This window comes from Citrobacter sp. wls708 (assembly GCF_005281255.1).
Lineage (GTDB): Bacteria > Pseudomonadota > Gammaproteobacteria > Enterobacterales > Enterobacteriaceae > Citrobacter > Citrobacter werkmanii.
In genome coordinates, this window is the sequence record NZ_SZXE01000039.1 from 57,252 (window position 1) to 114,532 (window position 57,281).

At 51.2% G+C, this 57,281-nt stretch carries 57 protein-coding genes (1 of these 57 only partly in view); 27 read left to right on the top strand and 30 right to left on the bottom strand.

Going from position 1 to position 57,281, the window contains the following annotated elements; all coding sequences use genetic code 11:
- Positions 1-193: the 5' end (the start) of an MBL fold metallo-hydrolase gene (locus FDW97_RS20905; protein ID WP_121529024.1), read on the bottom strand. 599 nt of this gene lie to the left of the window's left edge; 193 of the gene's 792 nt are visible here — the first part of the coding sequence; its start codon is at positions 191-193; its stop codon lies beyond the left edge, outside the window.
- 343 nt (positions 194-536) lie between these two features.
- On the opposite strand from FDW97_RS20905, the gene FDW97_RS20910 reads away from it, so the two are divergent.
- Positions 537-1,565: a HoxN/HupN/NixA family nickel/cobalt transporter gene (locus FDW97_RS20910; RefSeq protein WP_137351567.1), complete on the top strand. Its 1,029-nt coding sequence runs from the start codon at positions 537-539 to the stop codon at positions 1,563-1,565.
- 54 nt (positions 1,566-1,619) lie between these two features.
- Here FDW97_RS20910 and FDW97_RS20915 read toward each other — a convergent pair whose 3' ends face one another.
- Positions 1,620-2,960, bottom strand: coding sequence for an L-cystine transporter (locus FDW97_RS20915; RefSeq protein WP_069324184.1), 1,341 nt, complete (start codon positions 2,958-2,960; stop codon positions 1,620-1,622).
- 243 nt (positions 2,961-3,203) lie between these two features.
- Complete coding sequence (gene rstA, locus FDW97_RS20920) at positions 3,204-3,938, bottom strand: two-component system response regulator RstA (RefSeq protein ID WP_170973237.1); 735 nt, start codon at positions 3,936-3,938, stop codon at positions 3,204-3,206.
- Between the two features lie 126 nt (positions 3,939-4,064).
- On the opposite strand from rstA, the gene FDW97_RS20925 reads away from it, so the two are divergent.
- On the top strand, positions 4,065-4,400 hold the full coding sequence (locus tag FDW97_RS20925) for a GlpM family protein (RefSeq protein WP_032939759.1): 336 nt from the start codon (positions 4,065-4,067) through the stop codon (positions 4,398-4,400).
- Here FDW97_RS20925 and folM read toward each other — a convergent pair.
- From folM to ydgH, 3 genes are all read right to left on the bottom strand, one after another.
- The gene (gene folM / locus FDW97_RS20930) at positions 4,397-5,119 is read right to left on the bottom strand and encodes a dihydromonapterin reductase (RefSeq protein WP_069324181.1); all 723 of its coding nucleotides are present in this window, start codon (positions 5,117-5,119) and stop codon (positions 4,397-4,399) included. The two genes, FDW97_RS20925 and folM, sit on opposite strands and share 4 nt — an antisense overlap.
- Before the next feature lie 36 nt (positions 5,120-5,155).
- Positions 5,156-6,538 carry an amino acid permease gene (locus FDW97_RS20935; RefSeq protein WP_069324180.1) on the bottom strand — a complete coding sequence of 461 codons (1,383 nt, stop codon included), beginning with the start codon at positions 6,536-6,538 and terminating at the stop codon, positions 5,156-5,158.
- 246 nt (positions 6,539-6,784) lie between these two features.
- On the bottom strand, positions 6,785-7,729 hold the full coding sequence (gene ydgH / locus FDW97_RS20940; protein WP_069324179.1) for a DUF1471 family protein YdgH: 945 nt from the start codon (positions 7,727-7,729) through the stop codon (positions 6,785-6,787).
- Between the two features lie 525 nt (positions 7,730-8,254).
- Between ydgH and pntA the strand changes: the two genes are divergently transcribed.
- Entirely contained in the window at positions 8,255-9,784 is a 1,530-nt protein-coding gene (gene pntA, locus FDW97_RS20945; RefSeq protein WP_085049552.1) for a Re/Si-specific NAD(P)(+) transhydrogenase subunit alpha, read from the top strand.
- Positions 9,785-9,794: 10 nt separating this feature from the next.
- Positions 9,795-11,183 (top strand): Re/Si-specific NAD(P)(+) transhydrogenase subunit beta, encoded by a 1,389-nt coding sequence (gene pntB, locus FDW97_RS20950; RefSeq protein WP_038640472.1) that lies wholly within the window; start codon positions 9,795-9,797, stop codon positions 11,181-11,183.
- Between the two features lie 42 nt (positions 11,184-11,225).
- On the opposite strand, the gene FDW97_RS20955 is transcribed toward pntB, so the two are convergent.
- Positions 11,226-12,077, bottom strand: a complete 852-nt coding sequence (locus FDW97_RS20955) for an aldo/keto reductase (protein ID WP_087856370.1) — start codon at positions 12,075-12,077, stop codon at positions 11,226-11,228.
- Positions 12,078-12,338: 261 nt separating this feature from the next.
- Between FDW97_RS20955 and FDW97_RS20960 the strand changes: the two genes are divergently transcribed.
- On the top strand, positions 12,339-13,535 hold the full coding sequence (locus FDW97_RS20960) for a multidrug effflux MFS transporter (protein WP_137351568.1): 1,197 nt from the start codon (positions 12,339-12,341) through the stop codon (positions 13,533-13,535).
- Positions 13,536-13,565: 30 nt separating this feature from the next.
- Here FDW97_RS20960 and FDW97_RS20965 read toward each other — a convergent pair whose 3' ends face one another.
- Complete coding sequence (locus FDW97_RS20965; RefSeq protein WP_087856372.1) at positions 13,566-14,600, bottom strand: AI-2E family transporter; 1,035 nt, start codon at positions 14,598-14,600, stop codon at positions 13,566-13,568.
- A gap of 416 nt (positions 14,601-15,016) precedes the next feature.
- Between FDW97_RS20965 and mdtJ the strand changes: the two genes are divergently transcribed.
- Positions 15,017-15,382 carry a multidrug/spermidine efflux SMR transporter subunit MdtJ gene (gene mdtJ, locus FDW97_RS20975; RefSeq protein WP_160956389.1) on the top strand — a complete coding sequence of 122 codons (366 nt, stop codon included), beginning with the start codon at positions 15,017-15,019 and terminating at the stop codon, positions 15,380-15,382.
- Positions 15,369-15,698, top strand: a complete 330-nt coding sequence (gene mdtI, locus FDW97_RS20980; protein ID WP_038640477.1) for a multidrug/spermidine efflux SMR transporter subunit MdtI — start codon at positions 15,369-15,371, stop codon at positions 15,696-15,698. The genes mdtJ and mdtI overlap by 14 nt, the downstream gene beginning before the upstream one ends.
- A gap of 34 nt (positions 15,699-15,732) precedes the next feature.
- Here the strand turns inward: mdtI and FDW97_RS20985 are convergent, their stop codons facing one another.
- The 5 genes from FDW97_RS20985 to msrP all read right to left on the bottom strand — a co-directional run bounded on the left by FDW97_RS20985 (position 15,733) and on the right by msrP (position 20,521).
- The gene (locus tag FDW97_RS20985; RefSeq protein ID WP_137351569.1) at positions 15,733-16,554 is read right to left on the bottom strand and encodes a serine protease; all 822 of its coding nucleotides are present in this window, start codon (positions 16,552-16,554) and stop codon (positions 15,733-15,735) included.
- A gap of 270 nt (positions 16,555-16,824) precedes the next feature.
- Complete coding sequence (gene asr, locus FDW97_RS20990) at positions 16,825-17,217, bottom strand: acid resistance repetitive basic protein Asr (protein ID WP_085049341.1); 393 nt, start codon at positions 17,215-17,217, stop codon at positions 16,825-16,827.
- A gap of 137 nt (positions 17,218-17,354) precedes the next feature.
- Positions 17,355-18,842 (bottom strand): carboxypeptidase M32, encoded by a 1,488-nt coding sequence (locus tag FDW97_RS20995; protein WP_087856373.1) that lies wholly within the window; start codon positions 18,840-18,842, stop codon positions 17,355-17,357.
- A gap of 47 nt (positions 18,843-18,889) precedes the next feature.
- A complete protein-coding gene (gene msrQ / locus FDW97_RS21000) occupies positions 18,890-19,516 on the bottom strand; it encodes a protein-methionine-sulfoxide reductase heme-binding subunit MsrQ (protein WP_137351570.1) in 627 nt (208 codons plus the stop codon).
- Positions 19,517-20,521, bottom strand: a complete 1,005-nt coding sequence (gene msrP / locus FDW97_RS21005) for a protein-methionine-sulfoxide reductase catalytic subunit MsrP (protein WP_137351571.1) — start codon at positions 20,519-20,521, stop codon at positions 19,517-19,519.
- 187 nt (positions 20,522-20,708) lie between these two features.
- Here msrP and FDW97_RS21010 point away from each other — a divergent pair, with 187 nt between their 5' ends.
- The 3 genes from FDW97_RS21010 (at position 20,709) to FDW97_RS21020 (ending at position 23,671) form a co-directional block, all read left to right on the top strand.
- Positions 20,709-21,431: a response regulator transcription factor gene (locus tag FDW97_RS21010; protein ID WP_069324171.1), complete on the top strand. Its 723-nt coding sequence runs from the start codon at positions 20,709-20,711 to the stop codon at positions 21,429-21,431.
- Positions 21,428-22,909 (top strand): HAMP domain-containing sensor histidine kinase, encoded by a 1,482-nt coding sequence (locus FDW97_RS21015; protein ID WP_087856376.1) that lies wholly within the window; start codon positions 21,428-21,430, stop codon positions 22,907-22,909. Before FDW97_RS21010 ends, FDW97_RS21015 begins: the two co-directional genes overlap by 4 nt.
- Before the next feature lie 87 nt (positions 22,910-22,996).
- Positions 22,997-23,671 (top strand): CPBP family intramembrane glutamic endopeptidase, encoded by a 675-nt coding sequence (locus tag FDW97_RS21020; RefSeq protein ID WP_042308544.1) that lies wholly within the window; start codon positions 22,997-22,999, stop codon positions 23,669-23,671.
- A 30-nt stretch (positions 23,672-23,701) separates the two neighbouring features.
- Here the strand turns inward: FDW97_RS21020 and FDW97_RS21025 are convergent, their stop codons facing one another.
- Complete coding sequence (locus FDW97_RS21025; RefSeq protein ID WP_038640493.1) at positions 23,702-24,952, bottom strand: MFS transporter; 1,251 nt, start codon at positions 24,950-24,952, stop codon at positions 23,702-23,704.
- A 107-nt stretch (positions 24,953-25,059) separates the two neighbouring features.
- On the opposite strand from FDW97_RS21025, the gene FDW97_RS21030 reads away from it, so the two are divergent.
- The 3 genes from FDW97_RS21030 to bioD all read left to right on the top strand — a co-directional run bounded on the left by FDW97_RS21030 (position 25,060) and on the right by bioD (position 28,128).
- Positions 25,060-25,968, top strand: a complete 909-nt coding sequence (locus FDW97_RS21030; protein WP_038640495.1) for a LysR family transcriptional regulator — start codon at positions 25,060-25,062, stop codon at positions 25,966-25,968.
- Between the two features lie 118 nt (positions 25,969-26,086).
- Positions 26,087-27,307: a sugar metabolism global transcriptional regulator Mlc gene (gene mlc, locus FDW97_RS21035; protein WP_069324168.1), complete on the top strand. Its 1,221-nt coding sequence runs from the start codon at positions 26,087-26,089 to the stop codon at positions 27,305-27,307.
- 125 nt (positions 27,308-27,432) lie between these two features.
- Positions 27,433-28,128: a dethiobiotin synthase gene (gene bioD, locus FDW97_RS21040; RefSeq protein WP_121529033.1), complete on the top strand. Its 696-nt coding sequence runs from the start codon at positions 27,433-27,435 to the stop codon at positions 28,126-28,128.
- On the opposite strand, the gene clcB is transcribed toward bioD, so the two are convergent.
- From clcB to FDW97_RS21070, 6 genes are all read right to left on the bottom strand, one after another.
- Positions 28,084-29,373, bottom strand: coding sequence for a voltage-gated ClC-type chloride channel ClcB (gene clcB, locus FDW97_RS21045; protein WP_137351572.1), 1,290 nt, complete (start codon positions 29,371-29,373; stop codon positions 28,084-28,086). The genes bioD and clcB overlap by 45 nt on opposite strands.
- 117 nt (positions 29,374-29,490) lie before the next feature.
- On the bottom strand, positions 29,491-30,105 hold the full coding sequence (gene dmsD, locus FDW97_RS21050; RefSeq protein ID WP_087856378.1) for a Tat proofreading chaperone DmsD: 615 nt from the start codon (positions 30,103-30,105) through the stop codon (positions 29,491-29,493).
- A 42-nt stretch (positions 30,106-30,147) separates the two neighbouring features.
- Positions 30,148-31,002 (bottom strand): dimethyl sulfoxide reductase anchor subunit family protein, encoded by an 855-nt coding sequence (locus FDW97_RS21055; protein WP_137347254.1) that lies wholly within the window; start codon positions 31,000-31,002, stop codon positions 30,148-30,150.
- A 1-nt stretch (position 31,003) separates the two neighbouring features.
- Positions 31,004-31,621 (bottom strand): DMSO/selenate family reductase complex B subunit, encoded by a 618-nt coding sequence (locus tag FDW97_RS21060; RefSeq protein ID WP_137351573.1) that lies wholly within the window; start codon positions 31,619-31,621, stop codon positions 31,004-31,006.
- Positions 31,622-31,631: 10 nt separating this feature from the next.
- Positions 31,632-34,070, bottom strand: coding sequence for a selenate/tellurate reductase subunit YnfE (ynfE, locus tag FDW97_RS21065; RefSeq protein ID WP_137351574.1), 2,439 nt, complete (start codon positions 34,068-34,070; stop codon positions 31,632-31,634).
- A 153-nt stretch (positions 34,071-34,223) separates the two neighbouring features.
- Positions 34,224-34,532, bottom strand: a complete 309-nt coding sequence (locus tag FDW97_RS21070) for a DUF1161 domain-containing protein (protein ID WP_087856380.1) — start codon at positions 34,530-34,532, stop codon at positions 34,224-34,226.
- 103 nt (positions 34,533-34,635) lie between these two features.
- Between FDW97_RS21070 and FDW97_RS21075 the strand changes: the two genes are divergently transcribed.
- A complete protein-coding gene (locus FDW97_RS21075) occupies positions 34,636-35,346 on the top strand; it encodes a YnfC family lipoprotein (protein WP_038643159.1) in 711 nt (236 codons plus the stop codon).
- Between the two features lie 6 nt (positions 35,347-35,352).
- Here the strand turns inward: FDW97_RS21075 and speG are convergent, their stop codons facing one another.
- A complete protein-coding gene (speG, locus tag FDW97_RS21080) occupies positions 35,353-35,913 on the bottom strand; it encodes a spermidine N1-acetyltransferase (protein ID WP_038640513.1) in 561 nt (186 codons plus the stop codon).
- A 37-nt stretch (positions 35,914-35,950) separates the two neighbouring features.
- Positions 35,951-36,292 (bottom strand): DUF1283 family protein, encoded by a 342-nt coding sequence (locus FDW97_RS21085; RefSeq protein WP_038640515.1) that lies wholly within the window; start codon positions 36,290-36,292, stop codon positions 35,951-35,953.
- Positions 36,293-36,444: 152 nt separating this feature from the next.
- Here FDW97_RS21085 and FDW97_RS21090 point away from each other — a divergent pair, with 152 nt between their 5' ends.
- The 5 genes from FDW97_RS21090 (at position 36,445) to FDW97_RS21110 (ending at position 42,190) form a co-directional block, all read left to right on the top strand.
- The gene (locus FDW97_RS21090) at positions 36,445-36,771 is read left to right on the top strand and encodes a YnfA family protein (RefSeq protein ID WP_038640517.1); all 327 of its coding nucleotides are present in this window, start codon (positions 36,445-36,447) and stop codon (positions 36,769-36,771) included.
- 107 nt (positions 36,772-36,878) lie between these two features.
- The gene (gene rspA / locus FDW97_RS21095; protein ID WP_137351575.1) at positions 36,879-38,093 is read left to right on the top strand and encodes a starvation-sensing protein RspA; all 1,215 of its coding nucleotides are present in this window, start codon (positions 36,879-36,881) and stop codon (positions 38,091-38,093) included.
- A gap of 13 nt (positions 38,094-38,106) precedes the next feature.
- Positions 38,107-39,126, top strand: coding sequence for a Zn-dependent oxidoreductase (locus FDW97_RS21100; RefSeq protein ID WP_137351576.1), 1,020 nt, complete (start codon positions 38,107-38,109; stop codon positions 39,124-39,126).
- A gap of 53 nt (positions 39,127-39,179) precedes the next feature.
- On the top strand, positions 39,180-40,559 hold the full coding sequence (locus FDW97_RS21105) for an MFS transporter (RefSeq protein WP_137347259.1): 1,380 nt from the start codon (positions 39,180-39,182) through the stop codon (positions 40,557-40,559).
- A gap of 164 nt (positions 40,560-40,723) precedes the next feature.
- Positions 40,724-42,190 (top strand): mannitol dehydrogenase family protein, encoded by a 1,467-nt coding sequence (locus FDW97_RS21110; protein ID WP_137351577.1) that lies wholly within the window; start codon positions 40,724-40,726, stop codon positions 42,188-42,190.
- A 75-nt stretch (positions 42,191-42,265) separates the two neighbouring features.
- Here the strand turns inward: FDW97_RS21110 and ydfZ are convergent, their stop codons facing one another.
- The 3 genes from ydfZ to ydfG form a co-directional block, all read right to left on the bottom strand.
- The gene (gene ydfZ / locus FDW97_RS21115; RefSeq protein ID WP_038640526.1) at positions 42,266-42,469 is read right to left on the bottom strand and encodes a putative selenium delivery protein YdfZ; all 204 of its coding nucleotides are present in this window, start codon (positions 42,467-42,469) and stop codon (positions 42,266-42,268) included.
- A 190-nt stretch (positions 42,470-42,659) separates the two neighbouring features.
- Positions 42,660-43,346, bottom strand: a complete 687-nt coding sequence (locus tag FDW97_RS21120; RefSeq protein ID WP_087856383.1) for a GntR family transcriptional regulator — start codon at positions 43,344-43,346, stop codon at positions 42,660-42,662.
- Between the two features lie 86 nt (positions 43,347-43,432).
- Positions 43,433-44,179, bottom strand: coding sequence for a bifunctional NADP-dependent 3-hydroxy acid dehydrogenase/3-hydroxypropionate dehydrogenase YdfG (ydfG, locus tag FDW97_RS21125; protein ID WP_137351578.1), 747 nt, complete (start codon positions 44,177-44,179; stop codon positions 43,433-43,435).
- 137 nt (positions 44,180-44,316) lie between these two features.
- Between ydfG and dcp the strand changes: the two genes are divergently transcribed.
- Together dcp and FDW97_RS21135 are read left to right on the top strand one after the other, a co-directional pair.
- Positions 44,317-46,362: a peptidyl-dipeptidase Dcp gene (gene dcp, locus FDW97_RS21130; RefSeq protein ID WP_137351579.1), complete on the top strand. Its 2,046-nt coding sequence runs from the start codon at positions 44,317-44,319 to the stop codon at positions 46,360-46,362.
- 166 nt (positions 46,363-46,528) lie between these two features.
- Positions 46,529-47,455 carry a diguanylate cyclase gene (locus FDW97_RS21135; protein ID WP_137351580.1) on the top strand — a complete coding sequence of 309 codons (927 nt, stop codon included), beginning with the start codon at positions 46,529-46,531 and terminating at the stop codon, positions 47,453-47,455.
- A gap of 283 nt (positions 47,456-47,738) precedes the next feature.
- Here FDW97_RS21135 and mgtS read toward each other — a convergent pair whose 3' ends face one another.
- Positions 47,739-47,834: a protein MgtS gene (gene mgtS / locus FDW97_RS21145; protein WP_003032406.1), complete on the bottom strand. Its 96-nt coding sequence runs from the start codon at positions 47,832-47,834 to the stop codon at positions 47,739-47,741.
- A gap of 486 nt (positions 47,835-48,320) precedes the next feature.
- Here mgtS and urtA point away from each other — a divergent pair, with 486 nt between their 5' ends.
- From urtA to urtE, 5 genes are read left to right on the top strand one after another with little or no spacing between them, the layout of a single operon-like run.
- Positions 48,321-49,592 (top strand): urea ABC transporter substrate-binding protein, encoded by a 1,272-nt coding sequence (gene urtA / locus FDW97_RS21150; protein ID WP_038640537.1) that lies wholly within the window; start codon positions 48,321-48,323, stop codon positions 49,590-49,592.
- 43 nt (positions 49,593-49,635) lie between these two features.
- A complete protein-coding gene (gene urtB, locus FDW97_RS21155) occupies positions 49,636-51,210 on the top strand; it encodes an urea ABC transporter permease subunit UrtB (protein WP_137351581.1) in 1,575 nt (524 codons plus the stop codon).
- Positions 51,210-52,283: an urea ABC transporter permease subunit UrtC gene (gene urtC / locus FDW97_RS21160; RefSeq protein WP_006684597.1), complete on the top strand. Its 1,074-nt coding sequence runs from the start codon at positions 51,210-51,212 to the stop codon at positions 52,281-52,283. Before urtB ends, urtC begins: the two co-directional genes overlap by 1 nt.
- The gene (urtD, locus tag FDW97_RS21165) at positions 52,283-53,080 is read left to right on the top strand and encodes an urea ABC transporter ATP-binding protein UrtD (RefSeq protein ID WP_087856388.1); all 798 of its coding nucleotides are present in this window, start codon (positions 52,283-52,285) and stop codon (positions 53,078-53,080) included. The genes urtC and urtD overlap by 1 nt, the downstream gene beginning before the upstream one ends.
- Positions 53,081-53,089: 9 nt before the next feature.
- A complete protein-coding gene (gene urtE, locus FDW97_RS21170; RefSeq protein WP_137351582.1) occupies positions 53,090-53,788 on the top strand; it encodes an urea ABC transporter ATP-binding subunit UrtE in 699 nt (232 codons plus the stop codon).
- Positions 53,789-53,828: 40 nt separating this feature from the next.
- Here urtE and ydeE read toward each other — a convergent pair whose 3' ends face one another.
- Positions 53,829-55,016 (bottom strand): efflux MFS transporter YdeE, encoded by a 1,188-nt coding sequence (gene ydeE / locus FDW97_RS21175; RefSeq protein ID WP_137351583.1) that lies wholly within the window; start codon positions 55,014-55,016, stop codon positions 53,829-53,831.
- 198 nt (positions 55,017-55,214) lie between these two features.
- Here ydeE and eamA point away from each other — a divergent pair, with 198 nt between their 5' ends.
- A complete protein-coding gene (gene eamA, locus FDW97_RS21180) occupies positions 55,215-56,114 on the top strand; it encodes an O-acetylserine/cysteine exporter (RefSeq protein WP_087856391.1) in 900 nt (299 codons plus the stop codon).
- Between the two features lie 33 nt (positions 56,115-56,147).
- On the opposite strand, the gene marB is transcribed toward eamA, so the two are convergent.
- From marB to marR, 3 genes are read right to left on the bottom strand one after another with little or no spacing between them, the layout of a single operon-like run.
- On the bottom strand, positions 56,148-56,366 hold the full coding sequence (marB, locus tag FDW97_RS21185; RefSeq protein WP_069325030.1) for a multiple antibiotic resistance protein MarB: 219 nt from the start codon (positions 56,364-56,366) through the stop codon (positions 56,148-56,150).
- Between the two features lie 27 nt (positions 56,367-56,393).
- Positions 56,394-56,777: an MDR efflux pump AcrAB transcriptional activator MarA gene (marA, locus tag FDW97_RS21190; RefSeq protein WP_003032424.1), complete on the bottom strand. Its 384-nt coding sequence runs from the start codon at positions 56,775-56,777 to the stop codon at positions 56,394-56,396.
- Between the two features lie 19 nt (positions 56,778-56,796).
- A complete protein-coding gene (marR, locus tag FDW97_RS21195) occupies positions 56,797-57,231 on the bottom strand; it encodes a multiple antibiotic resistance transcriptional regulator MarR (RefSeq protein WP_042308445.1) in 435 nt (144 codons plus the stop codon).
- Positions 57,232-57,281 lie beyond the last annotated feature (50 nt).

Here is a 57,281-nt window from a genome sequence, read left to right on the forward strand (position 1 = left end):
TGCGGATGCTGAGAAGATCGCCGTTGTGTTGTTGCCACTTATTTGTATGTGAAGCACAAAGGGCGGAAAAATCGATCCATTTCTGCCCTGTCGCGGGGACATACTGGCGTTCATCATTACAGATAGCGCAATGTTGTGGATGAGAATCCGTTTTCTCATAGGATGTCCCGCAGGCTTTGCATAAAACAATCATCGCGTTTCCTCATTTAACAACCACAATCAGCATGGCACACGGAGACATAAGAATGTGCCCATTAGTGCTCTGGCCCATAATCTTCTGCGGAATGCTTCAATACCTGATTCTTGATTTCGGAGTTAAAGCCGGTTTTTGTAAGAGGGGGACAACGCGACTATCTACCCCTGTGCGTAGCGGAGTGAGCGATGGCGGAACTCGCATCAGTGGTAATCAACTTTGATCTATGACACTGGGTTGGTAATTCTTAAGAGTTATCATTAGCCTGGTAAACGTTTTATTAATCAATCAGTGAACGGCGGTGTAGTGTGTTGTTTAGCGCAAATTTGACAGGCTGGAAACAATGAACGCATTGTTTTCAATATTAAAAAAACGCCCAAACATTATTTCGTTGATGGTTTTACTCATCGGGGCAAACATTGTTGCGTGGCTGTGGGCTTTCACCGCGTTTAGCAACAACACGTCGTTACTGGCGCTGAGTCTAATCGCGTGGTGCTATGGTTTGCGCCATGCCGTGGATGCCGACCATATTGCTGCTATAGATAGCGCGACGCGCAAACTGATGCAGCAGAAAAAACGCGCCCTGACGACGGGAGCCTGGTTTTCCCTTGGTCACTCCACCATTGTTGTGCTGGCAAGCATTGGCATTGCGCTGACCACCAGCGTTTTTAAGCAGCATATGACCTGGTTTCAGAATGTCGGCGGTCTTATCGGTACCGCGGTCTCTGCCGCATTTCTGCTGATTCTGGCCACTATCAATCTCATTATCTTCTGCCATGTCTGGAAGGCTTTTCGCCATCTTAAACGCACCGGTACTTACGCTGGTAACACGGAAAATATTACGGTTTCAGGTCCTTTGAACTGGATTTTTCGCTCAGCTTTCCGCCTGGTAGGTAAAGACTGGCATATGTATTTTGTCGGTTTTCTGTTTGGTCTGGGTTTTGATACCGCCACTGAAATTTCTCTGCTGGGTATTTCCGCTTCAAGCGCGTCCAGTGGCATGTCGGTCTGGTCAATATTAGTTTTCCCGGCGCTGTTTACCTGCGGGATGGCGCTGATTGATTGCCTTGACAGCATCCTGATGGTTGAGGCCTATGGATGGGCGTTTAATAAGCCGCAGCGCAAGCTTTATTACAATATGACCATCACCGGAACCTCGGTGATTGTTGCGCTATTTATCGGTGGACTGGAGGCGTTGGGACTTCTCTCTGACGCATTTTCACTCCAGGGAGGATTATGGGATACCGTCAGCAATTTGAGTGAGCATATGGGCAATGTCGGCTTTGTGATTATTGGCGTTTTTATCTGCTGCTGGATTATTTCTGCCGTGAATTACCGTTGGAAAAAATACGACGGACTGACATTCAGTTGACACAAAAGAAAGCCTTCCGTTTACAGGAAGGCTTAGTTCTTACTGGAAGGCTGATTAATTCGCGTTCACGCGTTGCGGTTCTTCTGCTCTTTTTTTCAGGAGCCTGTTAGCCAGTACGCCTGACATCATCGAACCATTCACGTTGAGTGCCGTTCTGGCCATATCAACGACAGGCTCGATAGCAATGAAAATCCCCACCAGCGCGACAGGGAAGTTCAGCGTTGAAAGGACGATCAGCGCAGCAAATGTTCCGCCGCCACCAACGCCCGCCACTCCGATGGAACCCAGCGCAATCGCAGGTAGCATGGCGAGCAAAAAATGCACCGATAGCGGATCAATGCCAATAGTTGGCGCAATCATCGCCACCATAATAGCCGGATAGATCCCGGCGCAGCCGTTTTGACCCATGCTGGAGCCGAATGAGGCCGCAATATTGGCAATGGTGTTTTGCACGCCAAACTTTTCCTGCGCGGTAATAGCCAGTGGAATAGATGCCGCACTGCTGCGTGACACAAAGGCAAAGGTTAATACTGGCCAGACGGTTTTAAAATAGTGAACCGGATTATTGCCACTCAGCACCAGTATTAGCGCGTGGACGATAAACATCATCAGAATGGCAAGGTAACAGGCTGCAATAAAGCCTAACAGACTGGCAAATTGTTCAAGTCGATACGCGGAAAATACGCCTGCCATTAATGCCATCACGCCATAAGGGGTGAGGGCAATAACGATACGTACCATCTTCATCACCCAAATCTGGATGGCGTTAATGCCGGCACTTAATTTTTCACCTTCTTGCGGGGCGTCTTGTTTGACCTTTAATAATGCCACGCCGGCAAGTAGCGTGAAGATAACAATGCCTATGACGGAAACACTTCTGGCCCCGGTTAGATCGAGGAAAATGTTCGTGGGGATCAGGGAGGTCATCAGTTTTGGTAGTGAAATGGCGGCAGTTTTACTCACATCATCCGCCGTCAGCGTGGACTGCATATGAACAAATGCGCTGGCGTCCAGACCTAATACATGCGCAGTCAGTAGCCCAATAAACCCGGCAATCATTACCAGGCAGAGCATGCATCCGACGATGGTTAACGACATTTTCCCAATGCCTGCACTATTTTCGAGCTTATTAATGGCTGAGAGAATAGAGATGAAAATCAGCGGAACCGCAACCAGCTTTAGTAAATTCACATAGCCATTGCCGATAACGTTATACCAACCGATCACTGTTTTACTGTCGTCGGCAGCAATGAGATGCAGGGATAAGCCGATAACGGCACCAAGAAAAATAGCGATGAAGACACTTTTTGAAAGAGAGTGACTTTTTTGGTTGATTCTGAAAATTGCCCATGAACAAACCAAAAAGAACGCGATATACGCGAGCGTAACGAACATATTGTAGCCTCTTGCCTCATTCAGCACCTGAAATGCCGGAAAGAGTTTTGTTATTGCGAAATAAACCTGAACCATAAGGTTCAGGACCGCAACGGATTATAGAGAGGGGGGAAGTCAGCAGCCACACAAAAAATGTGGAAACCAGCCGGATGGCGGTTGTATGCCTGTTCTGTAAACAATTTTTCGTGACGGTGTAACGTATTGTGATAAATCCAGCCGATCTGCGAGACCGGCCTGATGGCACTATTTCTGTGGCTCGTCGTCCCAGGCGTGCGGTGCAAACAGGTAACCTTTGTTGCGTACCGTTTTGATTCGATAGGGCTCAGTGGCGTTATCAAGCAGTTTTTTACGTAATCGGGAAATCGCCACATCAACGCTGCGATCCATACCGTCATAGCTTACACCGCGCAGGTTCTTCAGCAGCGCATCGCGGTCCATAATCTGCCCGGCATGAGTCGCCAGCTCCCACAATAATTCAAAATCGGCGGTGGAAAGAGAGACTTGCTCGCCGCCGAGTAACACGGAGCGGTTGGTTGGGTCGATAGCGAGTGTACCAAAGCGTAGCGTTGTGTGCGGCGTGATGGTCGCTGCCTGAATACCTTTAGACTGGGCTGAATGTTCGCTCTGACGCAAATGCAGGCGTAGTCGCGCAAGCAGTACGGCCGGAGGGGTTGTTTTAAGGATGTAGTCGCAGGCCCCCATTTCCAGCGCCAGGATATGGTTCATGTCGCTGTCCAGAGAGGTCAGCAGAACAATCGGACCCTGCCAGCGTCCACGTAAATCGCGGCAGATTGTCATCCCGTCTTTGCCCGGCAGCATGATATCTAACAACACCAGATCGGGTTGAACTTGCAGGATTCTCTCCTCGGCCAAATCACCACGAGGTTCAAGAATAACCTCAATGTCATGCCGGGCCAGATAGGCGGCAATCAGCGAGCCAACTTCAGGATCATCTTCAACAAATACAATGGTGTTCATATCATTCATTTTGAATATAAAACGCCAACATACACCGCCCTCGTTTTTCCTTCCATTAATCTTTTCTAAACAAGATTGCTTCCGTTATGCTAGGGACTGATGTTATTGATGTGTTAAGGCAGGGTAATGGGACTCGTTATCAAAGCGGCGCTGGGTGCGCTGGTGGTGGTGTTGATTGGTTTGCTCGCTAAAACAAAGAATTACTATATTGCTGGATTAATCCCGCTGTTCCCGACATTCGCGTTGATTGCCCATTATATCGTGGCCAGTGAGCGTGGAATCGAGGCGTTGCGTACCACCATTGTATTCAGCATGTGGTCGATTATTCCCTATTTTGTCTACCTCGTTTCGCTGTGGTATTTCACCGGCTTTATGCGCTTACCCGTCGCGCTCGGCGGGTCAGTGGTGTGCTGGAGCCTGAGCGCGTGGTTGCTGATTTTTTGTTGGATTAAACTGCATTAACGCAGATGACGCCCGCCATCAAGGGCAAAACTACGTCCTGTGACAAAGCAACTGGTCAATAGATAGTCAATTAAATCAATGACTTCTTTTTCACCGGGCGCCGTTTTCATCAGTGATTTATTCAGAGCCTGCTGGCGATATTCAGCATCGTCACTCTCGTTGAACAGGATCAGCGAGGGGGCAATCGCATTCACTTTGACTTCCGGCGCCAGTTTGCGGGCGAACGAGCGAGTCATATTGTCCAGCGCCGCTTTACTGGCAGCATAAGCGATGTGCTTGTCGCTGCCACGCTCCACAACATAATCCGTAAAATGGATAATATCGCTGGCCGCATGTCCATGACCGCGTAACAACTCTTCCAGGGCGTGGTTGAGTAAGTAGGGCGTATTGACATGAATCTGCATCATGGCCGACAGCACTTCGGTTAGCGGCGTGCCCGGCTTTTCTGCAACCCAGGCACTGGCATTATGCACAATGGCGCGCAAACCGGTCGTCTGCCTTTTAACCTCATCGGCAAAGGCTAACACGCCTTTATCGGTAGAAAAGTCAGCCTGGATACACAACGCGCCAGCTTCGCATAAGCCATCAATGGCCGGGTAATGTGTCCGATAGCTGACAATAACTGGCTGTCTTTGATTGAGAAAATGCCATGCGACGGCGAGGCCGATGCGACGACCTCCTCCAGTGATAAGTATCGGCAAAGGGGGCTTTTTACCCATCGTAATCTCCAGGTTTCGCGAACGATGGGGATAGCGTTACCCCACCAACATCCAGGTCGCCGGAACTGCTGCAATAAGCAGCAGGCCGATCAGCGCCATCTCCTGACGTTTTAATACATTTTCATGCGCGTGTGTTTTACGGGCATAAAGGAAAACCAGTAGTCCCGGCGCATATAGCACCACAGACAGCAGCAGGTGCATCGGACCTGACGCATACAATAACCATATGCCATAAATGCTCGCACCGACACCGACGGCTTTATGCAACGGACGGGTAGCGATTTTCAGCAAAAATGCACCGACCAGCAAATAGGGCACCAGAATCATCTCTGAGGCAATAGTCAGTAGCGTATTGTAGTCGGAACCTGTGAGCCAGATCAGCACCAGACAGATTTGGACGCAGATGTTGGTCAGCCACAGCGACGCGGATGGCGCACCCTGCGCATTCTGACGCGCGAAAATCCGTGGAAACGCTTTGTGGGTAGCGGCGAGGAATGGCACTTCCGCCGCCATAATCGTCCAGCTTAAATAGGCACCGCAAACGGAGACAATCAGACCCGCGGCAATAATAATTTCGCCCCATGGCCCCATCATTTTTACCATCAGACCGGCCATTGATGGGTTGCGGATTTCTGCCAGTTCTGGACGCGCGACAACACCCAGCGACAGCAGGGTGACCAACAGATAAACGCCCAGCGCGGCAAGCACCGCCAGCAGCGTGGCGCGTCCGACATCGCGTTTGTTTCGTGCGCGGGCGGAAACCACCACTGCGCCTTCCACACCGATGAATACCCAAAGGGTAATGAGCATAGTGTTTTTGACCTGCTCCCAGACGGGGACGCCCAACGCGACGCCGGTAAAATCCAGACTGAAGGTATCGAGCTTAAACAGCATGAACGCCAACACGATAAACAGGCCAAGCGGCAGCAATTTGGCCAGGGTCGCGACCAGGTTTATGCTGGCTGCGGTTTGCACCCCACGCAGTATCAGAAAATGGACGATCCACAGCAGCATTGATGCGCCAACAATAGCCTGCCAGGTATTACCATCGCCAAAAAGGCGTAATTCCGGCGTATCGGTAAAGAAGCTGAGCGCAGAGAAGACGATAACCAGATACGAAACGTTAGCGATAACGGCGCATAGCCAGTATCCCCATGCAGAGCAGAAGCCAATCAGTTCCCCGAAACCTTCGCGCGCGTAGGTAAAAATGCCACCGTCCAGTTCAGGTCGGATACGCGTCAGGATCAGCATGGCAAAGGCGAGTAGCAAAATACCCGCACCGGTAATCGCCCAACCAATCAGTAATGCAGCCGGGCTGGCAACCGCCGCCATATTTTGTGGCAGGCTGAAAACACCAGCGCCGAGCATTGAGCTTAGAACCAGCGCGGTCAGTGCGCTCAGACCCAATTTCTTTTCCATTTGTATCCAGTTACTAAAACGAGAGTGAGAGAATAATTATTTTGGCAAACCGCATAAAAATGGTGAAAGCCACTAAGGCGCGGGATTTTACGGAGAGAAGAGAACGCATGCAATGGGGATAGAGAGATTTGTGACTAATAGTGTGAAAAGTTGTCTTAATATTCGTGTTTTTTGTTCGGGCTGAGGGCTTAACAAGGGAAAATTATCAGGCCTACAAGCGCTGCAGGCCTGATAAAGCATAGGATATTACTTATACAGATCAGCGCTGATGGTCATGTTGTTACCACGTTCTGACCACTGGCGAGTAATGTGATAATACTTCGCGCCTTTCTTCGCTGCGCGCTTGGCAACCTGATAAGAGACTTCGGTCATATTGCCGTAGTTACCGGTGAACTTGATGCTGTCGAACGGAACCATCATGGCAGCAGTCGCTTTGTTCAGCTCTTCAACTTTCGTGCCATCCGGCAGCGTGACGGTGTAACGTCCACCTTTGGTGGATTGCGTTTCGAAGAAGCGGCCAACTTCAGCACTCGGAGATGCGGTAGTCGCAACGCCCGGGATCTCAACTTTCTTCGCGGCTTCACCACCTGCAGCTAATGCGGCGCGACCGGCATCAGAATCAGCCGGGATTGCATCAGGGCTTTGTACTACGCGTTTTTTCGCATCCGCTTTATAGATGAATGCGGTAATACGCTGGTTACCACCCTGGTTGGCATCGACCTGGCGAACGATATAGAAGGAGTAAGCCCCTTTTTCTTTCGCCGCTTTGGTGATGGCATCATTCACTTCAGGCTGGCTGCGGTAGAAGCCCTGTACCGTAACGGTATCGTAAGGTTCTATCAGAACGGCCTGATCTTTAGGTAACTCCATCACACCGTTAATAATACGGTTTTTGGATGCTTCCGCTTTTTCAGCGTCGGCTTTATAGATGTCGGCTACAACGCGCCAGTTACCGCCACTGCCAAAATCTGAGGTATCAACAACATAAAAAGAGGCTGCACCGTCTTTATCTGCACGACGTGATACGGCATCCACCGCGTCACCGATCGCATTAAAACGACCGGTAACCACAATGCGGTCATAGGGTTTCAGGGCAGCAGCTTGCTCCGGCGTCAATTCTGTCGCTGCATTTACAGAAAAAGCAGTCGCAGAAATAAGTGCGGACGCCAGGAGAGTGTTCTTAAGCTTCATAAAAATAATCCTTCGCCTTGCGCAAACCAGGTACTGGTATTGTTATTGACTAGAAACGTCGCTGATTATTGCATTTAAATTGTGTCAGTGTCTGCGTCATTTTTCACTCATCGTGCCACAGGGTGTAACAGTGTCGATAACATTTTGTGATATGTCCAAAAATTCGGCGTTTGGAGGCTAAAACTGATAAAACAGTTGAATTTCATAAGTTAATTTAATGTTAATCAATTGTTCTCTGGTGGCGCTTAATCATGTTTTGCCGCTTCGCTTGAGCGAATTATCAGCCATTGCGGGCTATTTAAAGGGCATTATCCCTGTCTGCTGGCGAATTCATCCCTGTTTTGCGAATTTCATAATAAATACTGTTTTTTGGCGCTAGATCACAGGCTCCATTTTCAGTAGGTTATACAGAGTTTGTTACTGTTTTATTTTATTGAGGTAACACTGACCTCTTTCGAGAGTGCGCGCATGCCTCTTGTAAACATTGATAAACCATCATCAAAAATACAGATGGAAGGGAACATTATGCGAATTGGCATACCAAAAGAACGGTTAACCAATGAAACCCGTGTCGCAGCTACGCCGAAAACGGTTGAGCAGCTGCTAAAGCTGGGTTTTAGCGTCGCGGTTGAAAGCGGCGCAGGTCAACTGGCGAGTTTTGACGATAAGGCGTTTGTGCAGGCAGGCGCAGAAATTGTTGACGGCAATGCTGTCTGGCAGTCAGAGATTATTCTGAAGGTCAATGCACCGGAAGAGGCGGAAATTCCCTTGCTTAATCCGGGCACGACGCTGGTGAGTTTTCTTTGGCCTGCGCAAAACCCGGAACTGCTGCAAAAGCTTGCAGAGCGCAATGTGACAGTGATGGCGATGGACTCCGTCCCGCGTATTTCGCGTGCGCAGTCGCTTGATGCCTTAAGCTCGATGGCGAATATCGCCGGCTATCGCGCCATTGTTGAAGCCGCCCATGAATTTGGCCGCTTCTTTACCGGACAGATCACCGCCGCGGGTAAGGTTCCGCCTGCCAAGGTCATGGTGATTGGTGCGGGTGTGGCAGGGCTTGCGGCGATCGGGGCGGCAAACAGCCTGGGCGCTATCGTCCGTGCTTTTGACACCCGTCCGGAAGTGAAAGAACAAGTTCAGAGTATGGGCGCTGAATTCCTCGAACTGGACTTTAAAGAAGAGGCGGGCAGCGGCGACGGTTACGCTAAGGTGATGTCCGAAGCCTTCATCAAAGCCGAGATGGCGCTTTTCGCCGCTCAGGCAAAAGATGTCGACATTATCGTTACAACGGCATTGATCCCGGGTAAGCCTGCGCCGAAACTGATCACCCGTGAAATGGTTGATTCGATGAAAGCGGGGAGTGTAATTGTCGATCTCGCCGCGCAAAACGGCGGTAACTGTGAATATACCGTGCCTAACCAGGTGACCACCACCGAGAACGGTGTGAAGGTTATCGGTTATACCGATTTGCCTGGTCGTCTGCCGACGCAGTCTTCCCAACTGTACGGTACCAACCTCGTCAACCTGCTCAAACTGTTGTGCAAAGAGAAAGACGGCAACATTACCGTTGATTTTGACGACGTGGTGGTACGTGGCGTGACGGTGGTTCGTGAGGGTGAAATCACCTGGCCTGCGCCGCCGATCCAGGTTTCAGCTCAGCCGCAGGCTGCGCCAAAAGCGGCTCCCGCGCCGAAAGAAGAGAAAAAACCGGTTTCACCATGGCGTAAATATGCGCTGATGGCGCTGGTAGTCATTTTGTTTGGCTGGCTTGCCGACGTCGCCCCGAAAGAGTTCCTCGGTCACTTTACGGTGTTCGCGCTTTCCTGCGTGGTGGGTTACTACGTGGTCTGGAATGTGTCGCACGCGTTGCATACTCCGCTGATGTCTGTGACCAACGCCATCTCCGGGATTATCGTTGTCGGCGCGTTGTTACAAATTGGCCAGGGTGGCTGGGTGAGTTTCCTGAGCTTTATCGCGGTGCTTATTGCCAGCATTAATATTTTCGGTGGCTTCACCGTGACTCAGCGCATGCTGAAAATGTTCCGGAAAAACTAAGGGGTAACATATGTCTGGAGGATTAGTTACAGCTGCATACATTGTTGCCGCGATCCTGTTTATTTTCAGCCTGGCGGGACTTTCGAAACACGAAACCTCCCAGCAGGGTAACAACTACGGTATCGCCGGGATGGCGATTGCGCTGATTGCGACGATTTTTGGCCCGGATACCGGCAATGTTGCCTGGATCCTGGTAGCGATGATCATCGGCGGCGCGATTGGTATCCGCCTGGCGAAAAAAGTCGAGATGACCGAGATGCCGGAGCTGGTGGCGATTCTGCACAGCTTCGTTGGTCTGGCGGCGGTACTGGTGGGCTTTAACAGCTACCTGTATCACGACACGGGCCTGGAACCGATTCTGGTGAACATTCACCTGACAGAAGTGTTCCTCGGTATCTTTATCGGTGCGGTGACCTTTACTGGTTCCGTGGTGGCCTTTGGCAAACTGCGCGGCAAGATCTCCTCTAAACCGCTGATGCTGCCAAACCGTCACAAAATGAACCTCGCGGCGCTGGTAGTTTCCTTCCTGCTGTTGGTGGTGTTTGTTCGTACTGAAAGCGTTGGCCTGCAGGTTCTGGCGCTGCTGGTGATGACCATTATTGCGCTGGCTTTTGGCTGGCATCTGGTGGCGTCCATCGGTGGTGCAGACATGCCGGTAGTCGTTTCAATGCTCAACTCCTACTCCGGATGGGCGGCGGCGGCGGCGGGCTTTATGCTGAGCAACGATCTGCTGATCGTTACCGGTGCGCTGGTAGGTTCGAGCGGTGCGATCCTGTCTTACATTATGTGTAAAGCAATGAACCGTTCGTTCATCAGCGTTATTGCGGGCGGCTTCGGTTCTGATGGCTCATCTACGGGTTCTGATGAAGAAGTGGGTGAACACCGGGAGATTAATGCAGAAGACACAGCAGAAATGCTGAAGAACTCGCATTCCGTGATCATCACTCCGGGCTACGGTATGGCTGTGGCTCAGGCGCAATATCCGGTGGCGGAAATCACTGAGAAGTTGCGTGCCCGCGGCATCAAAGTGCGTTTCGGGATCCACCCGGTAGCAGGGCGTTTGCCGGGTCATATGAACGTGCTGCTGGCGGAAGCCAAAGTGCCATATGACATCGTGCTGGAAATGGATGAAATCAATGATGATTTCGCCGACACCGATACCGTACTGGTTATTGGCGCCAACGATACGGTAAACCCGGCGGCGCAGGATGACCCACGCAGCCCGATCGCCGGTATGCCAGTGCTGGAAGTGTGGAAAGCGCAGAACGTTATCGTGTTTAAACGTTCAATGAACACCGGCTATGCTGGCGTACAAAACCCGCTGTTCTTTAAAGAAAACACCCATATGCTGTTTGGCGATGCCAAGGCCAGCGTGGATGCGATTCTGAAAGCGCTGTAATCGTTAGCTAAAAGTAAGACGGCCTCTGCGGAGGCCGTTTTTTTAAACGTCCAGCTTCCGCTGGGTGATCCATTCCACTCTAGCCGGATCTCGATGCGAGAAAAACGCGCTGCTTCCGCTATCCATGGCGGCAATTTGCGTCATTTCTTCCGGGGTCAAGCTAAAATCCAACACCTGAATATTTTCGGTCATACGCGTTTTACGCACGGTTTTCGCCAGTGAAATAATTCCGCGCTGATAAATCCAGCGCAGCACGATCTGACCGATGCTTTTGCCATATTTTTCCCCAATAGCCGCTAAAACCGGGTTCTGAAACAGGTCATTACGTCCCTCGGCGAACGGTGCCCAGGCTTGTGGTTGAATGTTTCTGCTCTGCATCCAGGCAACCGCATGTGGCTGTTGATGGAATGGGTTTACCTCAATCTGGTTTACGGCAGGAATCACGCGATTGAAGGCCATTAAATCAGCCAGTCGATCCGGATAAAAATTACTCACGCCAATCGCACGGATTTTTCCTTCCTCATATAACTCCTCCATAGCGCGCCAGGCACCATGTACATCTCCATAGGGCTGATGGATTAAATAAAGATCAATATAATCAAGCTGAAGGCGTTGCAGGGACCGCGTAAATTGCGCCTTTGCGCCGGAATAGCTTGCATCTTGTAACCACAGCTTGGTGGTCACGAAAAGCTCATTACGTGGCACACTGCTTTGCCTGAGTGCGTTCCCTACTTGAGTTTCATTCAGATATGAGGCAGCGGTATCAATCAGGCGATAACCTGAATCAATGGCATCCCGTACGGCTTGCTCGCATTCGGCGGCATCGGTCATTTGATAAACGCCAAAACCAAGCAGGGGCATCTCAACACCGTTATTGAGTACTTTTGTATTCATGGGATTCTCCTGAGCATTCATCTTTGTATTGACCGCAGATTAGCAATTTTCTGTGGGTACTATTAGTCTGTGAATCCCGCATGGACCTATGAGTTAAATTCATTTCTGGATAGCAAATACTGGAGTGGGATCGCAGTATCTGCTGCTAACGTTGCCATTATTCATGATTATGGTTCATAAACTTATGCCATTTTAGCCCTCTAATCACCGCAATACGTCGCATATATACTGCGGTCTGTTTCTTCAACATGACAGAGCGCTATGCGTAAAAATGAACTGGCATCGCCGGTGGCTACAGCAAGCCACACCGGCCTTACTTTTATTCTGATCCTCAGTGGCCTGATGGCCTTTACCTCACTTTCTACCGATATTTATCTTCCGGCAATGCCGACAATGGCCACGGATTTACATGGCAATGTAGAACTTACGATCACCGGATTTTTGGTAGGTTTTACTATCGCACAGCTGATTTGGGGACCGATTAGCGATCATCTGGGCAGGCGTAAACCGCTGTTTATTGGCATGGTGCTTTTTATCATCGGGTCTGCAGGATGTGCGATGTCTACAAGCATCACGCAGATTGTTTTCTGGCGGGTATTTCAGGCCCTTGGCGCCTGTACTGGACCTATGCTGGCCCGGGCAATGATCCGCGATCTCTTTGCGCGTACCCGTGCGGCGCAAATGCTCTCGACGCTGGTGCTGATAATGGCGATTGCGCCGATAGCTGGGCCATTGATTGGCGGGCAAATTATTCGCCTGAGCACCTGGCACGCAGTTTTTTGGCTGCTGGTGCTGATTGGCGCGTTAATGTGTGTCTCTTTATGTTGGCTACCAGAAACACTGCCTGAAGCAAAACGGGTAAAAGCTTCTCTGACGGGCGCATTTCGTAATTACCGTTCCCTGTTATCTAATGGGCGTTTTATGCGCTACACCCTGAGCCTGACGTTTTATTACGTCGGCGCGTATGCGTTTATTACCGGATCGCCATTTGTTTATATTAGCTATTACCATGTTGATCCTCAGCATTATGGCTGGCTGTTTGCGCTAAATATTGTCGGCGTCATGGCGATGAGCGTGGTAAACCGTAGGCTGGTGCAACGACATCCCCTGGAGCAACTGCAGAAATATGCGACGATGCTGGCGGCGCTGGCTGCGGTTGCGCTTGCCCTGTTGGTTAAGCTGGAGTCCGGGGGAATTGTGGCCATTATCATTACCATATTCCTGTTGTTCTCGATGAACGGCATTATTGCGGCTACCTCAACGGCCGCAGCGCTGGATGCGGTACCGAACATCGCTGGTTCAGCCTCCGCGCTGATTGGCGCATTACAGTACGGTAGCGGGATTATCTCATCATTACTGCTGGCCGCTTTCAGTGACGGCACGCCATGGACCATGGCGTGGATAATTGCGTTATTTACGCTGTTGAGTGCCACCCTGGCGTTACGAGCTAAACGATAAACGAAAGCCCCGCGCAGGCGGGGCGACAGTTTACGCTTTGTTGAGATCGCTAAGCAGAACGGCAATGCTTTGCCCGCCGTTGGTTTGCTCAAGCGCAATTTTGACGATGATGGTCAGCGGGACAGAAAGCAGCATCCCCACAGGTCCCAGCAACCAGCCCCAGAAGATCAACGACAGAAACACTACCAGCGTGGACAGCCCAAGACCACGTCCCATAATCCGCGGTTCGAGGATATTCCCGAACACCAGGTTAATGATCAGATAACCCGCCAGCACCACCAGGGCGTCGTAAAGACCACTAAATGCCAGCACCTGAGCAATAGGGGGGATGGCTGCCAGCACGGAACCGATATTAGGAATATAGTTGAGGGCGAAGGCCAGCAATCCCCAGACAAAGGCAAAGCGCACGTCGAGGGCGGCGAGCATGCCCCAGGCGACCAGTCCAGTCACAATGCTGATTGCCGTTTTTAGTACCAGATAGTGCGATACGCTGTCGATGGCGCGTTGAATCGCTGCCATTCCCTCAATAGGCCGGCTCATCATTTGTTTCAGTTTGTTGGGCAGTTGCGGGACTTCCAGCAGCATAAAAACCACCGTCAGCAGCAGCAAAAATATCGATGACATGGCATTAGACAGCTGCGCCAGTAAATTAGTGACCAGCGTCATTGCCGCGTTCGGGTCGATGTATTTGACGAGCTCATCCACCGAAACGCCTATCCCTGCGCGCTGTAGCCAAGGCTCGAGATTTTTCAGCGGGATAACCAGTGAAGAACGGTATTGCGGTAGCGTCCGCGCAAGCTCATTTAAGGATGTACCTAAGTAGGCTAATAACAGCACCATTAGCATTACAATAATTACGATCAGCAATGACACTGCGAATACGCGCGGTATGCGAAGTTTCACCATGCGTTGCACCACAGGGTTCAGCACAACGGCAATAAATAATGCCAGAATAAAGGGCACGATGATATCTGCGGCAAAGCGGATGCCGCTCAGTATGATAACCAGCATGCCCAGCATAATGACTATTTTTAGCCCGTTAAGCGTGATGATCGGTTTCGCCATGTGTATTCCTGCGTTTTTACTTTTTGAATCTGAATAATAATGTGATTTACGTCGAGCCGTTATAACAAAAATCAAACGGGGCTGGTAAAGAAGTGAAAAGGCTTTGAGTTCGTAATGAACCTATGATACAAATCATCTGTGTTTAACTACCGAGGACAATTATCATCCGCGATGATGAGAAGCAACACTGCGGATAATTGTAATATTATGGACAATATGTTCAGGATGTTTTTGCTTTTACCTACACTTCTTCGTACCTCTTCCACTTTCCTGCTTGCGGGTGAGCAACACTGGCGCAACGCGCTTTAGTCCCTTCTTCTGCCTGAGCTGGCGCTGTGCGCTGAGCTAACTGATTTTATTTTTTGGTTTACTGCATGCAGTAGGCCCAAAGGACTATATTCTCAAGCAGGAGAAGCATCATGTTTTACTGGATATTATTAGGTCTGGCCATCGCGGCTGAAATTACCGGTACGCTGTCAATGAAATGGGCGAGCGTGGGCCATGGTAATTCAGGCTTTATTTTAATGCTGGTAATGATCGCCTTATCGTATATTTTTCTCAGTTTTGCCGTTAAAAAAATTGCCCTCGGCGTAGCTTATGCCTTATGGGAAGGTATCGGTATTTTATTTATTACGCTGTTCAGCGTGCTGTTATTTGACGAAACCTTGTCCACGATGAAGGTGGCTGGTCTGGTCTCGCTGGTGGTAGGTATTGTGCTGATTAAATCCGGTACACGAAAGCCTGCCAAAGCGGGCAGAGAGGTGACCCATGCAGCAGTTTGAATGGGTTCATGGCGCCTGGCTTGGCATGGCTATCGTTCTGGAAATCGTGGCTAACGTCTTTTTGAAGTTTTCTGATGGTTTTCGCCGCAAGGCTTATGGCGTGCTGTCGCTGGCTGCAGTTTTAGCGGCTTTTAGTGCGCTGTCGCAGGCGGTAAAAGGCATCGATCTCTCCGTCGCCTATGCCTTATGGGGCGGATTCGGGATTGCCGCGACGTTAGCCGCAGGCTGGGTGCTGTTTGGTCAGCGTCTGAACAATAAAGGCTGGATCGGCGTGGCATTGCTGTTGGCCGGAATGATCATGATAAAACTGGCCTGATAAAAGTGCTGCCCGTTAATACGGGCAGTATGCGTTATCCCTTGGCCAGCGCTTCCAGTTTGTCGCGAAACCCGGTCACGGAAATCGCGCGGTTATCTGCCCGCCAGCGATCTTTCGCCGCCGGAGCGGAGCTTTGTACGCCAATCAATTGCCAGCCGGAATCCGTCTTCAGCATCAATGGCGACCCACTGTCGCCCGGGAGCGTATCGCACTGATGTGACAAAACGGTATTTTGCGCCCAGCCGGTCACCACGCAATCCTGATGCGTGTACAAATCGTCAAGATGATCTTCCGGATAGCCCGACTGCGTGACTTTACGATCCGCGGTTTTCAGCGCCGCGGTTAATGCCGCTTTATCACCTTCAAATAATGGCAGCGGTGTGATACCGGAAGGTGGATAACGCAACACCACCAAACCAAAATCCCATGGGGCGGCGGAGGGGGGCACAATCCAGCCATCACCATCGGCTTTTAAACGTTTGCCGAGCGAAGGATCAACCCGGCCTTCAATTCCGTGGATCTCATAACGCCAGATACCCTTTTTCGACACGAAGCGTAACGCCACGGCTTTATCAGGTTTACCTTTTGGCGGCGTAAGTAAGCAGTGTCCGGCAGTCAGAGCCAGATGGGGTGAAATGAGCGTAGCGGTACACAGATTACCGCTGGCGGTTTCCAGTTGTCCGATAGCGTCCCATGGTGATTGCGTTGGGTCAGTCACCTTAATGCGATCGTCATGTCCAAAAAACAGCGTTTTTATATTTTCTGCTTCAGCGCTGGACGTTGCTGGCTGTTCCGCATGCGCAACGACAGGAGTTAAATAAATTGAACCCAGTAACACAGCAATGGTTTTATGCATATCACACTCTGGTGGGGAATTATGATTTTTAACAGCAAACCCTCAGTTAATACTATAGACGGGACGGCGGGAAAGTGGGAGTAAAATCAGATAACTACACTCAGGAAAGATAAAAATGCATGGCGATGAGGGCACAAATAATCAGGGCCGTAAGAATGAACTCAAAGCGGTAATGTGACACCATTTTACCCTCCGAAAGGCGGCGCCAAATCTGAATGATTTAGCGCCGTATGCTACGGCGTGGGGGACGCCATAGTAACTACAGGTGTGTTATGCGGCTGGCTGAGCGGCTGGTTTAGCGGAGTCGTGTTTCACAGGTTTTTTGGTGTGTTTTTTAGCGGCCTGAGCTTTTTGCTCTGGTGCTTTCTGTTCTGCGGCAGGCTTGGTGGCTGCTTTTTTGGTGTGTTTTTTAGCGGCCTGAGCTTTCTGTTCTGGCGCTTTCTGTTCTACCGCCGGTTTAGTGGTGGTTTTTTTGGCGTGTTTTTTGGCAGCCTGTGCTTTCTGCGGTGCAGCTTTGTGCTGTTTTTTATGATGGGTGGTTTTCGCCGGGGCCGCTTTTGTTGTTGCAGCAGTTGGCGCGGTGGTAGCAGTTGTTTCAGCAGCAAATGCAGCAGAAGACAGACCCATAGCAGCGGCAACAACCAGAGCTAATACTTTTTTCATTCTCATACCCTCGATTTGGTTTTTCATTCAACCCCACTGCGGGGCCGTTGAAATAACTATATCGCTGTAATCGCTGGGCTTCCGTGAGTCATTGGTATCGGCGTGTAACGATATGTACAATGACTCACGGCATGAGATTACAAATAACGGGCTTCCAGGTGAGCGCGGAAATAGCGGCTGCTGAGCGGCTCTCCGGTGGCCTGGGTAATGAGTTGTTCAGTGGTAAAACGACTGCCATGCTGCCAGATATTTTGGCGTAGCCAGTCAAAGAGGGCGCTAAACTCTCCCTGCGCAATGGACTGGTTCAGATCGGGCAATGCGCGGTGAGCTGCGCTGAACAATTGCGCCGCATACATAGCGCCTAAAGTGTAAGACGGGAAGTAGCCAAAGCCGCCGTCGGTCCAGTGAATATCCTGCATACAGCCATTGCGATAATCCCCCACCGTTGACAGTCCAAGCCAGGCCTGCATCTTCTCATTCCACAAGGCCGGAATGTCATCCACTTCAATGTCACCGTTAATTAACGCTCGCTCGATTTCATAACGCAGGATCACGTGAGCAGGGTAGCTCACCTCGTCGGCGTCAACGCGGATAAAACCGGGTTTTACCTGCTGGTTCCAGGCAATGAAATTGCTCTCTTCAAACGCTGCCTGGTTGCCAAAATGACGCGTCACAGCCGGAATGAGTCGCGTCAGGAATGCTTTACTGCGTCCCAATTGCATCTCAAAGAACAGACTTTGCGACTCATGAATGGCTGTTGAGCGTGCCAGAGCGATAGGTTGTCCTGACCAGTTACGCGGCAGATTTTGCTCATAGCGGGCGTGACCCGTTTCATGAATCACGCCAAACAACGCGCTGAGGAGTTCATTTTCGTCATAGCGGGTCGTAATGCGAACATCTTCCGGCACGCCGCCACAGAAGGGATGCGCGCTGATATCCAGTCGTCCAGCGGTAAAGTCGAATCCTAACTGCGCCATCGTTTCCAGACCCAGCTCTCGCTGTACAGCAGTCGGGAAGGGGCCAATTGGGGCGATAAGCGTTTGTTGAGACTGTTTTGCCACCGCCTTGCTAAGGAGATCGGGCAGCCAGCTTTTCACATCTGCAAACAGGACATCCAGTTGGGCGCTGGTCATCTCTGGTTCAAAGATGTCCAGTAGCGCGTCATAAGGTGAGCAACCTTTAGCGTCTGCGCGCAGTCGGGCTTCTTCGCGGCTGTATTTCACGACCTCTTTCAGGTTCTCGGAAAAACCCTCCCAGTCATTCGCGGGTCGCTGGCTGCGCCAGGCATGCTCACAGCGGCTGCCTGCCAGCGACTTTGCTTCTACCAGTGATTCAGGCAGCAGGGATGCCTGGTGATGCAGTCGCGACATTTCGCGCAAATTCGCTTGCTCAACATCGTTAAGGTCTTCCTGTTTTGCGGCGGCGATCCACTTGGCTACTTTCGCGTCGGTTAACAACTGATGCTCAAGTACGCTCAGTTCTGCCAACGCTTCGCCGCGGGCTTTGCTGCCGCCCGGCGGCATCATGGTAAACATGTCCCAACTGGCGATGGCCGAGAGGTGAGAGAAGCGAGAGAGCCGCTGGAACGTGCGGGTGAGTTGATGGTAATTATCATTGTTACTCATTTTTTGTTCTCGTTCTGTTTAGGTGTGGTTAAGAAGTTTACCGTGAATCATTCACTTTTCATAAACACACCTTTGTATCCGCTTTTGCGTAACCACTTTTTATAGCGAAATACCAGCAGCACAATAAAACAGGAGGCGTAGATAATAGGGGACGGTGACAACACTTTGACCGACCATAGGTAATGAACCGGGAGTAAAATGGCAGTCAGGTAGACGTAGTTGTGCAACGTTTGCCAGCGTTTGCCCATTTTACGCTGTGCGGCCTGCGTGGAGGTCAGCGTCAGCAGGAGTAAGATAACCCAACCCGTCATGCCCAGCGTGAGCCATGGCCGTGAAACCAGCTCTCGCCCCAACAATCCCAAATTTTGTATACCCAGCTCTAAAAGCGCATAGCTGGTCAGATGCAGTGTGGCCCAGGCAAAGCACCATAATCCTAACAAGCGTCGGGTACGAAACAGCAAAGGCTGCTTTGCATAGCGTGCGAGCGGCGATACCAGCAGGGTAGCAAGCAAGAATTTTAGCGCAGTAATGCCGGTAAAATGCTGAATGTCTTTCCCGGGATCGGCGCCCAGCGCACTCTGTTGCACTGCCCAGAAGAGCCATAGCAGGGGTAAAAAACCGGCGAGATGCAGTAGCACTTTCAGGCCGGTTATCTGCTTTGCCGTTAATCTCACTTAAAAGTTCTCCCGTAGATCCATACCCCGATATAAAGAAGCCACCTCATTGGCGTAACCGTTAAAAAGCAACGTCGGCTGGCGTTGTACATCGAGAATCCCGCCGGAACCGATAAAACGTTCCGTCGCCTGAGACCACCGGGGATGATCGACATGTGGATTAACATTGGCGTAAAAACCGTATTCGTTCGGCGCTGACATATTCCAGGTCGTCGGCGGGCGCTCACGTGTCAGCTTGATACTGACGATCGATTTAATACCCTTGAAGCCATATTTCCAGGGGACCGTCAGGCGTATCGGCGCCCCGTTTTGCGGCGGCAATGCTTTGCCATACACGCCCACGGTCAGAAGTGTAAGAGGGTGCATGGCCTCATCCAAACGCAAACCTTCAACATAGGGGTATTTCAACCCACCACCAATGAAGCGATCTTTCTGACCGGGCATTTCATCGGGGGCGTAGCGTGTTTCAAAGGCAACGTATTTGGCGTCGCTGGTGGGTTCAACCTGCGCCAATAATTTATGTAAGGGAAAGCCAATCCACGGCACAACCATCGACCACGCTTCAACGCAACGCATCCGGTAAATACGTTCTTCTAACGGAAAACGTGTGGTCAGCGCATCATGATCCAACGTTAAGGGTTTGTTCACCTCACCGCTGATGGTTAATGTCCAGGGATCGGTTTTCAGGCTACCGGCATTGGCGGCAGGATCGGCCTTATCCAGACCAAATTCATAGAAATTGTTATAGCCCGTTACCTTGTCTTCCGGCGTCAGGGGTAGTGTGCTTTGCCAGGCATCCGGTTTTATGAACTCGAGCGGTTTCCCCGCCGGTGCAGGCGCGCGATCGTTGCCCTTAAACCAATTCAGTAGATTCGCCTGCGTCGGGGAGGAGAGAGAAGCGGCTGCAGCGCCTATTCCAAGCGCTTTGAGGACCTGTCGTCTTTGCATAAAAAAAACTGATTCGGCGGTAACATCAGCTTCCCGAAGTGGACGTTTTTTCTGCATAACTGTTCCTTTTTATTTTCATGTTAAGGAAAACAAAGCGACGTTTCCCTGTTGATGCCTGACTTTCTGTAACGACATCCTGGATCCAGGCGTATCCCAGGATCCTCACGAAAAGTTAAAAATTTTGTGATAACTTCCGCCCCTTGCCTGAGGTAAGCTTTCAGTACAACGAGAGGGGATGACACTGATGGCCGGCGCAAAAAAGATATTTTTGGTGGAAGATGACAGCGATATTGCCTCACTTTTGCAGCTTAGCCTGAAGGATGAGGGATATGAAATTATCCATGAGGCGGATGGAACGCGCGCGCTTGAACAACTGGAAAAACATGTCTGGGATGCGGTTATCCTCGATTTGATGCTGCCGGGTGTCGATGGTCTGGAAATATGTCGTCGCATTCGTCAAATGAGTTTCTATTTACCCGTCATCATTATTAGCGCCCGCACCAGTGAAACTCACCGCGTTCTGGGGCTGGAGATGGGAGCCGATGATTATTTAGCCAAACCTTTCTCCGTACTGGAACTGATGGCCCGCGTGAAGGCGCTGTTTCGCCGTCAGGAGGCGATGAGTCAGAATCTACGTTTGGAAGCGGGGATCATTAGCGTCCATGGCGTGGAGATTGATCCCTTAGCCCGAGAAGTCCGCCAGCATGGCAAATCAATCGATTTGACGCCCCGTGAGTTCGATCTGCTCTATTTTTTCGCTCGTCATCCCGGCGAGGTTTTTTCGCGTCAGGCGCTGTTAGATCATGTGTGGGGCTACCAGCACGAAGGGTATGAGCATACGGTGAACAGTCATATTAATCGTCTGCGGACCAAGATTGAAAAAGATGCTGCTGAGCCGGAAATTATTCTCACCGTTTGGGGACGAGGTTATAAGCTTGCGGCGAATAACGCGGAGCATCAGTCATGATTTATCGACTGTCTTTAAGCCAGCGGCTGACCCTGGTATTTACCGCGATTATGTTGATTTGCGCGGTAGCCGTCAGCGTTGTCCAGCTACGTAATAGTCAAAAATATGGCGACGCCATGGTGCAAAGGCTGTCGCTGGAACTGGCGAGCAAGATTGTCAAAAGTGAGTCACTGATTGATACCCGCGGGCAGATCAATCGACAGACGTTAAAAGGACTGTTTAATCACCTGATGACGCTCAATCCAAGCGTCGAACTGTATCTGGTTTCACCAGCAGGTGACATACTCGCCGATGCCGCACCGCCCGGGCATATTCAGCGCCAGAAAATTACCGTGCAGCCGATTCAGGATTTTCTAAATTCGGATGCTTTGCCAGTGTATGGCGATGATCCGCGCAGCAATCAGCAGAAGGTCTTTAGTGCGGCGCCAGTGATGCTTAACGGCCAACTGCATGGTTATCTGTACATTATTCTCCAGGGCGAAAATCTGCATATGCTGGCAAATACCGCCTGGCAGAAAACGCTCTGGAACACGGTGGCAGGAACGTTAATTCTGGTTTTATTAGCCGGCGGAATTGCGGGCTTGCTGGTGTGGCGATGGGTGACGCATCCGGTAAAAAGGTTGACCGCGCAGGTGGTCAAAATGGAGCAGGACAGTATTAGCGTCATTAAGCAGTTGGCGCAGAAAAAGCCCGATCCGTCACCGGGGAATGAAATTGCGTTGTTGAACAATGCGTTTATAGAGCTGGCACAGCAAATTGCGCAGCAGTGGGATTTGTTAGCTGACAGCGATCGCCAGCGCAGAGAGTTTATTGCCAATATATCTCACGATTTACGCACACCGCTCACCTCGCTGCTGGGCTATCTGGAAATGTTGTCGCTGAAAGCCGACACGATAACGCCAGAGGAAAACAGGCATTATCTTAGTATCGCGTTGCGCCAGGGGCATAAGGTTCGCCATCTGTCACAACAACTGTTTGAGCTGGCGAGGCTGGAGCACGGCGGCATAAAACCTCAGCGCGAACGTTTTGCTATTGGCGAGTTGATCCAGGATGTGGCGCAGAAGTTTGATCTCCCTGTTGCCACACGCCATTTGCAGTTACACCTTGATGTGATGGGGCCGTTACCGCTGGTAAATGCCGATTTATCGATGATGGAAAGGGTGGTGACGAATTTGCTGGATAATGCTATCCGCCATACGCCTGACGGGGGGGATGTATGGCTAAAAATCTGGCGTGATGAAGACCGACTGGTAGCAGAAGTGCAGGACAGCGGCCCAGGCGTGGAAATGGGGGTACGCGAAGTGTTATTTCAGCGCCCAACCGCGTTAACTCCCCGTGAGCAGCGCGGCGGTCTGGGATTGCTGATTGTGCGAAGAATGCTTGAACTGCATGGCGGCGATATCAATCTGGTTAATTCAACGGCAGGCGCGTGCTTCCGCTTTTGGCTGCCGCTGACGGATTCGCCATACATAGGGTAAATGTTGGTAGGTTGTCAGTGATAATGAGAATTTTTATCATATATCGATAATTCATCATCTTATACTCGACAAGTGCAAGGAGATTGTATGTCACAGGATGTCGACAACCAGTATATCGCCCGGACCAAAGCCGTTGCTGGCTGTTTTTCTATGTTTTTGCTGATGTTTGGCCTCACGTTTACCCCGTTGTTTTTTCCCGCGAGCCAGGAGCTGCTCGCCAAAGGATTACTCTTCCCGCTGTTGTTTATGCTGGAATTTATCGTATTGGTTCCGCTGTATTATTTCTTCTTCAGAAAAAGAGAGGGGCTGGGCAAAGGGATCTTCAATGCCCGCTGGTTTGGCATTTTATTTGCGGCCCTGCTTTTTATTCAGCTTATCTTGCCGTGGTTGATAGGTCTCAGACAAACCGAAGCGTGGGTAACCAGCCAGATATCTTTAAACAACTACGCGCTGTGGTTATCCACTCTGACCCTGATATTTTTTGCGCCAGTTTATGAAGAAATTGTTTTCAGGGGCTGTTTATTCAACGCATTCCAGTATTGGTTCAATAATAAAACCTGGCTGTCGTCAGTCGTGGTATCGATCATTTTTGCCGTGATGCATACCCAGTATGTGGATCTGCGCACGCTGCTGATGCTGTTTCTTGTGTCGCAGGTTTTAATCCTTGCCAGACTGAAAAGCAATGGACTGCTGATGCCGATGACGCTGCATATCGTGATGAACGGGACGGTTATTGTCCTGCAAATGGCAGCGTCTTCATAAGTGATGATGCCCGAAGCCGGGCATCCTTGATTAAACGTGCAGACGATGGTGCAAACGCGCACCGACCAGCAACGCCAGCACCAGCATCAGGGCGATAAATCCGCCCACGCCGTTCCAGCCGTAGCTATGCCAGAACACACCGCCCAGCGTACCGGCAATACTGGAGCCCAGGTAATAGCTGAACAGATACAGGGAAGAGGCCTGGCCTTTAGCGCGTTTCGCCCGTGGCCCAATCCAACTGCTTGCCACGGAGTGCGCGGCAAAGAACCCGGCAGAAAAGAGCAGCATACCGGCGAAGATCAGCCATAGTGAGGTAAACAGGGTCATCAATAGCCCAAAAAGCATCACGCCGGTTGAAACGATCATCACCGGGCCGCGACCATAGCGGGTGGTCATGGAGCCTGCTTTCGGTGAACTCCAGGTCCCGGTCAGATATGCCACGGATAACAGGCCGACAACAGCCTGACTGAGTTCCCACGGAGAGAGCATCAGGCGATAGCCGATGTAATTAAACAGTGTGACAAACGACCCCATCAGCAAAAAACCTTCCGCAAACAGTAGCGGTAACCCCCTGTCGCGCCAGTGCAAACGGAAATTGATGAACAATGATTTAGGTCGCAGCGACGTGGGCCTGAAATGACGGGACTCTGGCAAAATTTTCCAGAACATCAGCGCGGAGGCGAGGGCAAAACAGCCGATCGCCGCCAGCGCGATACGCCAGTTGAAAAAGTCAGTGAATACGCCGCTGATCAAGCGACCACTCATACCGCCAATTGAGTTGCCACTGATATACAAGCCCATTGAGAAAGCCACAAAGCTGGGATGAATTTCCTCACTCAGATAGGTCATCCCCACCGCCGCCACGCCACTCAGCGACAGACCGATCAGCGCGCGCATGATTAAAATCCCGTGCCAGCTGGTCATCATTGTTGAAAGCAGCGTACAGCAGGAGGCGAGTAGCAGTGCCGTAACCATTACCGGCTTACGACCTATCGCATCGGAAAGTGGGCCAGTAAACAGTAAACCGATGGCCAGCATTGCCGTAGAGATGGAAAGCGAAATACTGCTGCTGGCAGGGGAAACCCCAAACTCGTGCGAGAGCACCGGCAGTATGGGCTGCACGCAATAGAGCAGGGCAAATGTCGCCAGCCCGGCAGAAAACAGCGCCAGCGTAACGCGCATAAAAGGGGATGTGCCGCGTTTGATAAAACCATCCGGCAGGGTAACGCTCTCGTCAATATCGCTTGCCGGCGCGGTATCGACCGTTGTTGTACGACTCACTTGGAATCCTTGCTTAATATTTTGCTACTACAGGACCAGCCTTAAGAGTATGAAAATCCCAATATTCTGTCTAATATATTAATAATCTCAAATAATATTTTAAAAATATGAATATCGAACTTCGTCATTTACGCTACTTCGTGGCGGTTGCGGAAGAGTTGCATTTTGGTCGGGCGGCAGCGCGGCTGAATATTTCGCAACCACCGTTAAGCCAGCAGATCCAAATCCTGGAACAACAGATTGGCGCCCGGTTATTGGCGCGAACTAACCGTAGCGTGGCCCTCACTGCCGCCGGAAAACAGTTTCTGGCGGACAGCCGACAGATCCTTAGCCTGGTTAATGAAGCCGCCGCCCGAGCAGAGCGTTTGCATCTCGGAGAAGCAGGGGAATTGCGTATCGGCTTTACGTCATCAGCGCCGTTTATCAAAGCGGTGTCAGATACGCTCTCCCTGTTTCGCCAGCGCTATCCTGTGGTGCATATGCAAACCCGCGAAATGAATACGCGCGAGCAAATTGCCCCACTTAACGAAGGCACTCTGGATCTGGGGCTTATGCGCAACACGCAACTCCCGGAAACGCTGGCGCGAGAGGTTATTCTGCATGAACCGCTGATGGCGATGATCCCACGAGCGCATCCGTTGGCGCAAAAGCCCGTAGTGACGCTGACTGAGCTGGCTAATGAGCCATTTGTCTTTTTTGACCCGCATGTGGGAACGGGGTTGTATGACGACATTTTGGGACTGATGCGTCGCTATGACCTCAAACCGACAATTACTCAGGAGGTAGGCGAGGCGATGACCATCATTGGGTTAGTGGCCGCGGGGTTGGGCGTTTCGATCCTGCCCGCTTCCTTTAAACGGGTGCAACTGTATGAAATGTGCTGGATCCCGATAGCGGAAGAAGATGCCGTCTCCGAAATGTGGTTAGTCTGGCCTAAGCATCATGAGCAAAGTCATGCCGCGCAACGTTTTCGTGAACAACTGCTGGCGGCGGTCCAGGCGATTAATTTAGTTTAAATATGGGTGAAAATGTGCAGTAAATCACAAGGCTAAGTAAAAAGTTGACGGAAGCCATTGAAGTGCTTCACCATAGCCCGCAGATTATTTCGGAGCGCGAAAATAAAGGGAGTAAGTGGTGGTTGCTGATAGTCAGCCTGGGCATATCGATCAAATTAAGCAGACCAATGCGGGCGCGGTCTATCGCCTGATTGATCAGCTGGGACCGGTATCGCGTATTGATCTCTCTCGCCTGGCACAATTGGCGCCTGCCAGTATTACCAAAATTGTCCGCGAAATGCTTGAAGCCCACCTGGTACAAGAGCTGGAAATCAAGGAAGCAGGGAGTCGTGGGCGTCCGGCCGTGGGGCTGGTTGTCGAAACCGAAGCCTGGCATTATCTATCCATTCGCATCAGTCGCGGCGAGATTTTTCTGGCGCTGCGCGATCTGAGCAGCAAGCTGGTGGTTGAGGATTGCCTGGAAATGGCGCTGGTCAGTGAAACACCTCTGCTGGAGCGTATCATTACCCAGGTCGATCAGTTTTTCATCCGCCACCAGCAAAAGCTGGAACGCTTGACCTCCATCGCCATCACGCTACCTGGCATAATCGATACCGAAAACGGCATCGTACATCGCATGCCGTTTTACGATGATGTCAAAGAGATGCCGTTGGGCGAAGCGCTCGAAAACCATACCGGCGTGCCGGTCTATATTCAGCATGATATCAGCGCCTGGACCATGGCGGAGGCGCTTTTTGGCGCGTCACGTGGCGCACGCGATGTCATTCAGGTCGTTATTGACCATAACGTCGGTGCAGGGGTGATAACCGACGGTCATTTACTGCATGCCGGGAGCAGTAGCCTGGTGGAAATTGGTCATACGCAGGTGGATCCTTACGGTAAACGCTGCTATTGCGGTAATCATGGCTGTCTGGAAACTATCGCCAGCGTCGACAGCGTGCTGGAACTGGCGCAGGTGCGGCTGAAGCAGTCAATGAGCTCTTCACTGCATGGACAACCGTTAACGGTAGACGCACTGTGTCTGGCGGCGATGCAGGGTGATTTATTGGCAAAAGATATCATTAGCGGCGTCGGGACCCACGTCGGACGCATCCTTGCCATCATGGTGAATTTGTTCAACCCGCAAAAGATATTGATTGGTTCTCCGCTCAGCAAAGCGGCTGATATTTTGTTTCCCACCATTGCTGACAGCATTCGTCAGCAGGCGCTCCCGGCGTATAGTCAGCATATTGTGGTCGAAAGTACACAGTTTACCAATCAGGGAACCATGGCGGGGGCCGCGCTCGTTAAGGACGCGATGTATAACGGTTCTTTGTTGATACGTCTATTACAGGGTTAACATTTTTTAACTGTTGTACGAAAAATTGCGCTATCTCAAGCTGATTCCGGTCGTCATACCTTAGACTTTCTCCACTGTTTTATTTTCCTGACTTATATTTTCAAAGCATAACGGTGGAGTTAGTGATGCTGAAGCGTTTCTTTATTACAGGTACAGACACTTCTGTTGGGAAGACCGTGGTTTCCCGCGCATTACTACAAGCGTTGGCGTCAGGGGGTAAAAGTGTCGCGGGCTACAAACCGGTAGCCAAAGGAAGTAAGGAGACACCTGAAGGTTTGCGCAACAAAGATGCGCTGGTGCTGCAAAGTGTTTCATCTATCGAACTGCCGTATGAGGCGGTCAACCCGATTGCGCTGAGCGAGGATGAAAGCAGCGTAGCGCATAGTGGTCCGGTCAATTACACCTTGCTATCCAACGGTCTCGCAAGCCTGAGCGAAAAAGTCGATCACGTTGTCGTGGAAGGTACCGGCGGCTGGCGGAGTCTGATGAACGATCTGCGCCCGCTATCTGAATGGGTGGTACAGGAACAAATGCCGGTGCTGATGGTGGTGGGTATCCAGGAAGGTTGTATTAATCATGCCATTCTTACCGCACAGGCGATCGCCAGCGATGGATTGCCGCTGCTGGGCTGGGTCGCAAACCGAATCAACCCAGGGCTGGCGCATTATGCGGAAATCATTGACGTGCTGAGCAAAAAATTACCTGCGCCGCTAATCGGCGAACTGCCGTATCTGCCTCGCGCAGAGCAGCGAGAGCTGTCACAGTATATCCGTCTGTCAATGCTTGGCAGCGTGCTGTCGGTAGATAGAGTCCTGGCGTAACGTTCTCGACAGCACTGACGCCACCACGCAGGCGATCAGTAATCCGGGGAGCAAGCGATACTCCCCGGTCATTTCACAAACCATCAATGTAGACATAATTGGCGCATGCGTGGTTGCTGCCAGTAGCGTGGCCATCCCCGTTAATCCCAGCAGAATGGCAATTTCATCCGGACCCGGAAGCCATAATCCCCACGTCCGTCCCAGCAGCATGCCGACAGACAGACCGACAAACAGAGTTGGCGTAAACACCCCGCCCGGCGCACCGGAGCCACTGCTGGCAAGCACCGCCAGTAATTTGCAGATAAAGATCCCGCTAACCACGGTCAATAGCGGTGGCGAGAGCAGATATGACTGCACCACGCTGTAGCCATTTCCCCAAACGGCAGGAGTGAGCAGCGACAACAGGCCAACGATCAACCCGCCAAGCGCCAGTTGCCACGGTGGCGAGAGTTTTAAGCGCAAAAAACCGTTATGGCTGGCGGTCATCAACCACATAAACAACGGACCGCAGACGCCGGCAACCAGACCTGTGCTGACTATCATGGCGTATTCCAGCACATGCAGTTCCCGTGTGAAGTGCACGGCATAGAGCAACGCATTGCTGTCGCTCAGTACATTGGTGGTCAGCAAGGCGACGACGGCGGATACCACCACCGGTCCCAGCGAGGCGAGGATCATCGTGCCAAACAGGACTTCAGCAATAAATAAACTGCCCGCCAGCGGGGCATGATACGCGCCGGCCATACCTGCTGCCGCTCCACAGGCGATCCATAATTTCCATTCGGCGCGCGGTGTGAAACGTTGAGCAAAGCTGGACGCGGTCAGCGCCGCCAGCAAAATCATGGCACCTTCACGCCCGATAGCACTGCCGCTGGCGACAACCAGTAACGATGCCAGTGACTTTACCAGGCTGGCGCTGACGTCGAATTGACCGTCCGTTTGCAGGGCTTCCATGTAATCTGTGGGAGCCTGTGGTCGTAAACGGTTGAATTTTTGCCAACCCCAGAGCAGTAAGCCTGCTGCCAGGCCGCCCAGCGCGGGCGTCAGCATGCGTCTTAACGGAGAAAGATTTGTCGCCGCATTGACCAGACTGCCCGTGTCGTTACTCAGGAACAACCATTCAAGAAGGAACATGGCATGGCGAAAGCCTGCGACGGCCAACGCGGCAAGGATACCAATCAGCGCGGCGATCAGCAGGCGGCGAAACATAGCGCGCAGGTCAGGATAAGCATGTAAATGGTGCATGAGTGGCCAGACAGGGAAATTCAGAGGCTTTATTTTGCGGCTATTTGGCAACAGAAGCAAAAGCTCAGCGTGCGCAACGGTATTATGCAGGCAGGATACTTCCTGCCTGTGGCGACATTAACGAAACAACGGCTTATCGGCTACTGGAATTAATAATTGCGATCGCCACTTTGCCAGTGTCAGGCGCGCCAGTTCAGCCAGAGCCTGGTAGAACGGGTGGTTCGCATGTTCGATAAACACGTCAAGGAAACGCGTTGACCACGGTAGCATATGCCAGGCTAACAACTGTTCGCACTCGGTGTGGCGTCCGTTTTCAGCAAGCCAGGCCGTCAGTAACAGCAGCGCGCCAAAGTGATCTTCCGGTTCATTTTGCTGCACGGCAAACTGGATCCCGTTGTCACGCATCCACTGACGTAATGCCAGCGTGGAATCGCCAAACAAGACATTTTCACGATCCAGCCAGACGGAACCCCAGGGCGGAGAAGGTAGCGCGTAAGGGCCGACAAACAGTCGCTGCCAGGCTTGCGGGAGCGGCTCATCGGCCTCGGTCTGCAGTAGTTCAGCCAGCGCAGAAAGGGCCGTGGGTTCAAGCGGCCACTGCGCCTGCCAGCCATCGGTTTTTAGCGCACTGACCAGCGCAGAAGCTTCTGTACTGTCTGGCGCATAGTAGAACAGCGCACCCAATACGCGCGCCGCGGTAGAGAAGTTGTCACGTTGTGAAAAATGGGTCATGCAAACAATCCTGAAAAGTGCGGGTTGCCCCGCACCCGAGTATTAACCTGCAACAGCCATTCCGACTGTCATATGTAAGCCATAAAACAAACCGCGGCCAATAATTTCACCGGCAAGCACGAAAATTAAACCCAGCGCCAATCCGCCGACAGCCGGTTCTTTGCGACGAATTAGCGGGCATATCCAGCAACCCAGCCCCGCAGCCAGCATCACGATGCGCCAGACCTGTAAGCTTGCGTAGTCGGGAACCAGAGCGCTGGCGTGTTGTACCGAACTGTGAATTTCGCTGAGCGATACGCCCTGCAAAACGATAATGGCCACACTCACCAGTAGGGCAAGTATGCTGATTCCGGCGAATCTGGCGGCGTTAAACGACACGCTTGCAGCGCGTAGCAGCAGGGCGGCAAACAGCGGGCCACTCAGCAACATCGTCATGAAAAACGCCAGCGTAGTATAGCCATTATACCAGGTCGGAACGGTGTCTATCTGGTAGACGTTAGTCATCGCCAGAACAAAAACCAGACCAAGCAACATGCTGAGCAGCAGCCAGATTTTACCTAACAAAGCCGGCATTTTACCGAGAAACGCCACCAGCCACCACAGGCCACCAACAGCGAAAAACAGCGAACCGCTGGCGATTTCGTTACTGAGCGCCGATGCGCCGATTCTGTTCAGCGAGTTAAACGCGCGTAGCGGTGAACCTAAATGCATTATTGAGGCGAGAAAGGCGATGCCCATTACCAGCCACAGAAAAAACATACTGCGCACGATACGTTGTTTTGCCACATCGTCTTTGGTGGTTAACCAGCCATACCCACTCACGATCAGCGCCCCGGCCACACATTGACCCAGCACCGTAAACAGGACCAGCGGCCATTCATGCCATCCATTTCCCATTTTACACCTCCTTCGGATTAGCCAGAAAACCCGTGGTATCCCCGGTCGGGCGGCTATTGGCATTGGGTTTAATCACAATACTCGGCCTGGTAAAATGCGCGCCCGGTAACGGGGCAACCGCCGCCAGCTCACCATGTTTTTTGCGCAGCTCATCAAGCGGACCAAAGTCCAGCGCGCGTAGCGGACAGGACTCGACGCAGACAGGCTTTTTGCCGTCGGCGACGCGATCATGACAGCCATCGCACTTGGTCATATGACCTTTAGCTGCATTGTACTGCGGCGCGCCGTATGGGCAGGCCATGTGGCAGTAGCGGCAGCCGATGCATACGTCTTCATCCACCACGACAAAACCATCTTCGCGTTTATGCATAGCCCCACTAGGACAAACCTTGGTGCAGGCTGGATCCTCGCAGTGGTTACAGGAGATGGAGAGATAGTAGGCAAAAACGTTCTGATGCCAGACGCCGTTATCCTCCTGCCAGTCACCGCCCGCGTATTCATAAATCCGTCGAAAGCTCACCTCAGGCGTGAGATCTTTGTAGTCTTTGCAGGCCAGTTCGCAGGTTTTGCACCCGGTGCAACGACTGGAATCAATAAAAAATCCATACTGAGTTGCCATGGGCTAGTCCTTAAACCTTCTCGATCTCGACCAGGTTAGTGTGCTGTGGGTTGCCTTTTGCCAGCGGTGAAGGGCGCTGGGTTGTCAGCGTATTGACGCAGGCGCCATGGTCAATTTTATCGCCAGCCATATCGGCATCGTGCCATGCGCCCTGACCCATTGCGCTTACGCCGGGCAGGATCCGCGGCGTCACTTTGGCCGGGATACGCACTTCACCACGATCGTTAAAGACCCGCACCACATCGCCGTTTCTGATTCCCCGCTTTTGGGCATCGACGGGGTTGATCCATATTTCCTGGCGGCAGGATGCCTGGAGAACATCAATATTCCCGTAGCTGGAGTGGGTGCGGGATTTGTAGTGGAAACCAAACAACTGCAGCGGGAATGAACTGCGTTTTGGATCGTCCCATCCTTCAAACGTTGAGGCGTAAATGGGAAGTGGGCTTATCACCTCATCCTTTTGCAACTCCCAGGAGTTGGCAATTTTCGCCAGTCGGCTGGAGTAGATTTCAATCTTGCCAGAGGGGGTTTTGAGCGGGTTGGCCTGCGGATCGTCGCGGAATTTTTTGTAGGCGACAAAGTGTCCGTTGGGATCTTTGCGTTTATAGATCCCCATTTTCTTCAGCTCGTCATAAGAAGGGAGCGCGGGGTCTTTAGCCAGCATTTTTGCATACAGATACTGGAGCCACTGTTCCTGGGTACGGCCTTCAGTAAAACGTTGGTAGATATCGTCGCCAAGACGTTTCGCTACTTCGCTCATTATCCAGTAGATCGGTTTACGTTCGAACTTAGGCGACGTCGCGGGTTGAATAAAAATGAGGTACCCCATGTTGCCCGCGTAGTCGTTGGGAATAATATCCTCCTGTTCGACGGTCATTAAATCAGGCAGCAGAATATCTGCATATTTGGCCGAAGATGTCATGAAGTTTTCGATGACCACTATCATTTCGCATTTCGTCTCGTCCTGAAGGATCTCATGCGTTTTATTGATATCTGAGTGCTGGTTGGTGATGGTGTTGCCCGCATAGTTCCAGATAAATTTTATCGGCACGTCGAGCTTATCTTTCCCACGAACGCCATCGCGGGTAGCGGTCATTTCCGGGCCCCGGACGATGGCGTCGGTCCAGCTAAAGCAGGATATCTGAGTCTTGATGGGATTCTCAGGCAGTGGCATGCGCTCAATCGTGATGGTGTAGGTTGATTCTCGTGCGCCGCTATTGCCGCCGTTGATGCCGACGTTGCCGGTCAGAATAGGCAACATGGCGATCGCGCGTGAGGTTAGTTCACCGTTAGCCTGACGTTGAGGACCCCAACCCTGGCAAATATACGCCGGTTTAGTGCTGCCGATTTCCCTTGCCAGTTTGATTATGCGCTCGGCTGGGATCCCGGTGATGTGCGAGGCCCATTGTGGCGTTTTGGCGATACCGTCATCACCGTTGCCAAGAATATAAGCTTTGTAATGCCCGTTAACGGGGGCATCGGCGGGCAGGGTTTTCTCGTCATAACCGACGCAATATTTGTCGAGAAACGCCTGATCGACAAGATCTTCGTTAATCATGACCCAGGCGATTCCCGCTACGAGTGCAGCGTCGGTGCCCGGACGAATAGGGATCCACTCATCCTCTCGACCCGCTGCAGTATCGGTATAGCGGGGGTCAATGACGATCATCCGGGCGTTAGAGCGCTCCCGGGCTTGCTCCAGAAAGTAAGTTATGCCGCCGCCGCTCATGCGCGTTTCGGCAGGGTTATTGCCGAACATCACCACCAGTTTCGTGTTTTCGATGTCTGAGGTACTGTTGCCTTCGTTTGAGCCATAGGTATAAGGCATTGCCGCCGCGATTTGCGCGGTGCTATAGGTACCGTAATGGCTCAGGAATCCGCCATAGCAGTTCATCAGGCGAGCGACCAGTGAGGCATAAGGGGAGGAGCGTGTAATGTTGCCGCCGACAATGCCAGAGGTGTAGTTGATATACACGGCTTCATTACCGTATTTCTGTACGGTATTTTTCAAACTGGCGCTGATAGTATCCAGGGCTTCCTGCCAGGTTATGCGCTCAAATTTACCTTCACCGCGCTTACCCACGCGTTTCATTGGATAGTTGAGGCGATCCGGATGATTAATTCGGCGACGGATAGAACGACCACGCAAACAGGCGCGAACCTGGTGCTGACCATAAATATCATCCCCGGTCGTATCGGATTCTACCCATACGACCTCATCGTCTTTGACATGAAGTTGCAGGGCACAACGGCTTCCGCAGTTCACGGAACAAGCCCCCCAAACGACTTTTTCTTCTGCTGGTTGTAATGCTTGTTGTACCGCAGCCGCTGCGGAGCGCATTCCGAAAGGTAATGAGAGTCCGCCTGCGGCAAGCGCCAGCGAACCAATAGCCGAGGATTTCACTAACGTCCTGCGGCTGATGCCTCCATATTGCTCAGTTTCAGACATAACTCCCTCCATTATAGTTATCGCTATATATTAATTTCTATAACGAAATTAATAGCATGCTAATAATGGAGTGAGTTTACCCACTTATAGGCATGTCGCCTTAATGCATATCAAAGGGGAGCGACCCTCCGCGAGCGGAGGGCACTATTTATTTTATTGCGGCTCGGCAGCATGCCCGTCCTGAGCTGGCGTGCTATTGGCGGGGGCGTTGCCACTGTTGGTCCGGGTATAGAGAATCTTATGCGTATCGTTTGCACAATGCCCCACTACCAGTGAATCAGGTTGATCGGCCTGATCGTTGGGGACGATACTCAGCGTAAAGCTGGATTCCGCTACGCCATTATTTATGATGCGCTGTTCAATATCGCTCTTAACGCGTTCGCAGGACGCTGGCGCCGCCAGAACTTGCGGGGAGGCAGCTGCCAGTAAGATTGCGGCAATTCCTGTTATGTATTTCATCATCAGCTCCTTTTATGATCGACATGAACTAAGAGTAGCATTTCTGGTGTAAATAACTGTATTTGCTAATATGATTGAGAATTATCTTCTTATCCAGGTGAAAAATGTGAAGAAACAGACCCTGTTAGTTTTCCTGTGCGCCGTACTGGTCGGGTGTGATAACGCCAAAGGGCTGGTTTCTTTTACGCCGGAAATGGCCAGTTTTTCCAATGAATTTGATTTCGATCCGCTGCGTGGACCAGTGAAAGATTTCAGTCAGACGCTTCTAAATGATAAAGGTGAAGTTTCCAAGCGCGTTGTCGGTACGCTCTCGCAGGAAGGGTGTTTCGATACGCTTGAACTGCACGATATCGAAAACAATACCGGCATGGCGCTGGTTCTGGATGCCAACTACTATCGCGATGCCGAAACGCTGGAAAAAAAGATCCGCTTGCAGGGTAAATGCCAGCTAGCGGAACTGCCTGCTGCCGGTGTGGTGTGGGATACCGACGATAACGGCTTTGTCGTTTCCGCCACAGGAAAAGAGATGAAAGTCCAGTACCGCTATGACGCAGAAGGCTACCCGCTGGGTAAAACTACTGTCAGTAAAGACAATACCTTACAGGTTGATGCCAAACCGTCGGTTGATCCGCTGAAGAAGCTGGATTACACGGCGGTGAGTATGCTGAACAATCATCCATTGGGTAATGTCAGGCAAACGTGTAAGTACGATAACTACGCCAACCCGGTCAACTGCCAGCTGGTTATCGTCGACGAAAGCGTGAAGCCAGCAGTTGAACATCATTATTCGATTGAAAACACCATCGATTACTACTAGTCGCCTTTACTGAGCGGTAGGTTGTAGCAGGTTAGGACCTGACGTTTTGTGTTCCGCCAAATACTGCTGCTGGAAAATACACATACGGATGGTGTTGCGGTACTGGCCGTTGATAAAGAATTCATGAATCAATTCACCTTCCACCATAAAGCCGAGTTTACGGTAGATGTGGATGGCTTTTTCGTTCTCTTTATCGACGATCAGATACAGCTTATATAAGTTGAGGACGGTAAAACCATAATCCATCGCCAGCTTTGCCGCCCGCGAAGCCAGACCTTTACCCTGATATTCAGGCGAAATAATAATCTGGAATTCAGCCCGGCGGTGGACGTGGTTAATCTCTACCAGCTCCACCAGCCCGGCTTTTTCACCTTCGCATTCCACCACGAAGCGACGTTCGCTTTGGTCGTGAATATGCTTGTCGTACAGGTCTGACAGCTCAACAAACGCTTCGTAAGGCTCTTCGAACCAGTAACGCATAACGCTGGCGTTGTTATCAAGCTGGTGGACAAAACGTAAATCTTCACGCTCCAGCGGGCGCAGCTTAACACTGAGGGCGCTAGTCATATTGTATCCTTGCAATATCCTTTAGGGTGCATAGTCATTATGGTGCAACGGTACGGCCAGTACGACGGTCGAGGCAGCGCAGGGTGTTAGGTTCCCAGTAGGCGTTAATATTGGCGCTCTGTTCGCACTTATCACGGCTATCAAAGGCCGCGTCGGCTTTGTCCCACTCTTTCTCAGTACGCTTGTTCACTTTCTGACGTAACTGGCGCGTATCGTTCCATTGTTCCTTTTCCATGGCGGCCTGTTGACGGCTTTGCGCACTGTCCCCGGATTCAATGACCAGTTTACTGGTTTCAGCAAATGCTGAAGAGGTGTACACAGCCGCCGCAAGCGTCAGCATAGCCGTCAGACACAGACGTTTGGTCAGTGTAATATTCATGGCGAATTCCTTTTATCAGAAAGGGAAAAACGATAAAACAGGGTTAAATTCTACACTATTCCTGCTTCAGGGCATACCCACTGAGCGGATATGGATACGTTGGCGATATTCTGTCGTATCATGGTTAAACCGAAGATAACTGAATAACGTCAATGCTGAAGACTACCTTTCTCTTTTTCGTCACTGCCTTATGCGAAATCATCGGCTGTTTTTTACCCTGGCTGTGGCTTAAACGAGGCGCGACGGCGTGGTTGTTGGTACCCGCCGGAGTGTCTCTGGCCTTATTCGTCTGGCTGTTGACGCTGCATCCGGCCGCGAGTGGGCGAGTTTACGCGGCCTATGGCGGCGTTTATGTTGTCACTGCGCTGCTATGGCTGCGCTTTGTCGATGGCGTAAAACTCAGCCTGTATGACTGGTCTGGTGCGCTGGTGGCCTTGTGCGGGATGCTGATTATTGTGGCTGGATGGGGGCGCGCATAGCGCCTTTTTTGTGATCAACGAGGGCTTTTTCGATCTTTATACTTGTATGGTAGTAGCTCAGTTGAGTAAATTTCCTGCATCACAAGAACAGATGTAAGGAATAAAAAATGAAGATTGTCGGGGCTGAAGTTTTTGTCACCTGCCCGGGGCGTAATTTTGTTACGTTAAAAATAACGACAGAAGACGGGATCACCGGGCTGGGAGATGCCACCTTAAATGGCCGCGAGTTATCCGTGGCGTCCTATCTGAAAGATCATGTCTGTCCGCAACTTATCGGACGCGACGCGCATCGAATCGAAGACATCTGGCAGTTTTTCTATAAAGGTGCGTACTGGCGTCGGGGGCCGGTCACCATTTCGGCGATTTCCGCAGTGGATATGGCATTGTGGGATATCAAAGCGAAAGCGGCGAACATGCCGTTGTATCAGTTGCTCGGCGGCGCATCGCGTGAAGGGGTCATGGTTTACTGCCACACCACAGGGCATACCGTAGATGATGTGCTGGAGGATTACGCGCGACATAAAGAGATGGGCTTTAAAGCGATTCGCGTACAGTGCGGCGTACCGGGCATGAAAACCACTTACGGTATGTCTAAAGGCAAAGGTTTGGCCTACGAACCCGCGACCAAAGGGCAGTGGCCGGAAGAGCAGCTGTGGTCTACAGAGAAATACCTCGATTTCACGCCGAAACTGTTTGCCGCCGTTCGCGATAAATTTGGTTTTAACGAACATCTGCTACATGACATGCACCATCGCCTGACGCCGATTGAAGCCGCCCGGTTTGGCAAAAGCATTGAACAATATCGTCTGTTCTGGATGGAAGATCCCACACCAGCCGAAAACCAGGAGTGTTTCCGCCTGATCCGCCAGCATACGGTCACGCCGATTGCAGTAGGGGAAGTCTTCAATAGCATCTGGGATTGCAAACAACTGATCGAAGAACAGTTGATCGACTATATCCGCACCACCATTACCCATGCGGGCGGTATTACCGGTATGCGCCGTATTGCCGATTTTGCCTCGTTGTATCAGGTACGCACGGGGTCACATGGACCTTCCGATCTGTCACCCGTATGCATGGCCGCAGCACTGCATTTTGATCTGTGGGTGCCGAACTTCGGCGTTCAGGAATATATGGGGTATTCCGAGCAAATGCTGGAAGTGTTCCCGCATAACTGGACTTTTGATAACGGCTACATGCACCCGGGCGATAAGCCAGGCCTTGGTATCGAGTTTGACGAAAAACTGGCCGCGAAATATCCGTATGACCCGGCATATCTGCCTGTCGCTCGCCTGGAAGATGGTACGTTGTGGAACTGGTAAGGAGTGATTTGCTATGAAAAGTGTTGTGATTGAAAAACCAAATACGCTGGTCATTGCCGAACGGCCCGTTCCAGAGCCAGCAGCGGGAGAGGTCAGGGTGAAGGTAAAACTGGCGGGAATTTGTGGTTCCGATAGCCATATTTACCGCGGGCATAATCCATTTGCGCAATATCCTCGCGTTATCGGCCACGAATTTTTTGGCGTGATCGATGAGGTAGGTGAAGGTGTCGATCGTTCGCGACTAGGTGAGCGAGTGTCCGTTGATCCCGTTATCAGTTGCGGGCATTGCTATCCCTGTTCGATAGGTAAACCCAACGTTTGCACATCGCTGGTGGTGCTGGGTGTTCATCGCGATGGTGGTTTTAGCGAGTACGCCGTGGTGCCGGCAAAAAATGCCTGGCCGATCCCCGATGCCGTTCCGGATGAACATGCCGTCATGGTCGAGCCTTTTACCATCGCCGCGAACGTAACCGGGCAAATTAAACCCACAGAAAATGATATTGCGCTGATTTATGGCGCAGGGCCTATGGGGCTGACCACCGTACAGGCGCTTAAACGTGTCTATAAGGTAAAAACGGTGGTGATTGCCGACAGAATCGAAGAACGCCTGAGTATGGCGAAACGGTGCGGTGCTGACTGGGTAATAAATAACGGTCAGCAATCTTTGCACGATTTCCTGGCGGAAAAAGAGCTTAAGCCGACGCTCATCGTAGATGCGGCCTGTCATCCATCCATTTTACAGGAGGCTATTACGCTGGCATCGCCAGCCGCGCGAATTGTTCTGATGGGCTTCTCCAGCGAACCTTGTCAGATTGTTCAGCAGGGTATTACCGGGAAAGAACTTTCAATTTATTCCTCAAGATTAAATGCCAATAAATTCCCGGTTGTTATTGATTGGTTGGTTAACGGACTTATTAACCCTAATCAACTTATTACCCATACTTTTGACTATCACCACGTTACAGACGCAATTGAATTGTTTGAGAAAGATCAGCAGCACTGCTGCAAAGTTTTACTCACATTCACTGAATAATATAAATAACTGCGAGTAAGTGGTACGCATCTTACCTCTAAGAGATAGCCAATATGAATCAAGAAAAACACGAAAGATCCACCACAGATCTGGTCAGAGCCGCCGTATCCGGATGGTTAGGTACTGCGCTCGAATTTATGGATTTTCAGTTATATTCTTTGGGTGCCGCACTGGTATTCCATGAGATATTTTTCCCGGAACAATCTGCGGCGATGGCTCTCATTTTAGCAATGGGAACCTACGGCGCAGGATATATTGCTCGTATCGTCGGGGCATTTATATTTGGCAAGATGGGGGACAGCATCGGGCGTAAAAAGGTGTTGTTTATCACGATTACAATGATGGGGATTTGTACAACATTAATCGGCGTGCTGCCAACGTATGCGCAAATTGGTATCTTTGCGCCCATACTGCTGGTGACGCTGCGTATTGTGCAAGGACTTGGCGCGGGGGCTGAGATCTCCGGGGCGGGTACTATGCTTGCCGAGTATGCGCCGAAAGGAAAACGTGGGATTATTTCCTCACTTGTCGCCATGGGTACCAACTGTGGGACCCTTAGCGCAACGGCCATCTGGGCGGTGATGTTCTTTGCTCTTGACCGTGAAGAATTATTAGCCTGGGGATGGCGCATTCCGTTCCTGGCCAGTGTTGTGGTGATGATCTTTGCCATCTGGTTACGTATGAATCTCAAAGAAAGTCCGGTATTTGAGAAAGTGAATAATGAGGAAAATGCGCCTGCATTAAACAATTCGTCGGAAAATACGCTGGGCGCGATGTTTACCAGTAAATCCTTCTGGCTGGCCACCGGTTTACGTTTTGGACAGGCGGGAAACTCAGGATTAATCCAGACATTCCTCGCCGGTTATTTAGTGCAGACTTTGTTGTTTGATAAATCAATTCCCACTGATGCATTAATGATTAGCTCGGTACTGGGATTTATTACCATACCGCTGCTCGGTTGGTTGTCTGATAAATTTGGCCGTCGATTGCCATATATTATCCTCAATATCTCAGCCATTATTTTGGCTTACCCGATGTTGTCTATTGTAGTGGATAAAACGTATAGCCCTGGCGTTATCATGTCAGCATTGATTGTTATTCATAACTTTGCTGTGTTGGGATTATTTGCTCTCGAAAATATCACCATGGCTGAAATATTTGGTGCTCGCAATCGGTTTACGCGAATGGCGATTTCAAAAGAGGCGGGCGGATTGGTAGCCGTTGGTTTTGGGCCGGTTCTGGCCGGCATTTTCTGCAACATGACCAATTCCTGGTGGCCAATTCTGGCGATGGTTATTGCCTACTCACTGATCGGTCTGGTGTCCGCGTTGTTGATGCCGGAGGTCAAAGACCGCGATCTGAGCGTGCTTGAGGATGCCGCTGAAGTGAGTCAGACGGATAAAGTTCGTTGCTCAGCGACCCAGGTAAGCTAAGACCTGGCTGTAGCATGGACGGGGCGGTCATGCTCCGTTCATGCTATTACACAGCTTTAAATGATGTCATACCAATCATAAAAAGCTTAATGCAAATCAAAACATACAACCCTGCAGGCGTTACTCTGAGACAGTCCTGATTTCATTGATAAGTAGGTCATACCATGCAAAACAAGCTGTTAGCGGCAAAGGCTGCGCTTCCTGACTACGATCGTACTACTCTGATCCCGCGTATTGTTCACCTGGGATTTGGCGCGTTTCATCGCGCACATCAGGGTGTTTATGCTGACATCCTGGCTGCAGAACACGGCAGTGAATGGGGCTATTGCGAAGTGAATCTGATCGGCGGTGAGCAGCAGATTGCCGATCTGAAACAGCAAGATAATTTGTATACCGTTGCGGAGATGTCTGCGGATGCGTGGACTGCCAGAGTCGTTGGTGTGGTGAAAAACGCGCTGCATGCGCAGGTAGATGGTCTGGAAAGCGTACTGGCTGCGATGTGTGAACCGCAGGTGGCGATCGTTTCTCTCACCATCACCGAGAAAGGATATTGCCACTCTCCGGCGACGGGTCAACTGATGTTAGACAACCCCATGATTGCCGCCGATCTGCAAAATCCAAAACAACCAAAAACTGCGCCAGGCGTGGTGGTTGAAGCCCTGGCGCGTCGCAAAGCTGCGGGATTAGCCGCATTTACCGTGATGTCCTGCGACAACATGCCTGAAAACGGCCACGTTATGCGCAATGTCGTCACCGCGTATGCCCGGGCGGTAGATGCTGAACTGGCTGCCTGGATCGAACAGCATGTGACGTTCCCCTCTACAATGGTGGACCGCATTGTTCCTGCGGTTACTCCGGATACGCTGGACAAAATTGAACACATCACCGGGGTACGCGACCCGGCAGGCGTAGCCTGTGAACCGTTCCGTCAGTGGGTAATTGAAGATAACTTTGTCGCCGGTCGTCCGGCATGGGAAAAGGCCGGGGCGGAGCTGGTATCGGATGTGATTCCGTTTGAAGAGATGAAACTGCGTATGCTCAACGGCAGTCACTCTTTCCTTGCCTATCTTGGTTATCTGGCGGGTTATCAGCATATCAACGACTGCATGGAGGATGAAAATTATCGTCTTGCCGCGCGAGCGTTGATGTTGCAGGAACAGGCGCCGACGCTGAAAGTGAAAGGGGTGGATCTGCAACACTATGCCGATCTGCTCATTGAGCGCTACAGCAACCCGGCACTGCGTCACCGTACCTGGCAGATTGCGATGGACGGCAGCCAAAAACTGCCGCAGCGTATGCTCGATTCAATTCGTTGGCACATTGCGCATGGCAACCATTTTGCGCTGCTGGGACTGGGCGTAGCCGCCTGGATGCGCTATGTCGGCGGTGTGGATGAACACGGTCAGGCGATTGAAATCAGCGATCCGCTGTTGCCAGTGATCCAGACTGCGGTCCGCAGTAGTCACGAGGGGGAAGCGCGCGTTCAGGCGTTACTGGCGATTGATGCCATTTTTGGTCGCGAATTACCACAGGTAGAACTGTTCAAAAACCAGGTCACAGAAGCCTATCTTACTCTACTGGCTGAAGGGGCAAAGGCAACGGTTGCGAAGTATGCTGCAAAACTGAAGTAACCAGGGGCATCATTTATGTCGCCATCTGGCTTTAAACGGGCCAGATGGCGCAGTGTTTTCTGGCATTCACACCAATTAGTTCATGCCCAAACGAATCAACTCGAGTGGGGCATATTTGCCTTCACACCCTTCGATTGCCACTGTTTTGCCACGGCGAATTTGCTCAGCGGTCAGGCCATCGGTATCTATCGCTGTAATGCGGCCTGTGAGTCCGGTGTTGCTAATCATGACGCGACTGCCAGTGGTGATTGCGTTACGGTTACGATCGTATGTTTTCATGGTGTTTTCTCCTTTCCAACTCACCGTCAAAGCCCGGGGGCTTTTAGTCCCACGTAACGGGCGCAATATAAATACGCTTCTCGTTAATGATTTTTTTTGTTTTCGATCAAAGTCACAGCTTTTTTTAGGCAGATGTGCAGGAGAGGGGAAAACGTTGAAAAACTCACCCCGCAGAGAGGTGAGCGTAGTATTAATCTTCGCTGAACCAGTCGCTATTTTCCTGGCGAATAAGCTGAACAGACTCACCGATTTCCTGAAGGTGCAGCATCATTGCACGCTCGACGCCGTCACCATCATGTTTTTCAAGTGCGGCAAAGATATCGTGATGCTGGCGCAGCAGCATTTCAGGAGGAGAAATGTGATCCAGGCTCATATAGCGAACGCGGTCAATGGTGGCCTTTATATTCTCGACGGTGTCCCAGGCGAGCTGGCACTCGGCGATTAAAGCCAGTTTCTGATGAAACTCATCGTCAAGCTGGAAGAAATCATTAATTTGTTTTCGGTCAATCGCGATACGCTGCTGATGCAGATTCTGTTCGAGCTGGTAGCACTGTTTATCGGTGATCAGGGTGGCGGCGCGGCGGACCACGGCACATTCAATCGCCTGGCGAACAAAACAGCCGTTTTGCACCTGCGACAGCGAAATTTTGTTCACGTAGCTGCCACGCTGCGGACGGATCTGAATCAGACCGTTCTCTGCCAGTTTGATGAATGCCTCTCGTACTGGCTGGCGTGACACATTAAAGCGTACAGAAACTTCTTTCTCCGACAGCGGCGTACCCGGCGCAATCAGACAGTGCACGATATCACGACGAAGAATACGGTAAATCTGCTGATTTACAGGCTGTGTAGGGTTGAGCTGCGTTTCTACGGTCATTCATTCTTACTTTTTAGAGAGTTAACCCAGATATTTTATCACTTATTTCAGGCTATCTATACCCGGCGCAAGGCCGGGCAGAGAAATTAGCTCCGATGGATACTCAGCCCGGCAAAAGACTGTGTGACAGGCATCATTTCAAGGGTGTTAATGTTGACATGAGCGGGTAACAAAGCCACCCACCATACCGCTTCTGTAACATCTTGTGGGGTCAGCGCGGTGGTATTTTCGTAAGTTTTTTCCGCCTTGGCATCATCGCCTTTGAAACGCACGTTAGAGAATTCCGTACCGCCAACCAGACCCGGCTCAATGTCGGTAACACGAATCGCTGTCCCGTGTAAGTCAGTACGTAAGTTGAGGCTAAACTGACGGACAAACGCTTTGGTCGCGCCATAAACGTTACCGCCGGCGTATGGCCAGCTACCCGCGGTAGAGCCGATATTGATAATATGTCCGCGATTGCGTTCAACCATACCAGGCAGCACGGCACGGGTCATATAAACCAGGCCTTTGTTGTTGGTATCGATCATGTTTTCCCAGTCTTCAATGCTGGCCTTGTGGGCAGGTTCGAGGCCCAGCGCCAGACCTGCGTTGTTGACCAGAACATCAATATCGCGCCATTCAGCAGGTAAGGACGCCAGCATCTCTTCAATCGATGCGCGATTACGTACGTCCAGTTGCGCGGTATAGAGGCGGTCACCCAGCTCATCTTTGAGTTCCTGCAGGCGCTCCTGGCGGCGTCCGGTGGCAATAACTTTATGCCCATTCTCAATAAAACGACGCGTAATGCACTCACCAAAACCTGCGGTTGCTCCGGTTACTAAAACGATCATCTCACTGTTCCTCAACGCTTTTTATGTAGTACTACCATAGCACGTCATTTCCGGTCAGAGCTATTCCTGGTTAACAGGATTGCGGTCGATTCCCGGGAAGTCTACTCTGGTAAACAAATCGTTTTCAGGAGTGAAAGATGTCGTTAACGAATCCTTTTTTACACCACAGTACATTGCCGTATCAGGCACCGCAGTTTGATCAGATTGACGTGCAGCATTATCGTCCGGCGTTTGATGAGGGCGTGCGGCAAAAACGCGAGGAGATCGCGGCAATTGTACAAAACCCACAGGACCCGGATTTTGCTAACACGTTGCTGGCGCTTGAACAAAGCGGCGCGCTGCTCACGCGCGTAACCAGCGTTTTCTTTGCGATGACGGCGGCGCACACTAACGATGAACTACAACGCCTTGACGAAGCGTTCTCAGCAGAGCTGGCGGGACTTGCCAATGATATCTATCTTGATGGCGCGCTTTTCGCCCGCGTCGATGCAGTCTGGCAACGACGTCATACCTTAGGTTTGGATAGCGAATCAGTGCGTCTGGTGGAGGTTGTCCACCAGCGTTTTGTACTGGCAGGCGCGCGCCTCAATGAGGCCGACAAAGCACGCCTCAAAGCGCTCAACACCGAGTCAGCCACGCTGACCAGTCAGTTTAATCAGCGTCTGCTGGCGGCGAACAAGTCCGGTGCTTTGGTGGTGGATGATGTCCGGCGGCTTGACGGACTTAGCGCCGAAGAAATTGCCGTTGCCGCTGAGGCTGCAAAAGAAAAGGGACTTGAATCACGTTGGGTTATTCCGTTATTGAATACCACTCAACAACCGGCGCTTGCCGTGTTACGCGATCGCCAAAGCCGTGAAGACCTGTTTACCCAGGCGTGGACGCGGGCCGAACACGATGACGATAACGATACCCGGGCTATTATTCAGCGTCTGGTCGACATCCGCATTCAACAGGCAAAATTACTCGGTTTTGCCAATTATGCGGCCTGGAAAATCGCCGACCAGATGGCTAAAACGCCTGAGGCGGCACTTTCGTTTATGCGGGCGATCGTTCCGGCCGCGCACCAGCGTGCGTTGGATGAACAGGCTGAAATCCAGAAAGTCATCGATCAAGAGCAGGGGCAGTTTAGCGTCAGGGCCTGGGACTGGGCATTTTATGCTGAGCAGGTCCGCCGCGAGAAATACGCCCTTGATGAGGCACAGCTTAAACCTTACTTTGCTCTGGATACGGTGTTGAACGAGGGCGTTTTCTGGACGGCCAATCAGCTCTTTGGTATCAAATTCGTTGAGCGATTCGACATTCCGGTTTATCACCCGGATGTTCGGGTATGGGAAATTTTCGACCACGATGGCGTAGGACTGGCGTTGTTTTATGGTGATTTCTTCGCCCGTGAATCAAAAAGCGGCGGGGCATGGATGGGCAATTTTGTTGAGCAATCGGAGCTTAACGAAACCCGACCCGTTATTTACAATGTCTGTAATTATCAAAAACCCGTAACGGGTAAGCCGGCGTTACTGCTGTGGGATGATGTCATTACGTTATTTCATGAGTTTGGCCACACGTTACACGGTCTGTTTGCCACTCAGCGTTATGCCACGCTTTCAGGCACTAACACTCCGCGTGATTTTGTCGAGTTTCCTTCGCAGATTAACGAACACTGGGCGAGCCATCCGCAGGTTTTTGCCCGATTTGCCCGTCATGTCGAAACCGGGGAGCCAATGCCGCAGACGTTGCGGGATAAAATGCAGCGGGCCAGCTTGTTTAATAAAGGCTACGATATGACCGAACTGCTCAGTGCCGCATTGTTGGACATGCGTTGGCACAGTCTGGAGACGAAGGCGTCATCTTATTCAGTTGATCAATTCGAGCTGCAGGCGCTGGCGGCAGAAGATCTGGATCTTCAGGCCGTGCCGCCACGTTATCGTAGCAGTTATTTTGCCCATATCTTTGGCGGCGGCTATGCTGCGGGTTATTACGCTTATTTATGGACGCAAATGCTGGCTGATGACGGCTATCAGTGGTTTGTAGATCAGGGTGGATTAACCCGCGAAAACGGGCAGAAATTCCGCGAAGCGATTTTGTCCCGCGGGAACAGCACTGATTTAGCTGAACTTTATCGCCAGTGGAGCGGGCGCGATCCCCGCATGGAGCCGATGCTGGAACATCGTGGTTTGAGCGCGTAAGGCACTGTCAGTAAAAAAAATTGAGCCGGGCGTGATGCCCGGTCTTATCTTACTGTTCATTATTGCACCTGATAAGATTTATTCTCAAATAAAAAATTACATAAATTTTCTTTTTTGTCGTTAAGATGATTGCATCAGAAACGTTCGAACAGGGAGGAAGATCGTGATGATGAGAAATACGATGGAAATAGATGCAATTTTGATCGAGTTGAACAAGTCAATTGATGCCCACTATAAATGGCTGGTGAATATGTTCCGTTGCGCAGTAACCTCGAATGCTACGCAACCAGATATCATGGGTGACAACGCGCATTTTGTTTGCCAATTTGGACAGTGGCTTAATAATCAATCGCTGCGCAATGAAGATGATTGTAGCTATGTGAATAAGATAAATACTGTTCATGAAAAAATGCATTTATCAGGCAAGGATTTGCTATTGGCAATACTGGAGAAACGGAGTTATCCATGGCATTTCACCAAATTCGAGGACGCGTTACTGGCATTTACGTCTGCTGTAATGGACTATAAAATATATTTGCTGAGTATCCGGAGCAATATCGACATATTAACAGGCTTACCGGGCAGAAGAATGCTCGATGAGTCTTTTGACCAACAGTTAATCGATGCCGAACCGCTTAACCTTTATATATTGCTGCTGGATATCGACCGTTTTAAACACGTTAATGATACGTATGGTCATCTTGTGGGGGACGTAGTATTACGCGCTCTGGCAGCAAATTTTCTGGTATGGACGCGATATGATGAACAAGCTTACCGCTACGGTGGCGAAGAGTTCATTATCATCATCCGAACGAAAACTGATGAGCAGGCCCGCCAGGCTGGGTTGCGATTGTGTCAGCTTGTTGGCCAGCAAAAAATCCCTTACGCAGATGGAGAGATCGCTATCACCGTAACGGGCGGTATCACCAGAGCTCAGCGGGATGAGAAATTAGATACCGCTCTTGGGCGGGCTGACAGAGCGATGTATCAGGGAAAACAGAGCGGCAGAAATCGCTGTATGTTTATGGATGAACGCGAGCAGATCACCCTGGTTAACGCCAGTGATGGACTTTCGTTCCACCTCAGCGCGTGAGATTCACCTAAGCTGTTTTGCGTTAGTTACGTTTCGTTTAGCTTTCATTGGGGTTGCCGATGATAGGTTAGCCAGATATCCGCTATCTTCGCAGGGAATTGCCAGATAGCGTATAAAGCAAAACACAAATCTATCCATGCAAGCATTTACCGCTGGTTTATCCGGCGGTTTTTTTTATTGCTGGCCAGGGAAAAGGTGCAGGAAAGGCGATTCAGGTAAAAAAATGGCCCCTTGTGCAGTGACGCTACAAGGGGCCGGTTCGGTGCAGGACTATCGTCGTTCATCAATCATCCCATCTGTGGCTAAAATACGCGGCCAGAAAACCGGAAAATAAAATAATTCCCAGAACAGCCATAAAAATATTCATATTACCCAGCATAGTAAATGCTCCTTTATCTGTGAGTTTCCTCTCTTACCTTAAGTTCACCTCGCTTATGACTATAGTAGCAATTGCAACTTAAACAAAGGCTGAACTGTATGATTATTTCGTCTGAAATGTAAAAAATTGACGCGATTTTGTCGGGAAAAATAAATAATAGTGACAAGGCGCGCTTATCCTGGGGGAATTAATCACGATTTTATACTGAGTGCCAAAGTCATTGTTATACGAACCCCATGCAAATTGTTGCACGGTTATAATGCAACGCTGTCTCATGGTGGTTCAATTTTCCTGGCGATCCGCCTTATTGGCGAAATATTTTCATCCAGCCACTGAACTGTACTACTCTAATGCTTTGATTTTATATGGTGTTTTAATATCTGGCATCGTTTTTGCCTTATCACTTCTGAATCCCCTTAATTTGCACCGTTTTGTCTGCCCGGCTGCACCGGAGCTTTCAGCGAATCTAATTTCAGGAGTGAAACTATGCAGCGTCGTACAATTTTAAAAGCTTTTGCGTTATCGGCCTCCGTTATGGCAATGGGCATGAGTTTTAGCGTCCAGGCGGCTGACACTATTAAAGTGGGCATCATGCATTCGTTATCCGGAACGATGGCGATTTCCGAAACGCCGTTGAAAGATGTGGCGTTGATGACTATTGACGAAATCAATGCGCAGGGCGGCGTGTTGGGCAAAAAGCTGGAGCCGGTGGTGGTTGATCCAGCCTCGAACTGGCCTTTATTTGCTGAAAAAGCTCGACAGTTGCTGAGTCAGGACAAAGTAGCGGCGGTGTTCGGGTGCTGGACATCGGTTTCGCGTAAATCGGTGTTGCCGGTATTCGAGGAATTAAATGGTTTGCTGTTTTATCCGGTGCAGTATGAAGGCGAGGAAATGTCGCCTAACGTCTTTTATACCGGCGCGGCGCCTAATCAGCAGGCGATCCCGGCTGTTGAGTATCTGATGAGTGAGGACGGCGGCAGTGCGAAACGCTTCTTCCTGCTGGGGACTGATTATGTTTATCCGCGCACGACTAATAAAATTCTCCGTGCCTTTTTGCATTCGAAAGGTGTTGCCGATAAAGACATCGAAGAGGTGTATACCCCGTTTGGACACAGTGATTATCAGACCATTGTCGCCAGCATTAAAAAATTCGCCGCAGGGGGAAAAACGGCGGTGGTCTCAACCATCAACGGTGATTCTAATGTTCCATTCTATAAAGAGTTAGCGAACCAGGGGCTGAAAGCCACCGATGTTCCGGTGGTGGCCTTCTCCGTAGGTGAGGAAGAATTGCGCGGTATTGATACGAAACCGTTGGTAGGTAACCTTGCCGCCTGGAATTACTTTGAGTCCGTGGATAATGCGGCTAACAAGAAGTTTGTCGCGGATTACCGGGCGTATGCCAAAGCGCACAAATTACCGAATGCGGATTCGGTTGTGACAAACGACCCAATGGAAGCCACCTGGGTTGGTCTGCATATGTGGGCACAGGCAGTAGAAAAAGCCGGAACTACCGATGTGGATAAAGTCCGTGCTGCAATGGCAGGGCAATCATTCGCCGCGCCATCTGGCTTTACCCTCACGATGGATGCCACCAACCATCATCTGCACAAACCCGTCATGATTGGCGAGATTGAAAGCAATGGTCAGTTTAACGTGGTGTGGCAAACCGATGAGCCGGTCCGCGCCCAGCCGTGGAGCCCGTATATCGCCGGCAATGATAAAAAATCTGAACAACCCGTAAAAACCGCCAGCAACTGATCTTATGCCCTCCTGTGGGAGGGCAACGCTTAGGAGAATGCTCATGAAAGTCATGCGCTTTATTCGTGGTGTGATGTTGCTGACGTGGTTTTTGCCGTGGATAGCGCAGGCATCAGATGCCGATACTTTTACCGCTGCCAACCGTGCGCAGCAAGCCACCTTGCTTGAACAATGGGCGATAAATCCCGACCTTCAGCGTTTACCCGTGCTTAAGGCGCTGCGAGATGAAAACCTGCTGACCGATAATGCGAAACATGCGTTTGTCATGGACGGGGCGCGAGCACAAGCGCTGGGGTCGGCGGCAGCGCCAGACGGCGAGCTAAAAAAAGTCCGTCTGACTAACCGACTGCGCAATCTGGTCGCCGGAACGCTGGCTGCGCATCAACTTTTAAGTGACAGTGTCACGGTTAGGGCTGATGCCGCACGCATATTACAGCGTGAGGCGATGCCTGGCATGCTGCCATTTTTACAGCAACGACTGGCGCAGGAATCGGATGCTGACGTGAAATCTGCACTGGTTATTGCGCTGGCTAACCTGCAACTGACCAGTGCATCACCAGAGGTCAGGCGGCAGGCAATTGAACTGTTGGGGGCGTCAAACGACCCTGAAACCCAGGCGAAATTACAACCTTTCACCCGTGCAGAGCATGAACCTGATGCCCGCGTTCGTGCTGCCGCCGACGAAAGTCTGAATTCCATCGCACACCGCATGAAGGTTGGCGAGCTTCTTGGACAGGCCTTTATGGGACTGTCTCTGGGCTCGATTTTGCTACTGGCGGCACTGGGTCTGGCGATTACTTACGGGTTACTTGGCGTCATCAATATGGCGCATGGCGAGATGTTAATGCTCGGCGCTTACTGTACCTGGATGGTGCAACAGTTGATGGGGCAGTTTCTCCCGCAATGGTTAGCCTGGTATCCGGTCATTGCGCTTCCGGTCGCCTTTTTACTTACCGCGGCAGTAGGAATGTTGCTGGAGCGCGGCGTGATCCGCCATTTATATGGCCGTCCGCTTGAAACACTGCTGGCGACATGGGGGATCAGTCTGATGCTGATCCAGTTGGTGCGAATGACCTTTGGCGCGCAGAACCTCGAAGTCGCCAATCCGACATGGCTTTCCGGGGGAATTCAGGTCTATGCCAATCTGATTTTGCCGTGGAACCGAATTGTGGTGCTTGGCTTTGCCATGCTGGTGCTGTTCTTCACCTGGCTATTGTTGAATAAAACCCGTCTGGGGCTGCGTGTGCGCGCGGTGACGCAAAACCGCAATATGGCGGCCTGCTGCGGCGTACCTACCGGGCGAGTCGATATGCTGGCCTTTGGACTGGGTTCAGGCATTGCCGGGCTGGGTGGCGTGGCGCTGTCGCAGCTGGGTAACGTGGGGCCGGAGCTGGGGCAAAGTTACATTATTGATTCGTTTCTGGTGGTGGTGCTTGGCGGCGTTGGACAACTCGCCGGGAGTGTGGCAGCGGCGTTTGGTCTCGGGATCTTCAATAAAATTCTTGAGCCTCAGGTGGGGGCTGTTCTCGGCAAAATTATGATCCTCGTGCTGATCATTCTGTTTATCCAGAAACGGCCTCAGGGACTTTTCGCATTGAAAGGGAGGGTTATTGACTAATGACTATGCCAATGACATTAACGCTGGCACGAAAAGCGCCGCGCGTGACGCGCATCCTGGGACTGTTTTTGCTGCTGGCGCTCATTATTCTGCCATTTCTGGCGCTACTCCCCGCGGATCATCCGCTGGCAATCTCCGTCTGGACGCTGACGCTGGCCGGGAAAATCCTGTGTTATGCCATTGTGGCGGTGGCACTGGATCTGGTGTGGGGCTATGCCGGAATGCTCTCACTGGGCCATGGCATTTTCTTTGCACTGGGGGGATATGCGATGGGGATGTACCTGATGCGTCAGGCCTCCGGCGAAGGACTACCGGCTTTTATGTCGTTTCTGTCGTGGACCGAACTGCCCTGGTTTTGGTGGGGAACGCAACATTTTATCTGGGCTATGCTGCTGGTTGTGCTGGTGCCCGGCCTGCTGGCGCTGGTGTTTGGCTGGTTTGCTTTTCGCTCAAAAATCAAGGGCGTCTATTTCTCTATCATGACTCAGGCCCTGACTTTCGCAGGCATGTTGCTGTTTTTCCGTAACGAAACCGGGTTTGGTGGAAATAACGGTTTCACCGGATTTACCACTATTCTGGGGTTCCCCGTGACCGCGACCTCAACCCGTATCGCGCTGTTTCTGGCGACGGTGATGCTACTGGTGCTGGCGTTGTGGCTGGGACTGGCGCTGGCGCGCAGTAAGTTTGGTCGTATCCTGACCGCCGTGCGCGATGCCGAGAATCGGCTGATGTTCTGTGGTTATGATCCGAAAGGTTTCAAGCTGCTGGTGTGGACGCTTTCCGCTGTATTGTGCGGGCTGGCTGGTGCGCTATATGTTCCGCAGGTGGGCATCATTAACCCCAGCGAAATGTCACCGACCAACTCGATTGAAGCGGCGATTTGGGTCGCCCTCGGCGGTCGCGGAACCCTGATTGGCCCGGTTTTTGGCGCTGTGTTGGTGAACGGCGCTAAAAGTCTGTTTACGGTGATCATGCCCGAATACTGGCAACTGTTTCTTGGTCTGATTTTTATTGGCGTTACGCTGTTTTTACCCCGTGGCGTGATTGGTCTGTTTCGCAAAGGAGACAAATAATGCAGCCAGATGAAGGTCTTTTTACCCGCCAGTTGCCAGGGGACAGATTTCGCAATCAAACCGACCCGGTGTTACAGCTGGAAAAAATCAACGTGAACTTTGATGGGTTTCAGGCGCTAACGGATCTCACGCTCAATATTGGCGTAGGGGAACTGCGCTGCATTATTGGTCCTAATGGCGCCGGAAAAACGACGTTGATGGATGTCATTACCGGCAAAACCAGGCCGCAAAGCGGTCGTGCGATTTACGATCAGTCTATTGATTTAATGACGTTTGATTCTATTGCCATTGCGCGCCAGGGGATTGGACGAAAATTTCAGAAGCCCACGGTATTTGAAGCGCTAACGGTGGCGGAGAATCTGGAGCTGGCACTGAAAAATGATAAATCAGTTTGGGGTTCTTTACGGGCTCGCCTTTCGGGTGAACAACGGGAACGCATCGATGAAATGCTGGCGCTGTTACGTCTGGGCAACGATCGCGAACGCCGTGCCGGGCTGCTTTCGCATGGACAAAAACAGTTTCTTGAGATCGGCATGCTGCTGGTCCAGGAGCCGCATTTACTACTACTGGATGAGCCGGCGGCAGGGATGACCGATGCTGAGACGGAATACACCGCGGAGCTGTTTCGCCAGCTTGCCGGAAAGCACTCGCTGATGGTTGTTGAGCATGACATGGGATTTGTCGAGACGATTGCTGACCATGTCACGGTGCTGCATCAGGGGCGAGTTCTGGCCGAAGGAAGCCTGCGCGATGTGCAGGCTAATGAGCAGGTTATTGAAGTTTATCTTGGACGGTAAGGAGGGCTGATGCTACAGGTAAATGAACTGAATCAATATTATGGCGGCAGCCATATTCTGCGTGGCGTGAGCTTTGAAGCGCGTATCGGCGAGGTGACGTGTCTGCTGGGGCGTAACGGCGTGGGAAAAACAACGCTACTTAAATGCCTGATGGGACTTATTGCTGCCCGCAGTGGAAGCGTGCTCTGGCAGGAAAAAAATGTCACGCACTGGAAGCCACATCAACGGGTCAGAGCCGGTGTGGCGTACGTACCGCAGGGCCGCGATATTTTTCCGCGTCTGACAGTGGAAGAGAACCTGTTGCTGGGCCTTTCCCGCTTTTCAGCACAGGACGCCCGGCGCGTGCCGGATGATATTTACGCGCTATTTCCAGTGCTACAGGAGATGAAGTATCGACGGGGTGGAGATTTGTCCGGCGGACAGCAGCAGCAACTGGCTATTGGACGGGCGCTGGCCAGTCGCCCGCAGTTGTTGATCCTTGATGAGCCGACCGAGGGGATCCAGCCGTCAGTAATTAAAGAGATTGGTCAGGTTATTTCTCAACTGGCGCACCGGGGCGATATGGCCATTTTGCTGGTGGAACAGTTCTATGATTTTGCGCAGCAGTTGGCTGACAAATACCTGCTTATGTCGCGCGGAAGTATTATTCAAAGCGGTTTCGGCGAGAATATGGAATCCGAGGGAGTACGAGGGCTGGTGGCCATTTGAGATACGCGACAGAACCACTCTGGCTCTGTCGCGATGACAATCAGCAGACTACCGTCTGATCCCAGGGTTTGGCGCGCATACCCTTTATCATTAACGCCCAGGCAAGGATAATTGCCACGATCAGTGCAATAAACAGCGACCACGGCGGTAATGTGGTCAAAATAACACCACTGACCAATGGATTTACCGCGGCGCCAAGCCAGCCCAGCGACTGGGCGGAAAAATAGCTGGCTTTCATTCCTGCCGGGGCGATGTTATCGATCAGCATGTATTCGCCTGGGGCGTAAATGACCTCGCCGATCGTGAAAAGGGCAGCAGAAATACCCCAGAACCACAGGCTGTTGCCGGAAAACATGAAGCCAACCAGACCGAGCACAAAGAAGATTGTGCCTACTGTCATCAGCGGTCGAATGTTAGCGGCAGTGATCCTGCGTCCGAGGGCATATTGCAGCGATACCACAATGGCGGCATTGACGGGCAGAACGACCGCTACCACTTTTTCGGCAAAATCACCGTTGGCGACCACCATCACGTATTGCGAAATACAGGAAGCAAATGCGCCGCCAACAAATGACGCCAGAAATGCCGACAACGTGAACCAACACAATGCTCTGTCGCGCAGGAGCACCGAGGGTGACCAAACCGCGGCGTTTGAACTTTCTGATGCTGCATTGGAACGTTTTACCCACGTCTGGATAAACACCAGTGGTAAAGCCGAGCAGGCGGCCGCCAGCCAGAACGGTAAGTTAATACTTTGCATCACCAGTAGCGTGCCCAGCGGGGGGCCAACGGTCCAGCCGATGTTCAGCACGGTATAGTTAAGCGAGAAAATTTTCGTTTTGTTGGTGGCAGAGAGATTATCGGCAAACCAGGCTTTCAGCACCGTTGCGAAGACGGAGTAGGCGCAGTTGATCAGGGCGAAGAGCAGTACCACCACTACCACGTTATGCACCAGTGGGATCGCAATAAAACCAGAGGCAAAACCGCAGATAGCCAGCAGCATGTAGCGTTTTTTATCGAACTTGTCGGCCAGAATACCAAAGCCAAGGCTGAAAACGACGCCAATAGTCAGGGCGACCGTCATCGCATAACCGATCAGATCGACGCTCAGGTTATACTGCCGACTGAGGTAAATCGTCATAAATGGCAGCGTAGCGCCACGCCCAATGGTTAATAACAAAGATGATGCAAGTAACGCGAGAGTGGACCGTCTCAGAGAGATATTCATTTTCCTGCCCGACAATGCATGTTGTTATGTTTTTTTTAGATATCAGAAACAAATAGCATGGTAAAAGTGTGATGTACACCCAATAAGTTGTCGGAAAATGCCCTCAGCAGCCTACCTGAATTAATGATCTGTTCCGGTACAATGATTTCCGTTACCTTAACTTGTTTACAAAAATTTAATATTTACAAGGGCGGTGGTATGTCACGTAAAGACGGGTTGTTAGCGTTGCTGGTCGTCGTCGTTTGGGGCCTGAACTTTGTCGTCATTAAAGTGGGTCTGCACAATATGCCGCCATTGATGCTGGCAGGATTGCGTTTTTTACTGGTGGCGTTTCCGGCGATATTCTTTATTGCCCGCCCGAAAATCCCGCTTTCGCTGTTACTTGGTTATGGCCTGACTATCAGTTTTGGGCAGTTCGCGTTTCTCTTTAGCGCCATCAAATTCGGTATGCCTGCCGGATTAGCTTCTCTGGTATTACAGGCTCAGGCATTTTTCACCATCATCCTGGGGGCATTCGCTTTTGGCGAGCGTTTGCACGGGAAACAGCTGGTAGGGATTGCGCTGGCCGTGTTTGGCGTACTGGTACTGATTGAAGCCAGTCTGAACGGACAGCATGTCGGCATGCTCGGTTTTATGCTGACGCTGGCGGCAGCGCTAAGCTGGGCCTGCGGCAATATCTTTAACAAAAAAATAATGCAGCATACGGCGCGTCCGGCGGTGATGTCCCTGGTCGTGTGGAGCGCCTTAATTCCCATTATTCCGTTCTTTTTGGCATCCGCACTGCTTGATGGTCCGACACAAATTGTGCAGAGTCTGGTGGCGATAGATATGACCACCATTTTGTCACTGGTTTATCTGGCGTTTGTGGCGACCATTGTGGGTTACGGCATCTGGGGGTCTTTGCTCGGACGTTATGAAACCTGGCGGGTAGCGCCGCTGTCGCTGTTAGTGCCCGTTGTCGGTCTGGCAAGTGCGGTGGTGCTGCTGGATGAAACGCTCACGGGTTTGCAACTGCTGGGTGCGCTGCTGATTATGGCTGGGCTGTATATTAATGTGTTTGGCTTTCGTTTGCGCAAGATAGCGCAGGTGAGAGGGTAATAAAAAGCCCCGCCGTGGCGGGGCAAAAACGAATTACAGGTTGCGCGTATTGTAATAAGGCACACCCAATTCGTCGGACTTATCGCTGCCGGCACCCATATGATTAAAATCGAACGGGGACTGATCGTGCGCAGGGGGCATAATCATCGCGTCACGGCTGTTCTGGGTGGCTGGTTGCGCGGTCTGTTCCGCCATGCTCTGGCCCGAAACAATCAACAGCAGGGCCAGCATCGCATAAGACAGAATTTTCATCGTTTCCTCGGTTACGTCGTTTGGCGATTAGCAATTACACTGATTGAGCGGAAGCAAATAGCGTGACTCGCCGTGCATATTGGTCATACGGTATTTATGCGGCGGAACATCAAAATAGTTTTTGAACGTTCTGGTCAGCGTTTGCTGGGACTCAAAGCCGTAACGCTCCGCCAGGTAAAGAATCGGCTCGTTACTTTCTTTTAATTTTTGCGCTATTTCAGTCATTTTACGGCTGCGGATGTATTGACCCAGTGAATGACCGGTTTCTTTTTTAAACATCCGTTGCAGGTGCCATTTGGAGTAACCTGAACGCTCAGACACTTTTTCCAGCGAGAGCGGCGATTCAAGGTTATTTTCGATCCAGTCCAAAATGCTATGAATAGTGATTGTGTCAGTATTGCGTCTGGACATCGTCATACCTCTTTTCTGTTTACGGCAGAATTCTCTTAAGCAAATGCTCAAGCGTGGCTACTTCATCCGCCGTTAAGTTTTTTGTTAGTTCCTGGTGCAGGTCTTGCCCGACTAATTGGTGACACTGCTCGCAAATTGCTGCGCCATGCTCGGTGAGTTTCACCAGCACGCCACGCTTATCGTGTGGATTCGGAAGCCTTTCTATCCAGCCTTTACAGGCCAGTCTGTCCAGCATCCGCGTCAGGGCGCCAAGATCGACAGACAGCACTTTTTTCAATTCGACAGGGGTGATGCACACCGCGCAACGGATGGAGCAGAGCACTTTGAACTGTGATGCCGTGATATCCAGCGGTGACAGATAGTCGTTTAGCAAACGATCTTTTTTCTGATTAACCATGTAGATCAAACGCCCCAGTGGGATGATTTCGTTAAACAGATCACTGGTGCTTTTCACAATGGTTGCCCTGGCAAGTAGTTAGTCACGGCTGATATTATTGCTTAGGC

Coding starts and splice junctions, on each gene's coding strand:
- FDW97_RS20910 (WP_137351567.1), top strand. CDS start 537: ATGAACGCATTGTTTTCAATATTAAAAAAACGCCCAAACATTATTTCG.
- FDW97_RS20915 (WP_069324184.1), bottom strand. CDS start 2,960: ATGTTCGTTACGCTCGCGTATATCGCGTTCTTTTTGGTTTGTTCATGG.
- rstA (WP_170973237.1), bottom strand. CDS start 3,938: ATGAACACCATTGTATTTGTTGAAGATGATCCTGAAGTTGGCTCGCTG.
- FDW97_RS20925 (WP_032939759.1), top strand. CDS start 4,065: ATGGGACTCGTTATCAAAGCGGCGCTGGGTGCGCTGGTGGTGGTGTTG.
- folM (WP_069324181.1), bottom strand. CDS start 5,119: ATGGGTAAAAAGCCCCCTTTGCCGATACTTATCACTGGAGGAGGTCGT.
- FDW97_RS20935 (WP_069324180.1), bottom strand. CDS start 6,538: ATGGAAAAGAAATTGGGTCTGAGCGCACTGACCGCGCTGGTTCTAAGC.
- ydgH (WP_069324179.1), bottom strand. CDS start 7,729: ATGAAGCTTAAGAACACTCTCCTGGCGTCCGCACTTATTTCTGCGACT.
- pntA (WP_085049552.1), top strand. CDS start 8,255: ATGCGAATTGGCATACCAAAAGAACGGTTAACCAATGAAACCCGTGTC.
- pntB (WP_038640472.1), top strand. CDS start 9,795: ATGTCTGGAGGATTAGTTACAGCTGCATACATTGTTGCCGCGATCCTG.
- FDW97_RS20955 (WP_087856370.1), bottom strand. CDS start 12,077: ATGAATACAAAAGTACTCAATAACGGTGTTGAGATGCCCCTGCTTGGT.
- FDW97_RS20960 (WP_137351568.1), top strand. CDS start 12,339: ATGCGTAAAAATGAACTGGCATCGCCGGTGGCTACAGCAAGCCACACC.
- FDW97_RS20965 (WP_087856372.1), bottom strand. CDS start 14,600: ATGGCGAAACCGATCATCACGCTTAACGGGCTAAAAATAGTCATTATG.
- mdtI (WP_038640477.1), top strand. CDS start 15,369: ATGCAGCAGTTTGAATGGGTTCATGGCGCCTGGCTTGGCATGGCTATC.
- FDW97_RS20985 (WP_137351569.1), bottom strand. CDS start 16,554: ATGCATAAAACCATTGCTGTGTTACTGGGTTCAATTTATTTAACTCCT.
- asr (WP_085049341.1), bottom strand. CDS start 17,217: ATGAAAAAAGTATTAGCTCTGGTTGTTGCCGCTGCTATGGGTCTGTCT.
- FDW97_RS20995 (WP_087856373.1), bottom strand. CDS start 18,842: ATGAGTAACAATGATAATTACCATCAACTCACCCGCACGTTCCAGCGG.
- msrP (WP_137351571.1), bottom strand. CDS start 20,521: ATGCAGAAAAAACGTCCACTTCGGGAAGCTGATGTTACCGCCGAATCA.
- FDW97_RS21010 (WP_069324171.1), top strand. CDS start 20,709: ATGGCCGGCGCAAAAAAGATATTTTTGGTGGAAGATGACAGCGATATT.
- FDW97_RS21015 (WP_087856376.1), top strand. CDS start 21,428: ATGATTTATCGACTGTCTTTAAGCCAGCGGCTGACCCTGGTATTTACC.
- FDW97_RS21020 (WP_042308544.1), top strand. CDS start 22,997: ATGTCACAGGATGTCGACAACCAGTATATCGCCCGGACCAAAGCCGTT.
- FDW97_RS21030 (WP_038640495.1), top strand. CDS start 25,060: ATGAATATCGAACTTCGTCATTTACGCTACTTCGTGGCGGTTGCGGAA.
- bioD (WP_121529033.1), top strand. CDS start 27,433: ATGCTGAAGCGTTTCTTTATTACAGGTACAGACACTTCTGTTGGGAAG.
- clcB (WP_137351572.1), bottom strand. CDS start 29,373: ATGCACCATTTACATGCTTATCCTGACCTGCGCGCTATGTTTCGCCGC.
- dmsD (WP_087856378.1), bottom strand. CDS start 30,105: ATGACCCATTTTTCACAACGTGACAACTTCTCTACCGCGGCGCGCGTA.
- FDW97_RS21055 (WP_137347254.1), bottom strand. CDS start 31,002: ATGGGAAATGGATGGCATGAATGGCCGCTGGTCCTGTTTACGGTGCTG.
- FDW97_RS21060 (WP_137351573.1), bottom strand. CDS start 31,621: ATGGCAACTCAGTATGGATTTTTTATTGATTCCAGTCGTTGCACCGGG.
- ynfE (WP_137351574.1), bottom strand. CDS start 34,070: ATGTCTGAAACTGAGCAATATGGAGGCATCAGCCGCAGGACGTTAGTG.
- FDW97_RS21070 (WP_087856380.1), bottom strand. CDS start 34,532: ATGATGAAATACATAACAGGAATTGCCGCAATCTTACTGGCAGCTGCC.
- speG (WP_038640513.1), bottom strand. CDS start 35,913: ATGACTAGCGCCCTCAGTGTTAAGCTGCGCCCGCTGGAGCGTGAAGAT.
- FDW97_RS21085 (WP_038640515.1), bottom strand. CDS start 36,292: ATGAATATTACACTGACCAAACGTCTGTGTCTGACGGCTATGCTGACG.
- FDW97_RS21090 (WP_038640517.1), top strand. CDS start 36,445: ATGCTGAAGACTACCTTTCTCTTTTTCGTCACTGCCTTATGCGAAATC.
- rspA (WP_137351575.1), top strand. CDS start 36,879: ATGAAGATTGTCGGGGCTGAAGTTTTTGTCACCTGCCCGGGGCGTAAT.
- FDW97_RS21100 (WP_137351576.1), top strand. CDS start 38,107: ATGAAAAGTGTTGTGATTGAAAAACCAAATACGCTGGTCATTGCCGAA.
- FDW97_RS21105 (WP_137347259.1), top strand. CDS start 39,180: ATGAATCAAGAAAAACACGAAAGATCCACCACAGATCTGGTCAGAGCC.
- FDW97_RS21110 (WP_137351577.1), top strand. CDS start 40,724: ATGCAAAACAAGCTGTTAGCGGCAAAGGCTGCGCTTCCTGACTACGAT.
- ydfZ (WP_038640526.1), bottom strand. CDS start 42,469: ATGAAAACATACGATCGTAACCGTAACGCAATCACCACTGGCAGTCGC.
- FDW97_RS21120 (WP_087856383.1), bottom strand. CDS start 43,346: ATGACCGTAGAAACGCAGCTCAACCCTACACAGCCTGTAAATCAGCAG.
- ydfG (WP_137351578.1), bottom strand. CDS start 44,179: ATGATCGTTTTAGTAACCGGAGCAACCGCAGGTTTTGGTGAGTGCATT.
- dcp (WP_137351579.1), top strand. CDS start 44,317: ATGTCGTTAACGAATCCTTTTTTACACCACAGTACATTGCCGTATCAG.
- FDW97_RS21135 (WP_137351580.1), top strand. CDS start 46,529: ATGATGAGAAATACGATGGAAATAGATGCAATTTTGATCGAGTTGAAC.
- mgtS (WP_003032406.1), bottom strand. CDS start 47,834: ATGCTGGGTAATATGAATATTTTTATGGCTGTTCTGGGAATTATTTTA.
- urtA (WP_038640537.1), top strand. CDS start 48,321: ATGCAGCGTCGTACAATTTTAAAAGCTTTTGCGTTATCGGCCTCCGTT.
- urtB (WP_137351581.1), top strand. CDS start 49,636: ATGAAAGTCATGCGCTTTATTCGTGGTGTGATGTTGCTGACGTGGTTT.
- urtC (WP_006684597.1), top strand. CDS start 51,210: ATGACTATGCCAATGACATTAACGCTGGCACGAAAAGCGCCGCGCGTG.
- urtD (WP_087856388.1), top strand. CDS start 52,283: ATGCAGCCAGATGAAGGTCTTTTTACCCGCCAGTTGCCAGGGGACAGA.
- urtE (WP_137351582.1), top strand. CDS start 53,090: ATGCTACAGGTAAATGAACTGAATCAATATTATGGCGGCAGCCATATT.
- ydeE (WP_137351583.1), bottom strand. CDS start 55,016: ATGAATATCTCTCTGAGACGGTCCACTCTCGCGTTACTTGCATCATCT.
- eamA (WP_087856391.1), top strand. CDS start 55,215: ATGTCACGTAAAGACGGGTTGTTAGCGTTGCTGGTCGTCGTCGTTTGG.
- marB (WP_069325030.1), bottom strand. CDS start 56,366: ATGAAAATTCTGTCTTATGCGATGCTGGCCCTGCTGTTGATTGTTTCG.
- marA (WP_003032424.1), bottom strand. CDS start 56,777: ATGTCCAGACGCAATACTGACACAATCACTATTCATAGCATTTTGGAC.